The sequence below is a fragment of the Curtobacterium sp. MCLR17_031 genome (genome assembly GCF_003234775.2).
Classification (GTDB): domain Bacteria; phylum Actinomycetota; class Actinomycetes; order Actinomycetales; family Microbacteriaceae; genus Curtobacterium; species Curtobacterium flaccumfaciens.
Genome location: NZ_CP126270.1, coordinates 2,963,039 through 3,019,510 on the forward strand (window position 1 = coordinate 2,963,039; position 56,472 = coordinate 3,019,510).

Genomic DNA, 56,472 nt, shown 5'->3' on the forward strand with positions numbered 1-56,472 from the left:
ACTCCGGGCGCGACCCGGGCGTCCCCGCGGCGCTGCTGGCCGACTGACCGGCCGCTGACCGGGATCGAGCACCGCCGTGACCACCACGACCCCGCGTGACGACGAGCCGTACGCCGTGTTCCCGCACCGCGCCACCTACGTCTTCTCGAACTTCGAGGAGGCGATCTCGATGGACTGCTACTGCGACGAAGGCGCCGACCACTTCGGCGTCTACCCGTTCTACGACGAGGTCATCAAACCGATCATCGACGATCTGACCCGACGCGTCCGGCGCCGGTTCGGGAAGGAAACCCCGTGAACACCGCACACCCCACCACCCCGACAACCGCCCGGCACCGCACCCGCCGGACCGCCGCGACGGCCCTGGCCGTCGGGCTGCTCGCGGCGGGCATCGCCCTGCCGACCTCGGCGGCGAACGCCGATCCCCTGCCCACGTCCGCCGAACCGACGGGTTCCACGATGACCATCTCCCACGACGGTTCCCGTCCCACGGCGTCGACGGCGGAGCTCGACACCATCGGCACGCTCATCCTCCGACGGCTCGAGCTCGCCGACCCGGTGGCGGAGTCGAAGTGGCTCAGCGGCAAGCCGGTCGCCGACCCGGTCCGCGAACAGGCCGTCGTCGACGAAGCGGTGACCCTGGCGGAGCAGCAGGGCGTCGACCCCGTGCTGGTGACCCGGGTGATCCGCGCGCAGATCGCGGCGAGCAAGGTCGTCCAGCGCGGCCTCATCAACCACTGGACGCACAACCCGTGGACCGCACCCACGACGGCCCCCGACCTGACGACCATCCGGCCCCAGCTCGACGCCATCGACACGGACCTGGTGACCGCGCTCGGCCAGGCCCAGACCGTCGCCCAGGACCACCGGTGCGCGCACCTGGTGGACGCGGAGCGGAAGCACCTCGACGTCGGACTCGACTCGCTGCACCGGAAGGGGATCGACGTGGCCTGGCACACGTTCTGCGCTGCCTGACGCGGGCAGGGGACGGGCCGTCATCATGAGCGGCCCTAAGATGTGGTGTTCACTGATCGCTCAGCTCCGGGCGAGGAAGGACACCGCGCCAGATGAACCAGCGGCAGCTCGCCATGGAGGCCTCTCGACGAGCCATCATCGACGCCGCAGGGCAGCAGTTCGCGGCCTTCGGCTACGAGGCGACCACGTTCTCCCGCGTCGCCGAGGCGATGGGGAAGCCGAAGTCGGCGATCGGGTACCACCTGTTCCCGTCGAAGAAGGACCTGGCGACGGCGGTCATCGAACTGCAGCAGCAGCGCTGGCGTGCACTCTTCGACGCACTCCCCGCGCAGCCGGGCATCGAGCGACTGACGGTGTTCCTCCTGACCACCGGGATGGACGTCCGCCGGGGCTCGGTCGCGGGCGGCGCGGTCCGGCTCCTGCACGAACTCGGCAAGGCCGGCGTGCCGGTGCCGCGCGGCTTCGACTGGTTCGAGATGACGCGGGGCGAACTCGTCAGCGCCGGGGTCGCGGCGGCGGACGTCGACGCGGCCGCGGTCCAGCCGTCGGTCCTGCTGCTCCTCAACACGACGCTGGGCATGGTGGACGGTTCGACGCAGCTGACCGACGACGAACTCGTGGCGCAGCTCAAGGCCCTGTGGGCACCGCTCTTCACGTCGTTCGGCATCGCCGGTGCATCCGAGGTCATCGAGGCGGCCCAGCCGTACGCGCCGGCCACTTCGTGAGCAGGAACGGTCGAGTCCGTCTCGGGGACTCGACCGTTCCTGCTCACGAAGTCGCACGGAGCTGACGCGCGACGAACGGACCCGTGCGCGCACGCCGGCCGGAACGCCGGAACGACGAAGGGCCCCGGTGGAATCCACCGGGGCCCTTCTTCGTACTGTGCGCTCGAAGGGACTCGAACCCCCAACCTTCTGATCCGTAGTCAGATGCTCTATCCATTGAGCTACGAGCGCGTGGCCTTGCGGCCGTGGAAGACTCTACAACAGGTGCGGCCCGGGCGCCAATCGAGGCCCTCCGGCCCCCGTGCTCGGCGTGTCGCGAACGGTCTCCGACGGCCGCACCGTCACAGCGCCGCGGGCTCCTCGTCGAACACCTCGGCCAGGAACACCCGGAGCGCCTGCCACGACCGGCGGTCGGCGCGCTCCTGGTACTGCGCGCCGTGGTCCGGGGCGTCGGTGCCCGGCACGGCGAACGCGTGCATCGCGCCCGAGTACGTCACGACCTGCCAGTCGACGTCCGGCGCCGCCCGCATCTCGTCCTGCCACGCGTGCACGGCCTCGTCCGGCACGACGGGGTCGGCGCCCCCGGTGAGGACGAGCAGCTTCGCCCGGATGTCCGCGGCGTCCGAGGGGTCGTGCGCGATGAGGCCGCCGTGGAACGCCACGGCCCCGACCAGGTCGGCACCGGTCCGCGCGAGTTCGAGTGCGGTCGAGCCGCCGAAGCAGTAGCCCATCACCACGACGCGGGCGGGGTCGACGTCCGGGTCGGCGAGCAGTCGCTCGAGCCCGGCGGTGGCGCGGGCCCGCAGCAGGGGCAGGTCCTGGTAGAAACCGCCGGCGACCTGGGCCGCGGTGTCGTCACCGGGGCGGACGCCGGCGCCGTAGATGTCCGCACCGAACGCGACGTAGCCGAGCCGGGCGAGCATCGTCACCCGGGCCTCGACGTGCTCGTTCACGCCGTGCCAGTCGTGCACGACGAGGACGGCCGGACGACGGCCCGCGATCGCGGCGTCCTTCGCGAGCACACCGAGCAGTTGGGTGCCCTCGTGGTCGTAGGGGACGTCGTCGACACGGATGTCGGCGCCGGCGGGTTCGGGAACGGTCTGCAGGACGTCGTCGGTGGTGTTCACGTCGCCCGACGCTACGCCGCCGCTCGGGCTCAGGCCTCGATGTTGTCCCAGCCGTCGGGGCCGACGGACCCGGCGGCGTACTCGTCGAGGGGCGCCTTGCCGGCCTTCCACGCGTCGAGGAACGGCCCGACGACCTTCCAGCCCTGCACGGCGCTGTCGCCGCGCACCGACAGCGTGGCGTCGCCCTCGAGCACGCCGGCCAGCACCTCGCCGTAGGCGCTCAGGCGCCCGGGGTTGAACGTCACCTCGAGGCTGGTGTGGTCGATCGTGTACGGGTCACCGGCGCCGTTGACGTTGAGCTCGAGCTGCATCTCGTCCGGGGCGATCCAGATGCGCAGCCGGTCCGGCAGCTCGGTGCCGGTGAGTCCCTCGGGCACGTGCGGGGAGTCCTTGAACGTGATGACGATCTCGCGGCGCTGTGCGGCGAGCGCCTTGCCGGAGCGCAGCGTGAACGGGACGCCGGCCCATCGCCAGTTCGCGATCTCCAGGGTGAGCTGGGCGAGGGTCTCGGTGCCGAGCGACGGGTCCACGCCGTCCTCGTCGACGTACGACGGCAGCTGGCGGTCCCCGACGGTGCCGGCGGTGTACCGGGCGCGCTTGCCCGCGGTGACGACGTCGCCGCCCCACGGTCGGACGGCCCGCAGCACGAGCTCCTTCTGGGTGCGCAGGTCGTCGGCCTTGATCGAGGCGGGGGCCTCCATCGCGACGACGGCCATCACCTGCAGCAGGTGGCTCTGGATCATGTCGGTGAGCGCCCCGGCCTTGTCGTAGTAGCGCGCCCGGCCCTCGAGCCCGAGGGTCTCGTCGTAGACGATGTCGACGCGCTCGACGTGCTGCGACGACAGCAGCGGCTCGATGATGCGGTTGGCGAAGCGCAGCCCGAGCAGGTTGAGCACGGTGGAGCGGCCGAGGAAGTGGTCGACGCGGTGGATGCGCTCCTCGGGGATGAACGAGTGCAGCAGGTCGTTCAGGTGCGAGGCGCTGTCGGCGTCGGTGCCGAACGGCTTCTCGAGCGCCAGGCGCGTGCCGGCGGGCAGATCGAGGTGGGCGAGCTGCTCGCAGCTCTTCTCGGTGACCGCGGGCGGCAGCGCGAAGTAGATCGCGGGGTCGTGCTCGCACACGGCGAGCAGTGCGCGCAGGTCGTCCGGGTCGGTGACGTCGGCCTTCCGGTAGGTCGAGGCGTCGACCACGGCCTGCAGTCGCTCCGGCAGCGCTGTGTCACCCGAGGCGCCCTCGTCCTCCTCGTTCTTCGACGCCTGCGCGTTCTCGAAGGACTCGCGCACCTGCGCCTTCCAGTCGGCATCGGACAGGTCCTCGACACCGGCCCCGACGAGCTGGACGTCCCAGTCGTCCTTCACCTGGAGCAGGGTGGCGAGGCCGGGCAGGAGCAGGCGCTTGGACAGGTCGCCGCTGGCTCCGAGGATGAGCAGGCTGGTCTGGAGGCTCGACATGCAGCAGACGGTACTCATCGGCCCCGGTGGATGACCGGGCCGCTACGGTGGTGTCATTCCGGCGCGAGGGAGCACCATGAGCAGTGGGTACGAAGGGCGACGCCTCCGTGTCGCCGTGGTCGGGACGGGCATGATCGCCGGCGTCCACGCCCGGGCGGCCCGGGCCTCCGGTGCCGAGGTCCTCGGTGTGCTCGGCCGGAACGCCGCCCGCTCCGAGCAGGTGGCGGCGCAGCTCGACCTGCCCCGTGGCTACGCCTCCCTCGACGAGGTCATCGCCGACGCCCCCGACGTCGTGCACATCTGCACCCCGAACGACCAGCACCACCCGCAGGCGCTCGCGGTGATCGCGGCCGGCATCAACGTGGTGTGCGAGAAGCCCCTGGCGATCGACCCCGCGCAGGCCGCCGAGCTCGTCGCCGCCGCTGCCGAGGCCGGTGTCGTGGCCACCGTGCCGTTCGTGTACCGCTACCACCCGATGGTCCGCGAGATCCGGGCGCGCATCGCCGACGGGGAGCTCGGCCGGCTGCTCGCGGTGCACGGTCACTACCTGCAGGACTGGATGCTCGACGAGGACGCCTCGAGCTGGCGGGTCGACCCGACCTCGAGCGGGCTGTCCCGCGCGTTCGCCGACATCGGCTCGCACTGGTGCGACCTGGTCGAGTTCGTCACGGGTGAGCGCTTCGCCTCGGTGTCCGCCGCGACCGACATCGTCTACCCGACGCGGCCGGCGGCGTCCGGTCCGTCGTTCTCCGGCTCCCCCGACCCGGACCCGGTGGCCGACGCGGCCGAGCGTGCCGAGGTCACCACCGAGGACACCGCCGTCGCCACCTTCCGCACCGCCACGGGTCGCATCGGCAACGTCGTGATCTCGCAGGTCGCGTCGGGCCGGAAGAACCGCCTGTGGTTCGAGGTCGACGGCACCCGCGGCAGCGCGGCGTTCGACCAGGAGCAGCCCGAGTCGGCCTGGTTCGGCAACGAGCGCGGCGCCCAGATCGTCGTGCGCGACCCGTCGCAGGGGTACCCGGACCAGCGCCGGCTGGCGATCGTGCCGGCCGGGCACCCGCAGGGGTACCTCGACGCCTTCGCGGCCTTCGTCGCCGACACCTACACCGCGGTCCGCACCGGAGTGGCCCCCGACGGGCTACCGACGTTCGCGGACGGCGCCCGCTCCGCCGACATCATCGAGGCCGTGATCGGCAGCGCGGCCGAGACGACCTGGCGGGAGATCCGGTGAAGCTCGGCATGCTGACCGCCTGCCTGCCCGGCTGGTCACTCGACCGGATCGCCGGGTTCGCGCAGCAGCAGGGCTACGAGCGGCTCGAGGTCGCCGTCTGGCCCGGCACCGGCGGCCGCGACTTCGAGGCGGCGCACCTGCCGGTCGCCACCTTCACGGACGAGGACGCCCTGGCCACCCGCGCCCTGCTCGACCGCACCGGTCTCGAGATCTCCGCGCTCGCGTACTACGAGAACAACCTGCACCGGGACCCGGAGCACCGGGCGGCGGTGCGGACCCACCTCAAGCACGCCATCGACACCGCGCAGACGCTCGGCATCCCGTACGTCGGCACGTTCATCGGCCGCGACACCACGAAGTCCGTCCGCGAGAACATGGCCGAGGGGAGCCGGGTCCTGCCCGAGCTCGTCGACTACGCCGGCGAGCGGGGCGTGCGGCTCATCATCGAGAACTGCGTGATGGAGGGCTGGCACCCCGACGGGTACCCCGGCAACATCGCGTACTCCCCCGAGCTCTGGGGCTGGGTCACCGGTCTGGGCTTCGGCCTGAACTGGGACCCGTCGCACCTGACGTGGATCGGCATCGACCCGGTCGAGACGATCCTGCCGTTCGCCGAGCACATCGTGCACGCCCAGGCGAAGGACCTCGAGCTCTTCCCCGAGCGGCGCAACGAGTACGGGTTCTTCGGCAAGGTCGACAAGGGCGACGACCCGTGGGACATGGGCTGGTGGCGGTTCCGGGTGCCGGGCCGCGGTGTCGTGGACTGGCCGCGCGTCGTCGACCGCCTCTACGAGGCGGGCTTCGACGGCACGCTGAGCGTCGAGCACGAGGACCCGCTCTGGGGCGGCACCGACGACCGGGTGCTCGAGGGGCTGCGCATCGCGCACCGCACGCTGCGTCCGCTGATCGCGCAGGAGCAGTAGCGAGCGCCCACCGGGCACTGGCCTGGAGGCCCGGATCACGTGACCGACGTCGGTCACGTGATCCGCGCCTCCCGTCCACTGCGCGTGGACCGACCACGCGTGTTGCCGATGTGAACGTCGTGTGACGAGTTCGGCAGGGGTCTGGCGAGTCGCCTGTGCGTCTTCGTAGGTTCGACGGCGATGAACACTTCCCACACCACCGGAACCGCCGGTGCGACGACCCGACGACGCCTCGGCGCCGGCGCGGCCCTCGCCACCGCCGGGGTCCTGGTCGCACTGTCCGTCCCGTCCGCAGCCGTCGCCGCCGAGGGCGACACGACGATCGACATCATCGACGTCAACGACTTCCACGGTCGCATCGAGTCCGAGGGCACCGCCGCCGACAAGGCCGCCGGCGCCGCGAAGCTCGCCGGCGTCGTGCAGTCGTACCGCGAGGCCAACCCGAACACGATCTTCGCCAGCGTCGGCGACAACGTGGGCGCCTCGACCTTCACCTCGCTCATCCAGCAGGACTCCCCCACGATCGACGCCCTGAACGCCATGGACCTCGACGTCAGCGCGATCGGCAACCACGAGCTCGACAAGGGCCAGGACGACCTGACCGGCCGCATCGAGGACCGCGCCGACTGGCCGTACGTCTCGGCGAACATCGTCAAGGCCGGCACCACCGACCCCGCCTTCACGCCGTACTCCATCGTGGAGAAGGGCGGCGTCAAGGTCGGCTTCATCGGTGCCACCACCGAGGACCTCATCCCCGGGCTCGTCAGCCCCGGCGGGGTCGAGGGCCTCGCGATGGCCCCGATCGTCAGCCAGGTCAACCGGTACGCCGAGCAGCTCACCGACGGCAAGGACGACAACGGCGAGGCCGACGTGCTCGTCCTGCTCGTGCACGAGGGCGCCACCACGAGCGCGCTCACCGACGCCACGGGCACCGGCGCGTTCGGCAAGATCACCTCGGGCGTCTCGTCGAAGGTCTCGGCCATCGTGTCGGCGCACACCCACGCGACGTACAACCACTCCATCGCCGGCCCCGACGGCACGAAGCGTCCGGTGATCCAGGCCGGGTCCTACGGGGTGAACCTCGGACACCTGCAGCTCACCGTGGACGCCGACAAGCAGCTCACCGGCATCACGTCCTCGGTCACCTCCGTCAACGAGGACAAGCGTGTCCCCGCCGACACCACCTCGGTCAACGCCGTGAGCGACATCGTGACCGCCGCGAAGGCCGTCGCCGACGTCAAGGGCGGCGAGAAGCTCGGCGAGATCACGGGTGACCTGCGTCGCGCCGTGCAGTCCGACCGCAAGGCCGAGAACCGCGGCGGCGAGTCCGTCCTGGGCAACTACATCGCCGAGGTCCAGCGCAGCGCCACCGAGCGGAACGGCTCGCAGGTCGCCTTCATGAACCCGGGCGGTCTCCGCACCGACATGGTCTACGCGTCCAGCGGCGCCGGCGACCCGGACGGCACCGTCACCTACAAGGAGGCCGCGCTCGTCCAGCCGTTCGCCAACACCCTGGTGACCAAGGACATGACCGGCCAGCAGATCAAGAACGCCCTCGAGCAGCAGTGGCAGCCGGACGGCCTCGAGCGTCCGTTCCTGAAGCTCGGCGTCTCGGACGGCTTCGCGTACACCTACGACCCGTCGAAGGGTCGCGGCGAGCGCATCACCGCGATGACCCTCGACGGCAAGGCGATCGCGCTGACCGACACCATCAAGGTGACCGTCAACTCGTTCCTGTCGACCGGTGGCGACAACTTCGCCGCCTTCGCGACCGGTACGAACGTCGCCGACTCCGGCCAGGTCGACCTGCAGGCCCAGGTGGACTACTTCCTCGCCAACCCGAAGGTCACGCCCCCGGTCGACCAGCGCGCCGTCGGCGTCACGGTCACGCCGACCCCGGCCGGTGGCTTCCAGCCCGGTGACGCGATCGAGCTCGACCTGTCGTCCCTCGTGTTCAGCAGCGAGGACCCCGCGAAGGCCGGCACCGTCTCGGTCACCGCGGACGGCAAGGAGCTCGCAACGTCAGCGATCGACCCGACGATCACCGACAAGAACGACGAGCAGGGTCGCGCGACCCTGACCGTCACGGTGCCCGAGATCGAGGCGCCGGCCGCACGCGCCGCCGCCCGCACCGCCGGCTCCGTCTCCCTCGCCGCGGTGGCCGAGCCGGTCGCCACGACGGACGCGCCGCTCGTCGTCACCCTGCCGGGTGGCCAGACCGTCACCCTCGCCGTGACGATCCCGGTCGCCGCAGCGGTCGACCCGACCGACCCGACGGACCCGACCGACCCCACGGACCCCACGGACCCGGTCGACCCGACCCCGGCTCCGACCCCGAACCCGGGTGGCGGGGTCATCCCCGGCCCCGGCGCGGGTGACGGTGACGACGCTGGCATCGGTGGCGTCGGCGGGACCGACGACGACCCGCGCGCCGGTGGCGACCTCGCCTACACGGGTGCGGACCTGACCGCTCCTGCGATCGCGGCGGGCCTGTTCCTGCTCGCCGGGATCGCGGCACTCGTGGCACTCCGCCGCAACCGCGCACGACGTGCCGCGACGGTCCTGACGGACTGACATCGAGCCTGCGGGCTCACACGCGAACGGGCCGTCTCACCCTGGTGAGGCGGCCCGTTCGCGTCGGCCAGGAGGCCCGGAGCACGTCCGGCGCACACGTCGCGCGACCCGGTGGTCACGGTTGCTGTCCCATCCCGGTCGATCACTGCGGATCCGCGGATCTGCGGGGTACTCTCGGGGTTGTCGCACCGCGACGCGTCGTGCCGGGTCGCTTTCAGCAAGTCGACGGTGGTTCCGTTCGGCGAGACTCCGCGACGCGGGCGTCCTCCGCCTCCAGGGAAACGGCGGAGGGCGCCCACCCCTTCGGGTCAGCGACTCAGGTCAGCGGAAGAGCTGCTCGCCGATGTACGACCCCTTGCGGGGTGCCGGCGGCACGGCGAACACCGCGGAGCCGATGTGCGAGACGTACTCGTTCAGCCGGTCCGAGGCACCGAGCTTCCGCTGCAGGCGCGTGAAGTGGTCCGGGTCGTTCACGTAGGCGATGAACAGCAGCCCGGCGTCGAGCTGGCCGTACTCGTTGAGCCCGTCGGTGTAGTTGTACGGTCGGCGCAGGATCTTCACGCCGCCGTTCGCCTCGTGCGCGGCGAGGGCGATGTGCGACGTCGCGTCGATCTTCGTCGCACCGTCGTCGTCCTTGGCGTGGAAGTCCGGGGTGGTGTGCTCCTGCCCGCCGGAGAGCGGTGCGCCCTGGATCTTCGTCCGCCCGAACACCCGCTGCTGGTCGCTGACGACGTCGGCGTCCCAGGTCTCGATGTTCATCCGGATCTTCCGCACCACCTGGTAGCTGCCGCCGGCCATCCACCCGGCGTCGCGGCCGAGCCAGACGAACCGGTCGTGGTCGGCGTCGGTCGTGATGTTGCGGGTGCCGTCCTTGAACCCCATCAGGTTGCGGGGCGTGCTCTGGTTCGGCCCCGCCGATGCCCGGCCGAAACCGAGCACGGTCCAGCGGACGGTCGCGGTGCCGCGGGCCATCCGCGCCAGGTCGCGCACCGCGTGGTACGCCACCTGGGGGTCGTCGGCGCAGGCCTGCAGGGACAGGTCCCCACCGGTCAGGCCCTCCTGCAGGTTGTCGCTCGGCAGCGTCGGGATGTCGGCGAGCGAGGCCGGACGGCGGTCGGCGAGCCCGAAGCGCTCGTCGAAGACGCCGGGTCCCAGGCCCACCGTGACGGTCAGGGACGCCGGCCCGAGGTCGAGCGCCTCGCCGGTGTCGGCGCCGACCCCGTTGCCGTGCGCCGGCTCGACGCTGCCGACGGTCTTGCCGGCCTGCAGCTGGGCGATCGCGGCCGACCAGCGGGCGAGGAGTACCTGCAGCTCGGTCGCGACGGTCGTCGACAGGTCGAACGTCATGTAGACGCAGTACCGCTGCGGGGTGGTGCGGATCCCGCCCTGCGGCTGCCGTGCCGCGGTGGCGTAGAACGGCTGGCTCTGCGACAGGTCGATCGACTCGTCACCGTTCGTCGCCGCCGTGAACGGGTTCACGCCGGTCGCCGCGGTGGCGCCGCCGATGCCCGCTGCCGCGCCGACCCCGGCACCGGCCACGGCCAGGCCGGCGCCGAACAGACCACGGCGGGAGACGTTCGCCCGGGGTGCCTCGTCCGGCTCGGTCACGCGGTCGCGACCTTCTCGGCCAGGCGGGACAGCGGGTCCTGCAGCGCCTGGATCTGCTGCGAGATCGTGTTCGCGTCGGACTTCTTGGTGGCGGCGTCCCACGTGGCGAAGCCGCCCAGGTCGTCGGCGTCGCGGTAGCCGTCCATCATCGTGTTCGTGGCGTCGAACTGCTTCGCGATCTGCTTCGTCAGGGTCGGGTCGAGCTTGGTCAGCCCCGGCTTGAGGTACGCGAAGGCCTGACGGGCACCCTCGACGTTGGCGGCGAGGTCGACGAGGTCGATGTGGCTGTACGCCTCTTCCTCGCCGGTGATCTTGTTCGACTGCACCTCTTCGAGCAGGCCGGCGGCACCGTTCGCCAGGTCCTCCGGCTTGTAGTCCAGCGTCGGCACGAGCTTCGCGAGCAGCTGCACGTCCTCGGTCAGGTCCGCGGCGGTCTGCTTGGTCGACGCGGTGATCTTCCCGGCCTGGAACAGGTCCTTCTCGACGGCGTGGAACCCGCTCCAGCCGACGGCCGGGTCGAGGTTCGAGGCGCGCATGTCGATCAGGTAGTCGAGGTTGCCCGCGTTGTCGGTGGCCTTGAACCCCTTCTTGACGAAGCCGTCGACGTCGCTCTCCACGTGCTCGTAGAAGGGGCGCGCGTTCGCGTAGTCGGTCTTCGCCGCGTCGAGGTCGCCGGCGTCGATGTGCTTCTGCATCTGTTCGACCGCGGCGACCATGTCGGTCACCTGGCCGTCGACGTAGGTGGCGTAGCCCTTCGTCCCGTCGCGGAGCAGGGTCGAGGCGCTGCTGTTCGCGGTCGACGCGGCCTTGCCGGTGACGGTGAAGTCCGTCAGCTCGGTCTCGGCACCGGGGCAGTACACCTGGTACTTCCCGCCGGTCAGCGTGGCGGTGAAGCGGACGGCGTCGAGGCCGGGCGCCAGGTTCTCCTTCTCGCCGAGGATCCGCTGGTCCTGCAGCAGCTCGACCTCGGTGATCGCGGTCGACGACTCGTTCTTCACCGTGAAGGTGACGGGGCCCGCGGGGACCTTCGTCGAGGACACCGCGCAGGCGTCCTGCCCGTCGTTGGTGAGCGTGATGGTGACGCGGGAGACCTTCGCGTCGCCGGAGCCGGAGCCGCCGGCCTCGGCGGACCCACCGGCGCAACCGGTGAGTGCGAGGGCGGTGACGGCGCCGAGGGCGCCCAGGGTGATCAGGGGTCGGACGGGCTTACCGAAGGACATGGTCGGTGCTCCTTGCAGGGTCCGCGGCCGGAGGGCCAGCAGCGCCTGCGCGGCGGCCGCGATGCCGAGGGCGATCGGCAGCCAGGCCTTCCAGAGCAGCAGGTCCGCGGACCGCGAGTCCGCTGCGGCCACCGAGGCGGCCGACCGCTCGACGCGGGCGTCGGGGACGGACCAGACGGTGCGGTCCAGCGTCGTGGTGCGCGCGGACGGGAGGCCCCCACCGCTCAGCGTCAGCACCTCGCGTTCGTCGCGGGTCGCGTCCAGGACCCCTCCACGGACGGTCCACAGGGTCACCGTGTCGCGCACGGCCCAGCGCGCCGCGAAGGGGCCGGGGTTCGTCGACGGGGAGACCCCGACGGGCAGGCGGCCGAACAGGGTGACGAGGTCGTCGAGCGTCAGCGTCGACGGACGGTCGGCACCGCTCCCCTGCTCACTGGTTCCGTCCTGCACGACGCGCCACCGGTCGGCGGCCACGCCCGCACGGGTGACGCGGCGGTGGGCCGACGTCGGCAGGGTGAGTCGGGCCTCCTGGCCGGTTCCGGTGCCGGCCACGCGGAGGACGCCGGACGCACCGTCGACGCTGGCCGAGACGGAGCTGGCGTCGCCGCTGACCGCGGTCGTGCGGGGCAGGTCGACCCCGCCCGTCGGTACGGCGATCGCGAGTGCCGCTGCCGCCACGGCGAGTGCGCCGGCGACGACGGCGCGCACCCGGGGCACGCGGTCCGGCGACGGACGCCAGGCTCGCGGCCAGAGCGTCAGGGCCAGCACCGGGACGACGTAGAGGACCCAGCCGAGCACCTCGATGACCCGCGGGTCCGGCGGGATGCCGAGCACGCCGGTGACCAGGGCGCCCTGCACCGAACCGTTCGGGGCGAGCCACGACAGGTCGACGGTGCGCTGCTGGCCGATGACGATCCAGCCGGCCTCGTGCGCACGGCGGAGGACGGTCAGCACCAGGCCGCCCGCGACGAAGACCAGGAAGACCCCGGTGCCGGTGAAGAACCGCGACAGGTTGAGGCGGACGCCACCGGTGTAGATGCCGAAACCGACGACGACCGCGGCCGCGATGCCGATCACGGCACCGAGCGCGGCGAGGCCGGTGTCCGACGACGCCTGGAACGTGGCGAGGAGGAACACCGAGGTCTCGAAGCCCTCCTTCAGGACGGCGAGGAACGCCATGCCGGCGAGGGCCCAGGCGGTGCCGCGGCCGAGGGCTGCGGTCGCACTGGCCTCGAGGTCGGCGGTCAGGGTGCGCGCGTGCGTGCGCATCCAGACGATCATGCCCGTGACGAAGACGACGGCGACGATGCCGATGACCGCCTCCATGCCCTCCTGCTGGGCCTGCGGCAGCGCCTGCTCCACGGCCTGCAGCCCGAAGCCGACGGCGATGCTGAGCAGCACCGCGAGCCCGACGCCCGACCACATCGGGGCGAGCGGGACGCGGTTGCGACGCAGGAACGCGGCGATGATGCCGACGATGAGCGTGGCTTCGAGGCCTTCACGGAGACCGATGACGAGAGTGGCGAGCATGACGAAGGTGAGGCTAACCTAACCGCCGAACGGCCCGCCAGTCGTGCGACGTGATGTTTGATGGTTCTCATGAACCTGCTGTCCGTCGACGGCCTGGCGTCGGTCACGAACGTGCTCGACCTCGCCGGGGTCTTCGCGTCCGCCCTGCTCGGCGGCTCCATCGCCCGCGCGATGGACTTCGACCTGTTCGGGTTCCTGGTCGTCGGGTTCGTCTCGGGACTCGGCGGCGGGATGCTCCGCGACACCCTGCTGCAGAACGGACCACCCGTCGCGCTCGTCGACCCGCTGTACGTGCCGGTCGCCGTCGCCGGGGCGCTCATCGCGTTCCTCGTGTCGTTCTCCGAGCTCACCTGGGACCGGCTGTTCACCGTGCTCGACGCCGCCGTGATCGGGTTCTGGGCCGTGGTCGGCGTGCAGCGCACCTACGACGCCGGGCTCGACTGGCCCGCCGCGATCATCATGGGGACCATCACCGCGGTCGGCGGCGGGGCCATGCGCGACCTGCTGCTGCGGCGGGTGCCGGCGGTGTTCGGCGGGAACGCGCTGTACGCCACCGTGGCCGTCGCCGCGTCGGCCGTGATGGTGATCGCCTCGGCGCTCGGGTCGCCGTCGCTCGGCATCCTGCTCGCGATCACCCTGTCGCTCGGGCTCCGCTGGGGCGCGGTCCGCCGGGGCTGGGGGCTGCCGAACGGCCGTGACTGGCAGCCGAAGTCGACCCTCGGTTCGCTGCTGCGGCGCGGTCGGAGCCTGCGACCGGACGCGCTCCGGTTGCTCCGGCGCCCGGGCCGTCGGACCGGTGCCGGCAGTGTCCGAGAAGAGCACGAGGACTGAGGGGCTGTCCTCCGCGGCTCCGCGACGGTACGATCAGTACCGCCGGGTATCGACCTGGCTGTTCTGCCGGGCACGTCCCGGTGAACGCTGTCCGCACAGCACCGACGCGACCCGAACGCGGCGGTTCCGAGCAGACGTGGGGATGGGGGCTTCGCTGATGCCGCGCGGGATCAGACGCGCGGCGCGGCAGGTCTCCACCACGATGCTCTCCCCGACGACCACCGGCACAGGTCGGAGCAGCAACCGATGAGCGACGACGCTTACCCCACCCAGCGCATCCCGCGGGCCGAGGTCCGGGAACGCCTGCTCGCCGCCGGAGCCGCGGTCTTCGCCGAACAGGGTGTGTACGGCGCGCGGCTCGACGACGTCGCCGCGCGCGCGGGGTTCAGCAAGGGTGCGGTCTACTCGAACTTCTCGTCGAAGGAAGACCTGCTCGCCCAGGTCATGCAGCGGTCCACGAACGTCGTGCTCAGCTCACTGCAGGAACTCGTGCACGCGGACATCGCCGCCGTCGACGTCGGGGACGTCCTGCGCGCCGCGTTCGGGCAGAACGACCAGAGCGAGCAGTTCGCGCTGCTCTCGGCGTTCCGCGGGTATGCCGTCCGGCACCCCGAGTTCCTGCCCGAGTTCATCCGGCAGCGCCGGATCCTGCAGGACGGGGTGCTCGAGCTCGTGCGGCTGTGGCTCGGTGCCCACCCCGAGGTCGAGGTCGGCATGACCCCGGAGGAGTTCGCGACCGTGCTCATCGGGGCGAACGTCGGCCTGGTGTTCGACGCGCCGGCGCTGCCCGGAGTCGACCCCGGCGAGCGCATCGCGAGGCTGGTCGAGGCGGTCATCCGCCGGCGCTGACGCGCGGTGCCCCGCCCGAACGGTGCGAGGTTCCGTCGTCCGTGCGAGGCCGCGCCGGTCGCACGGAGTACGGAACCTCGCACCACTCGGCGCACCCTCGCGCCCGCGTCAGGCCGTGCGACGATCCCGACGGCGGGGCTTCGGCCCGTCGTGGGACCAGGCGGACGACGGCAACAGACTCGGCGGCAGCAGGCGCGACCGCACGACGCGCACCGTGGGGACCGAGGCGTCGAGCGCCTCCCGAGCGCCGCGGACGTGACGCTCCAACGCCGCCGTGTCCACCGATGCGGCCCCGTCGGCGGCGAAGCGCTCACGATCGACCGCGTCGACCGCGGCCTCCAGGTGCGGCACGACCGACTCCGGCAACCCGGGCCGCAGGCGCCCGAGCACGGCTCGGGCGGTCCGGGCCACGGCGGCGGCGTCACCCGGCGGCGCGAGGCCCGGGGCGTACCCGTGGTCGGCGACGTCGTCGAGCAACTCGCGCCACGCCTGCACGGCGGGCGACCGACCGGCAGCGATCGCCGACAGCCTCGACCGGCGGCGAACTGCTCGCACAAGGCCCGGGGCGACGAGGACCGCGAGCACGAGCAGCAGGCCCACGAGCAGCCCGACCGGTCCTCCGCCGCCGCCGGTGCCGGACGCACCCGTGGCACCCGGAACCGGGGACGCCGACGGGGTCGGGGACGCTGATTCGTCCGCCGGCGTGGTCTGCTCGGGCGCCGGCAGCGGGGTCTCCGGTGCCGCCGCCGTCGGCGAGGCCGAGGGCTCCTCGGACGGCGCGGCCTCGTCGGAGTCGGGCGTCGGCTCGAAGGCGACCCACCCGGCGCCCTGGATGTACAGCTCCGGCCAGGAGTGCAGCTGCCGGTTCGACACCGCGTACTCGCCGTCGGGCTGCGGCGACCCGGCCCGGTACCCGACCGCGATGCGCGAGGGGATGCCGAGCGTGCGGGCCATCACGGCCATCGCGGACGAGAAGTGCACGCAGTACCCGTCGCGGACCTTCAGGAACGTCGAGACGACATCCATGCTGTCGCCGTCGTAGCCCTGCTCGACGGGGGCGGTCTCGGAGTAGGTGAACAGGTCGCTGCGGAACCACTGCTCGAGGGCCCGCGCCCGCCCGTAGTCGTCGGTCGCGGCGGCGGCGACGCGGGTCGCGGTGGTCGAGATGTTGGCGGGCAGGTCGTCGGGCAGGGCGAGGTCGGTGCGCAGCTGCTGGCGGCTGGGCTCCCGGAAGCCACGGCCGTCGGATCGCGCGAGCACCCCCGAGGCGGCGACCGCGTCGAGGTAGTCGTTGGCGAACGTCGAGGCCCCGTAGACCTCGTACATCGCCCCGCGGGCGGTGGCGGCACCCGTCGACCGGACGGTGCTCGAGTTCCCCATCCACCGCCACTGCGACAGGTCGAGGTTGGTGGACTGCGACTCGATCGACACCGCACCCGACGGCACCGGCAGGTAGGTGCTGGACAGCCCGGTGATCCGCACCGTCACGTCGCCGCGGCTCGCCAGGCGCGGGTTGACGCCCTCGGCCCACTGCTGCTCGTCGGCCGTGTCGGCCTCGGCCGCGTTCGTCACGGTCGGCACCCAGTCCCCCGTGCCGAACTCGTCCAGGTCGGCGAGCTTGAGGTACTCGGGCTGCCCGTCCGACGAGCGGTACCGGAAGACCTCGAGCTCGCTCGGACGGCGCAGGTCGTTGCCGAGTTCGAGCAGGGTGCCGGGCCGTCCGGGCTGGATCGGCGACTGGATCGCACCGGTCACGCCGGACAACCAGCTGGCGTTGAGCGGCACGATCGTCGGCAGCCCGATGGCCACGACGAGCCCGATCGCCCCGACGACCGCGGCCGGCAGTGCGCGCTGCACCGGACGCACGGACAGCCAGAGCAGGGCGAGGAACGCCACCGCCGTGGTGATGACGAGCGGGGTGCCGGCGGGCTGCCCGGTGATGACACCCGGCACGATCAGGATGACGAGGGCCGGGGCCGCAGCGAGCGACGGGATCCGCGCGATGGCGGCGAGGAACAGCGAGACGGCCGCCACCCAGCCGATCGACGCGGTGACGACGAGCCGGATCGCGTCGGTCTGCGGCAGTGGTGCGGGGTTCAGGCGGATCGCGGCGAGCGTCTCCCCGAGGGCCCCATCGGCGTCGAGCCACCCGAGCGGTTGGATGTCGTTGACCAGTGCGGCGGCGCACGAGCAGGCGATGACCGTGCCGACCAGGACGACGAAGCGGACGCCGGGCGTCTGGCGGCGCACCGCGAGCATCACGGCGACGAGCACGGCGACGACGACGACGCCCGATGTCCACCAGGCGATGCCCTGCACGAGCGGCCGGATGGCGAGGGCTGCGAGGAGCACGGGCACCGGTGCGAGGGCCACGACCCAGGCGCTCGGGACGTCACGCAGGTCGTCGTCGCGGTCGAGGATCTCGCGCACGTCGGCACGGCCACGCGCCGGTGCGCTCACCCCGGTCACCGGGCGGCTCCGGACGGCGTCGCGCCGACGACCGGCACCACGAGGGTCCGCCAGCCGCCGCGGTCGAGGATGCCCCGCACGGCCGGGTCCGGCGGCACGATCGTGGCCAGGATGCCGCGGCTCGACCCGCTGGTCGCGCTGACGAGTTCGGCGGCTTCCTCCGCGGTGCAGGTGCCCGTCACGACGGCGGTCATGCCGTGCACGTCGCGGCCACGGACCTCGGGCAGGACGTCGGTGACTTCGCGGGCATCGGAGCGGAGCCGGACGTCGGCGAGCCCGACGAGCACGTCGGTGAGCCCGCCGACGTCGCCCGCGTGCCGGGTCGCGCCTTCGGGACCGTCGAACACGAGCACGACACGAGAGGTCCGGGCGGCGAGCGCCCGGGCGACGCTGGCGGCCACCACGACGGCGTGCTCGAAGGCCTGGTCGCCGCCCAGGTCGGAGAGCTCGGCGAGGTCCTCTCGACCGAGCCGCTGGTAGGACTCGCGCCGGACGTCGAGGGCGATCACGGCCTCGGGCGGCTGGGCCTGGGTGGTCTGGCGGACGTGCAGTTCACCGCGCCGTGCGCTCTGTGCCCAGTGCACCCGACGGATCGGGTCGCCCGGGCGGTACGGGCGGAGTTCGCTGTCGTCGGCGGAGCCACCCTGTCCGACCCGGCCCTCGTCGGCCGAGACCGCACCGGCGAGTGCCCCGGCGTCGATCGCCCCGAGGGGTGCCGAGGCCGGGACGACGACGACCTCTTCGGCCGGGACGACGGGACGGTCGATGCGGAGCAGACCGAACGGGTCCTCGACCCGGATCGTCACGGGGCCGACCAGCGAGCGGCCGCGGTGCATCGCGAGTGCCTCGACGTCGAGCACGGCCGGCGGCAGGTTCGGCCCGACCTCGGCGTAGGTCTCCGCCTCGGCCAGGCTGGCGAAGGCGTCCTCGAGCTGTTCGCGCACGAGCAGCGTCGCCCGCGGGCCGATCGGCAGGCTGGTGCTCCCGAGGGTGATGCGTTCCCGGTAGACCTCGCCCACCTGCACGATCGCCCGTGCGGTGCTGCGGCTGCCGCGGAGCGGGGTGGCGACGACGAACGCCATCACGATGCCGAGCACGACCAGGACGAGCAGCAGCAGGCCGGCCGTGACGGCGACGCTCGTGGTGCCGACCAGACCGCCGCCGACCAGGCCGATGCCGACGGCGATGACCGTCCAGCCCCGGATCGTCGGGCGCGGGAACGGGGTGCGTCGGGCCAATGACAGCCCCCGGCGGCCCAACCGGGCCGCCGTGGACCGCGCGGCACCGACGCGTCGCAGCAGCGACGGCGGTGCCGATGGACCGGCCATCAGGAGCGGACGGGGGTGGCCGTGAACGGGATGGCGGTGTCGGAGACGATGCGGACGACGATCTCGCGCACGGTGTCCTCGCCGGTGCCGCCGAGCCCACGGGCGACCGGCACGAGCCGGTGCGCGAGCACGATCGGGGCGAGCGTCGCGACGTCGTCGGGGGTGACGAACGGGCGGCCGAGCAGGGCTGCATGCGCACGGGCCGCCTGCGCCAGGTGCAGCGTCGCGCGGGGGCTCGCACCGAGCACGAGGTCGGGGTGGGTGCGCGTCGACCGGACGATCGCGATGATGTACGCCTCGACGTCGGGGGCGATGTGCACCCCGGCGACGGTCTCGATGATCGCCCGCAGCGTGGTGACGTCGACGATCGGCCGCAGGCGCGACAGCGGGTCGCTGCCGCCGCGGTTCGCGAGCATCTGCCGTTCGGCGTCGACGCTCGGGTAGCCCATCGCGATGCGCGCCATGAAGCGGTCGCGCTGCGCCTCGGGCAGCGGGTACGTGCCCTCCATGTCGATCGGGTTCTGTGTCGCGACGATCATGAACGGGCGGTCGAGCGGGCGCGTCACGCCGTCGACGGTGACCTGCGACTCCGCCATCGCCTCGAGCAGGGCCGACTGGGTCTTCGGGCTGGTGCGGTTGATCTCGTCGCCGATGACCACGTTCGCGAACACCGGGCCGGGCGAGAACCGGAAGGTGCCCGACGACTGGTCGAAGATGTTCACGCCCGTGACGTCGGACGGCAGCATGTCCGAGGTGAACTGGATGCGGTTCACGGACCCGCCGACCGAGGCGCCGAGCGCCTTGGCGAGCACGGTCTTACCGACGCCGGGGACGTCCTCGACGAGCAGGTGCCCCTCGGCGAGCATCACCGTCAGGGCCGTGCGGATGGCTTCCGCCTTGCCGTCGATCACCGTGGCGACGGAGGCCACGATGTCGTCGCCCACCGCCCGCACGTGTTCGAGCGGGAAGGCGGGGTGGGTCGGCTCCGGCACGCAGGGCTCCATCGTCGGGGACAGGTGTCGTGCATGCTACATCGGGCCGGTGACAGCACCCGGTACGGGTGCACGGACTGGTCGTTCCGCGCACCGGTGGCCGATCCGCGTGTGGTGGGGCCGGGAGGCACGGCCCACCACACACCGATCCGTCACCCGGTGCGCGGAACGGTCCACGGGCCTCCAGGCAGTGACCGGGTCGGCTGACGGACCGTCAGGACCGGGGCGCCAGCGCCGCCCCCGCGGCGCGCAGCACGCGCGCGGCGACCGCGACCCCTTCTTCGCGTCCGAGTTCGGTGTCCTCGTGCTCGATGTTCACCCACATGTCCGGGTCGATCGCACGCAGGGCCTCGAGGAACGTCGTCCAGTACGCCTCGTCGTGCCCCTTGCCGAGCGCGACGAAGTCCCACGCCGACGGCTTCGGCCACTCGTTCGCCCACTCGTCGCCGCCGAGGTTCGTGCGTGACTCGTCCGGCGTCAACCGGCGGAACGAGTTGTCGAGCACCCCGTTGATCGCGGCGTGCGGGTTGATCCGGACGTCCTTCGCGGCGGCGTGGAACACGAGCGGGCCGAGGTCGTGGGCGACCGCTACCGGGTCCATCTGCTGCCAGAACAGGTGCGAGGCGTCGAGCTCGACCCCCACGTTGGTCAGCCCGCCGCGCTCGACGAGCTCCCGGATCGACGCCGGGTTGAACACGAGGTTCTGCGGGTGCAGCTCGAGCGCGACCTTGACGCCGTGCTCCCGGGCCAGGGCGTCGATCTCCTGCCAGAACGGCACCGCGACGCTCCACTGGTGCTCGAGGACGTCGAGCGCGGCCGAGTTCCAGGCGTTCACGATCCAGTTCGGCCGCGTCCCGCCCGGCTCCCCCGCCGGCAGTCCGGACATCGTGACGACGCGGTCCTGCCCGAGGCGGGCCGCGAGGCGGATGCTCCGCCGGACGTCCTCGGCGTGCGCGGGACCGATCGCCGGGTCGGGGTGCAGCGGGTTGCCGTTGCAGTTGAGCCCGGCGATCTCGACGCCGGTCCCCGCGAACTGCGCGAGGAACGCGTCCCGCGCACCGTCGTCCTGCAGGATCGCGTCGATGTCGGGCACGTGCACCGGGGGCAGGAACCCGCCGGTGTTCAGCTCGATGCCGGTGAGGCCGTTGGCCGCGATGACCCGGAGTGCGTCGGGGAGGGGCCGGTCGTGCAGGATCGCGTTGTAGAGACCGAGCTTCATGCCGTCACTGCTTCCTTGATCGTCTCGGTGGTGCCCCCGGCCGCGGCGGACCGTGCCACCGCGTCGAGGACCTCCATGTTGTGCACGCCGTCGTCGAACGTGGCGTTCGCGGGCAGTGCGTCGGGCACGTCGCCGGACAGCCCGGCGATCTCGTCGAGGAACGCCCGCGCCTGGTACTCGAACATCTGGTTCTGCCCCCAGCCGACGCCCGGAGCGTCCATCGCCATGCCACCGGCGACGTAGGGGTGTTCCGGGCCGAGCACGACCTGGCGGTACCCACCCAGACGCGAGCCGTCGGACTGCAGCGCGAGGCCGATCTCGGACGCGCGCTCCTGGTCCCAGCGGGCGGCGCCGCGCTCGCAGAACACCTCGATGACGAGGCCGTTCGGGTGCCCGGCCGCGACGCGGGAGGCCTCGAGCGACCCCACGACCGTGCCGTCGCCGAAGCGTGCACTGAACGTGGCGTAGTCGTCGTTGCCGACGGCCGCGGTCTCACCGGTGAGCGGGACGGCCTGCCCCCGCAGGGCGTGACCGGCGGCCACGGGTCGCTCGGTGATCGACGTGGTGAAGGTCCCACCGCTGACGCTCCGGACCGGCCCGGCCAGGAACTCGGCGACGTAGGACAGGTGCGAGCCGACGTCGGCGAGCGCGCCGGACCCCGGCGCCCCCGCGAAGCGCCACGAGAACGGGACGTCGGGCGAGGCACCGTAGTCGGTCCAGTACCGGCCGGAGACGTGCAGGACCCGGCCGAGCGTGCCGTCCTCGACGAGCTCCTTGATGGCGGCGAGCCCGGGAGCCCGGCGGTAGGTGAAGCCGATGCGGCCGAGCACCCCGCGCTGCTCGGCGTCGGCAGCGGCGGACGCCATGGCGCGGGCGTCGTCGAGCGAGTCGGACAGCGGCTTCTCGCACAGCACGTGCTTGCCGGCGGCGAGCAGCCCCTCGACGATCTCGCGGTGCAGGGTGTTCGCGACGACGACGCTCACCACGTCGATGTCGTCCGCTGCCGCGATGGCCCGCCAGTCGGTGTCGTGCCGCTCGTAGCCGAAGCGCCGTGCGGCCTCGGCGGCGAGGGGCTCGTAGACGTCGCCGACCGAGACGAGCCGGACCGGCGGCAGCGTCGAGGTGAAGAGGGAGGGTGCGTTCCGCCACGCAGCCATGTGGGCCTTGCCCGCCATGCCCGCGCCGATGACGGCGACGCCGATGCTGTCGCTCATGTTCTCTCCTTCGAGAAGGTCGCTAGATCCGGATTCTGGAACGTTCCAGAACGTGTCGGTAGACTGTAGCCGCAGCAGCCCATGTCCTGTCAAGCACCGTGCCGGAAAGGCTCAGCGTGACCCCTCGCCCGCCGACGATCATCGACGTCGCCGCACGCGCAGGCGTCTCGAAGTCCCTGGTGTCGATGGTGCTGCGCGACGATCCCGGGGTCTCCCCCGCCCGCCGCTCCGCGGTGCTCGCCGCCGTCGCGGAGCTCGGCTACCGCCCGAACCGCGCCGCCGCCATCCTCGCCGGCACCCGGACCCGCACCATCGGGGTCATCGTCGACGACTTCCGGAACCCCTGGTACGTCCCGATGCTCGACGGCATCCGCGAGGCCCTCGCCCCGCACGGCCTCCGCCTCACCCTGGCCGACACCCGCGCCAACGCCCACCTCGACTCCTCGCCCTTCGACGACCTGGTCTCCCTGCGGGTCGACGGCGTGGTGCTCGCCGCCGAGGGCTTCCCCGACGTCGTCGTCCCCGCCGACACCCCGGTCGTGGTCGCCGGCGCACGCGAGGACGTCCCCGGCGGACTCGACGTGGTCGCCTCCGACGAAGCCGCTGGCGGGCGGTTGGCAGCGGATCACCTGATCGGCCTGGGTCACCGCCGCATCGTCCACGTCACCGGCTCGGGAGGCCCGGCTGCGCTCCGCCGCGACGCGACCGTCGCGCAGCTGGTCGCGTCCGGCATCGAGCCGCTGGTCTACGGCTCCGGCCCGACCTCGGAGACGACGGGCTACGAGGGCATGCGGCTCGCCCTGCGGGAGCACCCCGACCTGACCGCGGCGTTCGCCGCGAACGACGTCATGGCGATGGGCGCGATCGCCGCCGTGCAGGAAGCCGGACTCCGCGTGCCGCAGGACGTCTCGGTGATCGGGAACGACGAGACCCCGCTCGCCGCCTCACCCTTGCTGCGCCTGACGACGGTGGACCCGCACAACGACGAGGTCGGGCGCCTGGCGGCTGCGCGGTTGGTCGAGCGGATCGGCGCGGCTGCAGGGGCGCCGGCGGATCCCATCCGGACGCTCGTGCCGCCGACGCTGGTCGTGCGGTCGACGACGGGGCCGCCGCGCGCCTGAGTGGTGACCGCCCCGGGGCCGACGCCGGCGGGGCGGAGGTGCGCCGGGCCTCCAGGCCGGGTGCGAGGTGACCCGGGGTCAGACGCGCGCGCCCTCGAGCCGCTCGACGGACTCGGCCAGGTCGGCGAGTTCGGGGACGTCGTGCGCCTCGGCGAGGGCACCCTCGAGCGCCTCGGCGTGGATCGGTGTCGCACGCTCGAGCAGGACCTGCCCGGCGTGCGTGAGCTCCGTGTAGAGCCCGCGACGGTCGTCGGCGCACAGGACACGGGTCAGCAGGGCACGCTCCTCGAGCCTGTTCACCAGCCGAGTGGTCGCACTGGGGCTGAGGGCGGCCGCGCGGGCGAGCTGCTGCATGCGCATGTGGAAGCCGTCCTGGCGGCGCAGGGCATCGAGCACCGTGAACTCCACGACGGACAGGTCGACTTCGCGGAGCGCCCGCTCCAGGCGCGTCTCGATCAGGGCGTGCAGCGCTGCCAGGGTGCGCCAGCCGTGGGCACGGACGGCGGTGGAGGTGTCGTCGACGGACATCGGGGCTCCTTCGGTCGGTGCAGACGGCGACAGTTGCTTGCGCGGATACCCCGCGTGTGCAACTATCGATATCCCGCGTCTGCAACAACCAGCGTACGCGGCACAGCTGCACAACGGAAGGACATCCATGCCCGCGGGACTCATCGCCCTCGCACTCGGCGGATTCGGCATCGGCCTGACCGAGTTCGTCATCACCGGCCTGCTGCCCGAGGTGGCGGCCGACTACGGCGTCACCGAGACCACCGCCGGCTGGCTCGTCACCGGGTACGCCCTGGCGGTCATCGTCGGGGCCCTCGGGCTCACCGCCGCGACCACCCGGCTCCCCCGCAAGCCCGTCCTGCTCGGGCTGCTCGTGCTGTTCATCGTCGGCAACACCCTGTCCGCGATCGCCCCGACCTACGGCGTGATGATGACCGGCCGTGTCATCGCCGCCCTGTGCCACGGAGCGTTCTTCGGCATCGGCTCGGTCGTCGCCGCGAACATGGTCGAGCGGTCCAAGCGCGCCTCGGCCGTCGCCCTGATGTTCACCGGGCTCACCGCGTCGAACGTGCTCGGCGTCCCGTTCGGCACCTTCCTCGGCCAGGCCGCCGGCTGGCGTGCGACGTTCTGGGCGATCGCGGCCATCGGCGTCGTCGCCCTGATCGGCGTGCTCGTCCTCGTCCCCGCGGTCCGCTCCACCGAGGTCCCGTCGCTCGCCCGCGAGCTCGGCGCCTTCCGGTCCGGGCAGGTCTGGCTGTCGCTCGGCATGACCGTGCTCGGCTACGGCGGGATGTTCGGCGCCTTCACCTACATCGCCTACACGCTGACCTCGGTGTCCGGGTTCCCGTCGTCCGCGGTGCCGTGGCTGCTCATCGTGTTCGGCATCGGGCTGTTCGTCGGCAACTTCGCCGGCGGCAAGCTCGCGGCCCGCTCGATCGACCGCACGCTGCTCGTGGTGCTCGTCGTGCTGACCGTGGTGCTCGCGGCGTTCGCCCTCGTCGCGACCTCGCCGGTGCTCACCGTGATCGCCCTCGTGTTGATGGGGGCGTTCGGGTTCGCGACCGTCCCGGCCCTGCAGACGCGGGTGATGCAGTACGCCGACCACGCGCCGACCCTGGCGAGCGGGGCGAACATCGCCGCGTTCAACCTCGGCAACGCACTCGGCGCTTGGATCGGTGGCCTGACCATCGCCGGCGGGCTCGGGTACACGTCGCCGATCTGGGCGGGGTCGGGGATCACCCTGGCGGCCGTGGTGCTGACGCTCGTGGCGATGGGCGCCGTCCGTCGTGGTCGCTCGGGCGTGGGGACCACGACGACGGGGAGCATCGCGACCGTCTGACGCGGGCGCTTCGGGCCCGAGAACGACGAAACCCCGGTCCGATCGGACCGGGGTTCATCGTCGTGCGGAGACGGAGGGATTTGAACCCTCGGTCCCCTCAAAGGGGACTCCACCTTAGCAGGGTGGTGCACTCGGCCGGACTATGCGACGTCTCCAAGCACTCTCGCGAGCGCTGCGACCACCATACAGGAGGACCGCGCCACTCTCGACCCGACGCACACCCGCGCGTGGCACGACCCGTCACACTCGGTCCCCCGAAGTGGGGACACATTGGGGTTGTCGGGGCGTACCCCACTGCATAGCATCATCGGGACGCGGCAATCACGTTCCGGGGCTCGTCCCCGTCGTCGCGACACAGCACCCGACGTCGTTCCCCGTGCGGGCCCGGCGCGCCCGATCGCGTGGCGCCCGGCGGGGAGCGACTTCCCCTGGGGGCGCGGCCCACCACCGCGCCCCCTTTTCTGCGTTCGGGGGGGGGTGCACTGCTGATGTTCGGGCGCGCGCACGGCCACGGCCCGGCCCACGAAAGCGACACTGTGCCGCCGAGCTCGGCCGTCACTGGCGCCAGGGCGACAGAGTGCCGCGAAGGTTCGGCGGCAGACTGTCGCTTTCGCGGAAAGGGGGCAGGGGCGGGAGGCGGCAAGCAAGCAAGCGACCGACCGCGCCGCGCCTCAGTACCCGAACGCCTTGGAGCAGGTCTGCTGGTCGGCGGACTGGCCCTCGAGCCCGTCGATGGTCTCGGGCGTCGCCGAGGGGGTGCGCGGTGCGGCGGACGACGGTGCCGCCGGGGTCGCGGGCGTCGCGGGCACCGGCGCAGCCGCTGGCGACGAGGGCGCCGCGGTCGGCTGCGTCGGACTCGTCTCGGACCCGATGCCCGTGCTGTCCGCCCCGAGGGAGAACGACTGGTCGGCCTTGATCTTCGCGAACAGCCGGTCGGCCAGGTACGTCGTCGGCTCGACCTTGCCCTCGTAGACGCCAGTGCCGCCCGTGGTGCCCGGGTACTGCACGAAGTTCACCTGCGCCAGCGGCAGGTCGCGCAGCGCCAGGCCCATCTGCACCATCGTCCCGATGTCGTTCAGGCTCTGGGACAGCTGCATGTTCGACGCCGCTGCCCGGGCCAGCTTGTACAGGCGGGCCGGCGAACCGAGGGTGTCGTTCGACTTCACGGTGCGGAGCAGCGACGACAGGAACACCTGCTGGCTCGAGATCCGGCCGAGGTCGGATCCGTCGCCGACCCCGTGCCGGGTGCGCAGGAACGCCAGGGCCTCGTCGCCCTGCAGGGTCGAGGTGCCGGCCGGCAGGTTCAGCCCGGTGTACGAGTCGGTGATCGGCTGGGCGACGCAGACCGGCACGCCGCCGATCGCGTTCGACATCTCGATGACGCCCTTGAAGGACACTGCGGCCGAGTACTGGATGTCGAGTCCGGTCAGCCCGGCGACCGTCTGGGTGACGCAGTTCAGGCCGCCCTCGCCGAACGAGGTGTTGATCGGCTGCGCCGCCATGGCCGGGGCCGTGCCCGTGCCGTCGGTCTTCTTGCAGGCCGGGATCGGTGTGACGAGGTCGCGCGGGATGCTCACCGCGGTCGCGTTGGTGTGGTCGGCCGAGACGTGCAGCAGGATGTTGACGTCGTTGAGGGTCGCATCGCGCTCCCCGAAGGCAGCGCTCTGCTCGGGGTCGTTGTCGGTGCCGACGACGAGCATGTTGAACCCGCCCTTGAAGGCACTGATCGGCTTCGCGCCGCCCTTCGCCTGCGGTGCGGGCTGGCCCTGGATCTCGACGCCGTCACCGAGGTCGTCCGTGACCTGCTTCGCCGCGATCGCCGTGACGGAGGCCGAACTCACCAGGGCCACTGCGACGACGGCGGAGACCGTCTTGGCAGCGGTCGCGAAGGGCCTCGAGCGCCGCAGACGTCCGTGCCGTGCGATCCCGGACGCTCGGTTCAAGCGGTGGGATCGATCGCGGACGTCGTTCACGGGCACTCCTGTCGTCGGTGGACACGCCGGGGACGGCAACCGGTCAAGGCTGCCACGACGTTGCCTGACGATCCAGTGCGAGGGACACCGGTGACGCTCGCTGCCCAGTGCCGCGACCTGCGGATCCTCGGCGGTCAGCGCGGACCTGAGCGGATCCGCAGCCGACGAAGGTTCAGGCGGACACGACGACCCGGAAGCGGTCCGGCAGGGCGATCAGGGCGGACGACAGTTCGAGGAGCGCCGCGGCACAGTCGTCGAGGGCGTCTCGCTCCGCAGCGGCCACGGCCCGCTCGACGATCTCGACCCGTCGTCGCCGGTCGACCACGGCATCGATCCCGTTCGCCAGGGCGACGTCGTCGGTGAAGAACATGTCGAGCACGATGCGCTGCGACAGCAACCAGTCACCGCTGACCGACGACCCGCGGCGTCGCAGGTACCAGGCACCGAGTTCGACGAAGGCCCCGGCTTCGGTCCAGCACTCCCGCATCCACACCTTGTCGAACCGGTCCCGGTACCCGACGGAGTTCGACGGCGGATCGACGAGCAGGGCCTGGGCGATCCGCAGCCGTTCGATCATTTGGTCGACCGACCACTGCGAGATCACGACACCGACGTAGCGCTGCACGCTGGCCAGCTGCAGGGACTCGAGGGTCACGAGGGCTTCGCGAACCGGTGTGCGCGACACCCGCATGTCCGATGCCAGGGTGTCGAGCCGTAACCGCTGCCCGCGGCGGTACTCCCCCCGCAGGACGTTGTCGAGCAGTCGCAGGAACACCGCGTCGCGCAGCAGGCTGCGGCGCAGGCCGTGGGGATCGAGGCCGCCGGCGCCGGCTCGGATGGGGGTGTGCTCCATCAGCCCAGGTTCACGCACGGACGGCACCCCCGAGGCGAGGGCGGTCGCTGCCGTGGATCGTGGTCGCCGGTGTCGCGCTGTGGAGGAGTGCCATGCAGGCACAGTGACAGCGCTGCGACGGCGGCGCTAAACACTCTGAATACAGAATGTCAGGCCGCCGCCACAGGCCTCACCTCCGGTCGGACTTCGCGTCCCCGGTGAGCACCGAGAGCGGTTGCGTGACGTCCTCGAGCCCCTTCCGCGCGGCGTCGACCCCGAATATCAGGGCCACCACGCCGCCGCCGATCATCACGGCAGAACCGAGCAAGTACCCCCAGAACAGCGGCTCCCGGGATGACCCGTCACCGATGAAGGCACCGTAGATGGCCGGTGCGACCGCACCGAAGATCTGCGCCAGGGCGAAGAAGTACGAGATGGCCTGCGACCGCAGCTCGAGCGGGAAGATCTCGCTGACGGTCAGGTAGGCGCTCGACGCACCGGCCGAGGCGAAGAAGAACGAGACGCACCAGAACGCGACCTGCACCGTCGCCGAGATCGCGTCCGCCCGGAACAGGAACGCGGACGTGGCGAGCACGAGGCCGGAGACCAGGTACGTCAGGAAGATCATCTGCCGACGACCCCAGGTGTCGAAGAAGCGCCCCAGGATGATCGGGCCGAGCAGGTTGCCGATCGCGAACGGGAAGAAGTAGACCGCCGTCTCCGCCGTCTTCAGGCCGAAGAAGTTCGTGAGCACCAGGGCGTAGGTGAAGAAGATCGCGTTGTACAGGAACGCCTGCGTGATCATCATCGTCGCGCCGACGAGCGTCCGGGTCGGGTACTGCTTCAGCAGCACGCGCGCGATGGCCAGGAACCCGACACGGTCGGTCGGCGTGACGGTCATCGCCTTCGACTGGTCGACCTCGGGCAGGGGCTTGCCGGTCGCCTTCTCCACCGACGCCTCGATGCGGGAGACGGTGGCCTCGGCTTCTTCCTCGCGCCCGTGCGTCATCAGCCACCGCGGACTCTCCGGGATGTGACGTCGCAGGAAGATGATGGCGATGCCGAGCACCGGGCCGAGGAAGAACCCGATGCGCCAGCCGATGTTCTCGGCGAAGTAGGACGTGTCGAGCAGGTAGATGTTCGCGAACGCGCCGAGTGCGGCACCGCCCCAGTACGTGCCGTTGATGGCGATGTCGACGTGCCCGCGGTACTTCGCCGGGATGAGCTCGTCGATCGCCGAGTTGATCGCCGCGTACTCGCCGCCGATGCCCAGCCCCGCGACGAACCGGAAGGCCGCCAGGAACCAGAAGTCCTGCGCGAGGCCCGCGATGCCCGAACCGATCAGGTAGATCGCGAGCGTCAGGATGAACAGCTTGCGCCGCCCCAGCCGGTCGGACATGCGCCCGAACACCAGGGCACCGACGACCTGGCCGACCAGGTAGATCGTGCCGAGCAAGGTCACCTGTTGCGTCGACAGGTTCAGGTCCGCCTGGAAACCCGCGTTCGAGACGATCTGGATCTCGAGACCGTCGAGGATCCAGGACACGCCGAGTCCGACGACGACGCTCCAGTGGAACCGAGTCCACGGCAAGCGGTCCATCCTGGCGGGCACCAGGCTCTTGATGGTTGCGTTCGCGCTGCTCACGAGATGGGACCGTACGCCGAGATCGCCGATGTGGTTCAGATGCGGAACGAGCAACCGGGGGCGGAGCCGGATCCCCCTACTTCGAATCCGGCTCCGTCGCCGGGATCTCAATGATCGCAAGTGCGATGGAAACCCACAAGCGGACGGACGGGAGGCCCGTGGCGGGCCCCGCCACGAGCCTCCCGTCCGACAAGGCGTAACGTCCAGAACGTGACCCGACCTGACATCCGCACGGTCGGCGAGCTCCGCACCTCTGGTCACGTCCAGAAGACGGTCCGCGCCGAGATCCGCGACAACCTGCTCACCGCCCTGCGCCAGGGCACCGATCCGTGGCCCGGCCTGCACGGCTTCGAGGCCACCGTCATCCCCCAGCTCGAACGCGCCCTCATCGCCGGGCACGACGTCGTCCTGCTCGGCGAGCGCGGCCAGGGCAAGACCCGCCTGCTCCGCACCCTGCAGGGCCTGCTCGACGAGTGGACGCCGGTCATCACCGGCTCCGAGCTCGGCGAGCACCCGTACGAACCGATCACCACCGCCAGCATCCGGCGTGCCGACGACCTCGGCGACGCCCTGCCGATCAGCTGGCGGCACCGCGACGACCGCTACGTCGAGAAGCTCGCGACACCGGACACGAGCGTCGCCGACCTGATCGGCGACGTCGACCCGATGAAGGTCGCCGAGGGCCGCAGCCTGGGCGACCCGGAGACCATCCACTTCGGACTCGTCCCCCGCGGGCACCGTGGCATCGTCGCGATCAACGAGCTGCCCGACCTGGCCGAACGCATCCAGGTCGCGATGCTCAACGTGATGGAGGAGCGCGACGTCCAGATCCGCGGCTACGTGCTGCGGCTGCCGCTCGACGTGCTCGTCGTGGCGAGCGCGAACCCGGAGGACTACACGAACCGCGGCCGGATCATCACGCCGCTGAAGGACCGCTTCGGCGCCGAGATCCGCACGCACTACCCGATCGAGCTCGACGACGAGATCGCCGTCATCCGGCAGGAGGCCCAGCTGACGGCCGAGGTCCCCGACGCCCTGATCGAGATCCTCGCCCGGTTCACCCGCGCACTGCGTGGTTCGAGCGCCGTCGACCAGCGCAGCGGTGTGAGCGCCCGGTTCGCGATCGCCGGTGCCGAGACGGTGTCCGCGGCCGCCGTGCACCGCGCAGCGCGCCAGGGCGAGGACGAGGCGGTCGCGCGGCCGATCGACCTCGAGACCGCGGTGGACGTCCTCGGCGGCAAGATCGAGTTCGAGAACGGCGAAGAGGACCGGGCCGACGAGGTCCTCGAGCACCTGCTCCGCACCGCGACCGCCGAGACCGTGCGCTCCCGGTTCAAGGGCCTCGACTTCGCGGTGCTCGTGGACGCGCTCGACGGCGGCACGATGGTGACCACGGGCGAGCAGGTCAGCGCCCGGGCGTTCCTCGAAGGGCTCCCGTCGATCGGTGAGTCCGACCTGTACGACCAGGTGTGCGACCGGATGGGTGCCACGAACGACGGCGAACGCGCCGGCGCGATCGAGCTCGCCCTCGAGGGCCTGTTCCTGGCCCGGCGCATCAGCAAGGAGTCCGGCGGAGGCGAAGCCGTCTATGGCTAGGCAGAACCGGCGCCTGACGCGCGACACCCGGTACGGCCGGTACACCGACGGACCCGACCCGCTCGCTGCCCCGGTCGACCTGGCCGAGGCGCTCGACGCCATCGGGCAGGACGTGATGGGCGGCACGTCGCCCGAGCGCGCGATGCGGGAGTTCCTGCGGCGCGGCGGCCGGACGCAGCGCGGCCTCGACGACCTGGCCCGCCGGGTGGCCGAACGCCGCCGTGAGCTGACGAGCAGGAACAACCTCGACGGCACCCTGCAGCAGGTGCGCGAGCTCCTGGACCAGGCGCTGCTCGCCGAGCGCGGGGAGCTCGCCCGCAACGTCGACCTCGACGACGGCGACCGGGCCCTGGCCGAGCTGCAGCTCGACAGCCTGTCCCCCTCCCCCGCCGCCGCGGTGCAGGAACTCGGCGACTACGACTGGACGAGCCCGGCCGCGCGCCAGAAGTACGACGAGATCAAGGACCTGCTCGGCCGCGAGGTGCTCGACCAGCGCTTCGCCGGCATGAAGCAGGCGCTCGAGGGTGCCACCGACCAGGACCGGGCCGCGGTCAGCGCGATGATGCAGGACCTCAACGCCCTGCTCGAGGCGCACGCCCGCGGCGAGGACACCCAGCAGCAGTTCGACGACTTCATGGACCAGCACGGGGAGTACTTCCCGTCGGACCCGGCGAACGTCGACGAGCTGCTCGACGACCTCGCAGCCCGCGCGGCCGCAGCGCAGCGCATGCGGAACTCGATGACCCAGGAGCAGCGGGACGAACTCGACGCCCTCGCCCAGCAGGCCTTCGGCTCCCCCGACCTGATGGGGCAGCTGTCCCAGCTCGACCGCACCCTGCGCGCACTGCGTCCCGGCGAGGACTGGGGCGGATCCGAGCGCATGGAGGGTGAACAGGGCCTCGGCCTGGGCGACGGCACCGGGGTGTTCCAGGACATCGCGGACCTCGACGCCCTCGCCGACCAGCTCGCCCAGTCCGGACCGGGCTCGGAGCTCGACGACCTGGACCTCGACGCGCTGTCCCGGCAGCTCGGCGACGAGGCGGCGGTCGACGCGAAGACCCTGCAGCGCCTCGAGCAGGCGCTCCGGAACTCCGGGGCGATGCGCCGTGGTGCCGACGGGCAGCTCCGGCTCACCCCGAAGGCGATGCGGCAGCTCGGCAAGAGCCTGCTCAAGGACGTCGCCCAGCGGATGTCCGGTCGCCAGGGCGCGCGGGACCTCCGTCGCTCGGGCGCAGCGGGCGAGCCCTCGGGGGCGTCACGGCAGTGGGCGTTCGGCGACACCGAGCCGTGGGACATCCCCCGCACCATCACGAACGCCGTGGTGCGGACGGCGGCCAGCGGACGACAGGGAGCCGGCGTGCGCCTGAGCATCGAGGACGTCGAGGTGCAGGAGACCGAGGCCCGCACCCAGGCCTGCGTCGCGCTGCTCGTCGACACGTCGTTCTCGATGGCGATGGAGGACCGCTGGGTGCCGATGAAGCGCACCGCCCTGGCGCTGCACACCCTGGTGTCGACCCGGTTCCGCGGCGACGACCTGCAGCTCATCGCCTTCGGTCGCGAGGCCGAGGTGATGGACGTCGAACAGCTCGTCGGTCTCGACGCGATGTGGGACAAGGGCACCAACCTGCACCACGCCCTGCTGCTCGCCAACCGGCACTTCCGCAAGCACCCCACGGCCCAACCGGTGCTCCTCATCGTCACCGACGGCGAGCCGACGTCGCACCTCGAGCCGAACGGGCAGGTCTGGTTCGACTACCCGCCCGACCCGGTGACGATCGCGCTGACCGTGCGGGAGCTCGAGAACGCCGGACGCATCGGCGCCCAGACGACGTTCTTCCGGCTCGGCGAGGACCCGGGGCTCGCCCGGTTCATCGACGCGATGGCGAAGCGGGTGGACGGCAGCGTCGTGGCACCGGAGAACGACGACCTCGGGGTCGCCGTGGTCGGCTCGTACCTCGGCTCGCGTCGCGGGGCCGGCGGCGCGCTCTTCCGCGACGACTGGGGGCTCTGAAGCCCACACGATATGGACTGGAGGCCCGTGGCGACACCGCCACGGGCCTCCAGTCCGTCCCTGGGTGCGTCTAGAACAGCGGCCAGGGCACGGCGGGGCCGTGACCGGGCGGCGGCGGGAAGATCCCGACGGCGCGCAGGGCCGCGCAGCGCGCCCGGAGCGTGTCGATCTCCTCGTCCGTCAGGTGCTCGGCGAGCTCGTCGCCGAGCCCGCCGCGCAGGGCTTCGGACACCCGGTCGAGGCCCTCGAGCTCGTCCGGCCCGAGCGGCTCCCCGATCCAGCCCCACAGGACCGTCCGGAGCTTGTGCTCGACGTGGAAGGTGAGGCCGTGGTCGACGCCGAAGCGGTGGCCGTCGGGCATCGCGAGCACGTGCCCGCCCTTGCGGTCGGCGTTGTTCACGACGACGTCGAAGACGGCCATCCGGCGCAGGGCCTCGGAGTCCTCGTGCACGAGCGTCACGGGCTGGTCCTGTTCGTCGATGGCCTCGAGCACGGGCAGCCAGGGCGAACCGTCCGCCTCGGCGAGCTCCGGTGCCACCAGGTCGACGGCGTCCTGCTCGGGGTCGACGTCCTGCCAGCGCTGCACCATGCCGGGCCCGAACGGACCGTCACCCATCCACGTTGGTGGGACGACGCCCCAGCCGAACGCCTCGGAGACCAGGTGGGCGGCGATCTCGCGGCCGGCGAGCGTGCCGTCCGGGAAGTCCCACAGCGGGCGCTCGCCCTCGATGGGCTTGTAGACGACGGTCGCGCCGTCGAGTTCGGCGAGGAAGGTGGCGTTGGACGCCTCACGGATGCGCGCCCGGACGGACAGCGAGCCGTCGCTCATGCGTCGCCGGGCGGACGACCGGCGGCGACGACCTCGCGCGTGCGCTCGACGAAGGCCCGGGCGGTGCCGACCGGGATCTTCACCTGGAACAGCTCGGCGGGCTCGGGGATCTCGACGACGGCCTCGATCTCGATGCCGTCCTCGCTCTCCTCGGACACGATCTCGACCTCGTCGTCGATCGGGTACGCCTCGATGACGACCTGCGCGGTGGACGGGTCGAAGCCCAGGCTCAGGGCCCCGGCGCGGAACTCGGCCTCGACGGGCTGGTCGAGCGGCTCCGGGTCGCGGAGTTCGACGGGCACCGACGGCGGCACGCTGAAGCGGTTGTCGTCGACGGTCGCCACCTCGTCGAGGAGCTCGTCGATCTTGTCGGCGAGCACGGCGGTCTGCTCCTTCTCGAGCGCGACGCTGGTGACGCGCCGACCGGAGCGGGCCTGGATGTAGAAGGCGCGCTCACCCGGACGGCCGATGGTGCCGACGACGAGGCGGTCCGGCCAGTCGAAGCCGTGGACGATGGTGGGCATACCCGCATTGTAGGAGCGCTCGGCTCCGCTCGTTCAGGGTCGGGCAGGTCCGTCGGGCGCGTCGGGCGCCGGACGCCCGGTGCCGGTGTGCGCATCGGGTTCCGGATGGCCCGCGCCGCCGCCGACCGCGGCGTCCCCGCTGGGTGCCGGGGCGGTGCGCAGCCAGGAGAGGTCACCGGACTCGGTGTTCGTCGCGACGACCTCGGGGCGGTGCTCGCCGTAGCGCACGACGGACACCGAGGCCGGCCCGACGCCGATGCGCTGGAACAGGTCCAGGTGCATGCCGAAGGCGTCGGCGAGGACGCTCTTGATGATGTCGCCGTGGCTCACCGCGACCCAGACGGCGCCGGGTCCGTGCTCCGCCTCGACCTCGGCGTCGATGCGCCGGACGGCCGCGACGGCCCGGGACTGCATCGTCTGCATGGACTCACCGCCGGGGAACACGACGGCGCTCGGGTTCGCCTGCACCGTGCGCCAGAGGGGCTCCTTCGCCAGGTCGGCGAGCTTCCGGCCCTGCCACTGCCCGTAGTCGGCCTCGGTGATGGCCCGCTCGATCAGCGAGGCGGGTGCACCGGTCTGCCGGTCCGTCTGCCGGTCCGTCTGCCGGTCCAGGATCGCGCGGGCGGTCTGCCGGCAGCGCTCGAGCGGACTCGACACGACGGCGACGACGGGCACCGCGGCGATGCGCTCCGCGGTCCGCTCGACCTGGGTGCGGCCGACGGCGTCGAGTCGCACGCCGGCGGTGCGTCCGGCCAGGACGCCGGTGGCGTTCGCGGTGGTGCGTCCGTGACGGACGAGGAGGACGGTCGCCATGCGCCCGATCCTAAGCGCGGGACGCGGTCGCCCTTGACGGGCCGGTCGGGGACCGATCAGATGGGGGCATGGCCGGGCGGCATCGACTCGCACTCTTCGCCACGTCGACGGTGACCGGGTTCGGGATCGCGACGTGGATCACCCGGACGCCCGCGATCCGCGACGAGCTCGGTGCCTCGATCGAGGCGATGGGCCTCGTCCTGCTCGGGCTGTCGATCGGGTCGATGATCGGGATCCTCGGCGCCGGGGCGCTGGTGCGACGGACCGGCAACCGCCCGCTCATCCTGCTCGGGGGCGCGCTGCCCGTCGTCGGCATGGTGCTCGTCGCGCTGCTCGCCCCGGCGCAGGTCGCTGCCGGGGTCTGGGCCGGGCTGTTCCTGATCGGCTTCGGGGCGGGCGTCGCCGAGATCGGGCTGAACGTCGAGGCCGCCGCGGTCGAACGGCAGATCGGACGACCGGTCGTGCCGGTGCTGCACGCCTGCTTCAGCCTCGGCAGCGTGGTCGGTGGGGTCGTCGGCATCGCCATGACGGCGGTGCGCACGCCGGTCGGGGTGCACCTGCTCGTCGGCGCCGCGGTGATGGCCGCGCTGGCGGTGTTCGCGGCGCTGAACCTGCGGCCGGTGCCCCGTGACGCACCGGCAGATGCGCCCGCCGATGCCCTGGGAACCCGCAAGGGAACCCGCCGCTCCGTCCTCACCGTGCAGCTCGCCATGATCGCCGTCATCACCCTGGCGATGGCATTCGCCGAGGGTGCCGCGAGCGACTGGCTCCCGCTGCTGATGACCACCGACCACGACGCGCCCGAGTCCGTCGGGTCCCTCGTGTTCACCGGGTTCGCCCTCGCCATGCTCATCGGTCGTGCGGCCGGCACCCCGCTCGTCGCCCGGTTCGGTCGCGCCCCGGTCGTCCGGGTCTGTGCCGCGGTCGGTGCGGTGGGGGTCCTGCTCGTCGTGCTGTCACCGAGTCCGATCGTCACCGCGGCGGCCGCCGGCGTCTGGGGTCTGGGCATCGCCCTCGGGTTCCCGCTGTCGATCTCCGCCGCGGGCGACCACCCCACCGACGGCGACCGCCGGGTGTCGGTGGTGGCCACCGCCGGGTACATCGCGTTCCTGGTGGGGCCGCCGCTGCTCGGGTTCGTCGGGGAGCACCTCGGCCTGCAGACGGCGATGCTCGTGCCGCTCGTCCTGCTGGTCGCGGCGTTCCTGGTCGCCCCGGCGACGCGGGGACAGGACACCGGTCGGACGATCGAGCCATCGGAACCGGCGCGGCGGCCGTCCGGTCGGTAGCGTCTCCGGCATGCCGTTCTTCCGCGACGCTCCGCGCCCGACCACCCCAGCCCCGCCGTCCAGGGTCCAGGCCGCGTGGTCCGACTCCGCCGGGCACTTCGCGACCCGGTGCCTGCAGCTCATCATCGTCGTGGTGGTCGTCGCCGGCGTCGTCTGGGCGAGCAACATCCTGAGCGTCGTCACGATCCCCGTGCTCCTCGCGCTCATCATCGCGTCCGCCATGCACCCCGTGGTGTCGTGGCTCCGCAAGCACCGGGTGCCGTCGGTGGTGGCCACCCTCGCGGTGCTCATCGGCGTCCTCGTGATCCTGGGGCTGATCGGCTGGCTCATCGTCGTCGCGGTCGAGAACCAGTGGGCGCAGCTGCAGAAGTCGGCAGTCGACGGGTTCCAGCAACTGCAGGAGTTCGCGAAGAACCTGCCCTTCTCGATCTCGGACAAGCAGATCGACGACGCGGTCGCGTCGGCGTCCGACTTCGTCACGAGCGCCCAGTTCGGCTCGGGTGCGCTCGCCGGCGCCTCGGCCACCGCGAACTTCCTGACCGGACTCGTCCTGATGATCGTCGTGCTGTTCTTCTTCCTGAAGGACGGCCCGAGCATCTGGGAGTTCCTGCTCCGCCCCTTCACCGGTGAGCGCTACGCCCGAGCACGTCGCGTCGGCGACCGGGTCGTCTCGACCCTCGGCGGGTACGTCCGCGGTACGGCCACCGTCGCTGCCGTCGACGCGATCGGCATCGGTGTCAGCATCGCGATCGTCGGCGTCCCCCTCGCCCTGCCGCTGGCCGTCATCGTCTTCATCACGGCGTTCATCCCGATCGTCGGCGCCAGCGCCGCCGGCATCCTCGCCGCCCTGGTCGCGCTCGTGGCCCTCGGCCCGCTGCAGGCACTCATCGTGATCGGCATCGTGATCCTCGTGAACCAGCTCGAGGGCAACCTGCTGCAGCCCGTCCTGATGGGGCGCACCCTCAAGCTGCACGGCCTCGTCATCCTGATCGGGCTGACCGCCGGCACCGTCCTCGCCGGCATCACCGGCGCGATCATCTCGGTGCCGCTGATCGCCGCCGCCTGGGGCGCGATCCTGGTGTGGGACGGCCCGAACACCCCGGCACGACCGTGGCGGAAGAAGCGCAACGAGGACGTCACCGCGCACAAGCTGCCGCAGGGCTGATCCGCAGCGCCGATCCATGGGGCGCGTTGCGGACATCCGCTTCGCGCAACGGCCTTCCACCCAGCAGGATGGAGGAGTGCTCGTCTCCATCGTCTACATGAGCCGTGCCGTCGTCCCCTTCGACGACCAGGCCATGGCGGTGCTGCTCGCGGAGTCCCGGCTGCGCAACGAAGCGCTCGGGGTCTCCGGACTCCTGCTCGCCAAGGGCGGCCGGTTCATGCAGCTGCTCGAGGGGCCGGCGTGGAGCGTGCAGGACCGGTACGACGTCATCGCGAAGGACCGGCGGCACGGTGAGGTGAAGTCCCTCGTGCGCGAGGACATCGAGCGCCGACGGTTCGACGGCTGGTCGATGGCCTACCGCGCGCTCGACGACTCGGACATCCGGTCCGAGGAGGGCTTCAGTCCCTTCCTGTCCGGCACGATGGATTTCCCGCGCTCGTTCGACCGGACCAGTGCGGCCTGGCTGCTGAAGTGGTTCCGCGACCGCGAGCTGCACGACCTCTGATCCGACCCCGCACGCCGTCGCCGGATCAGCCTTCGAACGCGTCCTCGACGACGGCGAGCAGCCGGTCGCGGTGCTTCGGGTCAGCCGTCGCCGCGATCACCACGCGCCACATCGTCGCCACGGCCGGCATCAGGTCGGTGCGCCGCGTCCGGACGTCGGACACGAGCTGCACGCCGGTGAAGTAGGGCACCACCGTCGACCCGAGCTGCTCCGCGGTCAGGTCCGTCCGGAGTTCCCCGCTCGCGACCGCCAACCGGAACACGTCGACGATCCCGCCGATCCACTGCTCGTAGAAGCTCAGCGTCGCGGTCTGGAACTCGCCGCGCTCCAGCGACAGCCGGATCCCGGCCCGCACGATCGGGTCGGTCCGGAGCAGGTCGGCGATGCCGTGCGACGCCCCGATCAGCGCGGCGACCGGCGAGCTGTCGGTGTGGCTGACGACGTCGAAGGTGCGGGCGTTCTGCTCGCCGATGACGCCGAGCGCCAGGGCGAGCTTCGTCGGGAAGTGGAAGTGCAGCGTTCCCTGCGAGAGGCCCGCCGCGCGGGCGATGCCCGCGATCGTCGCGCCGGCGAAGCCGACGCGGTCGAACTCCTCCGCCGCGGCCACCAGGATCTGCTCACGTCGTTCCACGGGACCAGTCTCACAGTCTGGAGGAACGGTGCCAGCTGGCACCGTGCCTCCAGTCCGAGGGGTGGTGCGTCTCAGGCCGCGTGCCGGCAGTCCGAGGTGTGGTGCGGCTCAGGCCGCGTGCCGGCCGAGCGTGATGCGCTCCTCGGGCAGGTCCTGCAGGTCGCGCCCACGGAACCAGCGGAGCAGCCAGTCGGCGGGCGTGCCCGCCACCCCGGTCGGCAGACCGGTGCGGTCGCTGAGGAAGGTGCTGAACCCGGGCTCGTCACGGAGCTCGTCCCCGGTCGGGCTGCCGAACGCCATCGCCCAGCCGTCGAACCGACGCGTGCTGATGGACTCACGCGACAACGACTTCACGCCGGTGTGCCGCGGGTCGCGCTCGATCGCGGCGAAGCGGTCCTCGACGCTCCAGACCGGCCCCTCGAGCACCTGCATGAAGCGGCCGCCCTTGGCGAGCAGGAGCCCGGAGACGCCGAGCGCGTGGTTGCGGAGCCGCGCTTCACGCAGCATGGCGACCAGCTGGTCGTCGGTCAGGTCGTCGACGGCGACGGACATGTAGACGAGGGAGGTGAGGGAGGTCATCCCCTGCAGTCTGGGTCGTGGTCGGCGGCACGGTCAACGCGTCGTCCGCACACCGCACCGGACGGTGCGGCATGCGGACGACGAGCGGGTGTCGGATGTCGGGTTTCGGGTGTCGGGTGTCGGGTTTCGATCAGGTGAGGGCGAGCAGGTTGTTGACCTGTTCGTTGACCCCGGTCAGCGTCGAGATCGGCTTGCCGTTCGCGTAGACGTCGTCGAAGGCGGGCTGCAGCAGGGCCTGCACGTCGGCGGGGTTCTTCGTGACCGGGAACAGGAACGTGGTGTCCTCCTCGACCTGCCGGGTGAACGCCGAGACGTCCAGGCCGCGCTTCCGGAACGACGCCACCGCGGCCTCGGTGCCCGCGGGACGGGCGGGGAACACGATCCCGCTCTCACCGACGATCCGCTGGGCCTCGTCGCTGCCCAGGAACGCCACCCACATCGCGGCGGCCTCGGGGTCCTTCGCCTGCTTCGTGATCGAGTCGCCGAGCCCGTTGAACATCGACGCACGGTGACCCGACGGGCCGATCGGGGTCGGAGCGACCGCGACGTCGAGGTCCTCCATGCCGAGGTAGGAACCGATCATCCACGAGCCGTTGAAGGACAGCGCGCACTTGCCGGCGCCGAGCTGGACCTCGGGCCCGGTCGTGGTGGAGAACACCCCGTACTTCGCCATGTAGCCCTTCTCGGCCAGCCGGTAGTACCAGGCGAGAGTGTCCTGCACGACCCGCTCGTCGTAGCGGAACCTGTCGCCCCACGGGTTCTCGTTCGTGTAGAACCAGTCGACCGATCCGGTGAACGGTGACCACTGGGTCTGGCCGAAGCCGTCACCGCCCGAGCCGTTCGACGAGATGCCGTAGACGGCGACGTCGTCCTTGTCGAAGCCGTCCTCGTCGCCGCGCCGGCCCTTCGAGTCGACGGTCAGCCGCGCGAGCATCCGTTCGAACGTGCCGCCGTCCTCCGGGTTCCACTCGAGCGACCCGAGTTCCTCGGCGGAGACCCCGGCCTTCGCCATCGCCTTCCTGTCGTAGAACATCGCGACGGTGTCCCAGTCCTTCGGCGAGCCGTAGCGGTGGCCGTCCTGGCCCTTCCACAGTTCGGCGAGTCCGGACTGGTAGTCGTCGTCCCGGATGCCCTTCGTGGCGTCGAGTTCGTCGAGCTTGTAGAGCACGTCGAGGTCGGCGTACTGCGGGAACTTCGTCAGGTGGTCGGTGAAGACGTCGGGAGCGGTGCCGGCGATGAAGCCCGCGGTGAGCTTGGTCCAGTAGTCGTTCCACCCGAGCTGGGTGATCTTCACGGTGATGTCCGGGTTCGCGCGGTGGAACGCGTCGGCGACGGCCTGGTACGCGGGCTGCTGGTTGGCGTCCCAGAGCCAGTAGCTCACGGTGCGCGCTCCCGACCGGTTCGTCGTGCGGCGACCGGGCGACGAGCAGGCGGCGAGCGCGCCGAGGGCCAGGGCCGAGGCGCCGCCGGCGAAGAGCGTGCGGCGGGTCAGTTGGTTCGTCATGGTGTTCGTCCTGTCCGACAGCCGGGTCACTTGATCCCGGAGAAGCCGATGGAGTTGACGATCCGCTTGGCGAAGACGCCGAACAGCAGGATCATCGGGAGCGCCGCCACCAGGGTCGCGGCCATGAGCCCGGCCCAGTCGGTGCCGGACTGCGGGGTCTGCGACTTGAAGACGCCGAGCGCGACGGTCAGCACCCGCGAGCTGTCGGTGTACGACACCATGAGCGGCCAGAAGTAGTCGTTCCAGCTCGTGATGTACGTCAGCACGGCGAGGGTGGCGATCGGGGCCGCGGCCATCGGGATGACGAGCCGGAAGAACACGCGGACCTTGCCGGCGCCGTCGATGAGCGCCGCCTCTTCGACCTCCTTCGAGATGCCGAGGAAGAACTGCCGCAGGAAGAACACCGCGAACGGGGTCATGAACATCGTCGGCAGGGCGATGCCGAGCAGGTTGTCGACGAGCCCGAGCTGCTTGATGAGGGTGAAGTTCGGCAGCAGCGTGAAGATCGCGGGGACCATCAGCCCTGCCAGGAACACCCCGAACACCTTGTCGCGACCGGGCCAGCGCAGCCGGGCGAAGGCGTAGGCGGCCGCTGCCGAGAAGAACACCTGGCCGACGGTGACGAGCGTCGACACCAGGATCGAGTTGAGCAGGTACCGCCAGAAGTTCAGCGCGGCGCCGGAGCCGCCCTGCGCCAGCGCCTCTTCGGTGGACTGCAGGCCGAAGACCCGCTCGAACCCGCCCAGGCTGAAGCCGACGGGCAGCAGCGAGGTGGGGTCGGAGTTGATCGCGGTGTTCGACGACAGCGCGGTGCGCAGGATCCAGTAGAACGGGAACAGGGTGACGACGATGACGAGGATCATCGCGACCCAGGCGAGCACCCGGCCGAGCGACGGGCGACGACGGTGGCCTGCGCCCATCCGCGGCGGGCGGGACGTGGTGACGGAGCGGGTGAGTGTCGTGGTCATGGCGCTTCCGTTCAGTCCAGGTCGGACTCACCCGAGCGGGTGAGGCGGTACTGGATGATCGTGATGATGCTGAGGACGATGAGGAGCGCGACCGAGACCGCGGACGCGTAGCCGAACTGGAACCGGCCGAACGCCAGGTTGTAGATGTAGTTCTGCACGACGTTCGTGGCGTTCGCGGGGCCGCCCTGCGTGGTGACGGCGACGGTGTCGAACACCTGGAACGACCCGATCACGGTGATGATCAGCACCAGGGACAGGATCGGGCGGAGCAGCGGCACCGTGATGCGCCAGAACATCTTCCACTCGCTCGCACCGTCGATGCGTCCGGCCTCGTACACGGTCTCGGGCAGCGACTGCAGGCCGGCGAAGATGAGCAGCGCCGTGTAGCCGACGTGCCGCCAGACGTTGATGAGCGCGATCGAGGGGATGCCCCAGACGTCGCTCTGCAGGAACGGGATGCGGTCGAGCCCGAGTGCGGCGAGCATCTCGTTGCCGATGCCGAGCTGGGTGTCGAGGATCCAGAGCCAGACCAGGGCGGCGACGACGTTCGACACCAGGTACGGCGCGAGCACGATGCCGCGCACGAAGGTCGACTTGGTCAGGCGGTGCATCATCACGGCGATGAACAGCGCGACGACGGTCTGGATGACGATGTTGATGAGGACGTACTCGACCGTCACCACCATCGAGTGCCAGAAGATCGAGTCCTGCACCAGGCGGGCGTAGTTCTGCAGGCCGGTGAACTCGGGCTCGGTGAGCAGGTTGTACGACGTGAAGCTCAGGTAGATGCCCCGCACGGTCGGCCAGGCGAGGAACACCGCGAACCCGACGGCTGCCGGGGCGATGAAGACGAGCGCGAGCCACAGGTCGTTCCTGGGGCGACGCCGTGGTGCGGTGGTGCGGGCACGGGCGAGGTCGGCGGACCGACTCCTCCGTCTCGTGCTGGCGGTCGTCAAGGGTGACGACACAGGGCTCTCGGTTGCCATCGCGACTCCTTCGTCTGCGGTGGACTGACGTGCAGCAGTCCGTGAGCCGGGAATCTACACGTGGGGACCACTGCTGGCAAGAGGCTCTTTCCGGGCTGTCGACGGGGGTTGTCACGTGTAGACAGTGTGTGTCAGGATGGCGCTCGATCGCATCGGAGCGACCCGCTCGGCGACGCATCCCACACCCCTGGAAAGGTCACTGATGATCTCTGTCGGAATGGTCGGCGCGGGCCAGTTCGCCCCCCAGTTCGCCAAGCTGTTCAAGCTCCACCCCGACGTGGACCGGGTCTACGTCACGGACCTCGTCGACGAGCGCGCGTCCGAACTCGTCGAGACGCAGCACCTCGACGGCACGTTCCCGGACTTCGACGCCGTCCTCGCCTCGGACGTCGACGCCGTCGCGATCTTCACGCAGCGCTGGACCCACGGCCCGCTCGTGGTCAAGGCCCTGCGCGCCGGCAAGCACGTGTACTCCGCCGTGCCGATGGCGATCTCCGTCGACGAGATCCGCGACATCATCCAGGCGGTCCGCGAGACCGGCCTGACCTACATGATGGGCGAGACGAGCTACTACAACCCCGCGACGGTGTTCGCCCGCAAGCAGGTCGCCGCCGGTGCCTTCGGCCGGGTGTTCTACGCCGAGGGCGACTACGTGCACGACATGGACCTCGGCTTCTACGCCGCGTACCAGTACAGCGGCGGCGACGAGTGGAAGCGGACCGCCAGCTACCCGCCGATGCTCTACCCGACGCACTCGGTCGGCGGGGTCCTCGGCGCGATCCCCGGGCACGCGGTCAGCGTCAGCTGCATCGGCGTCAAGGACGACCGCGGCGACGGCGTCTTCGACAAGGACGTCAGCCAGTTCGACAACGACTTCTCGAACGCCACCGCGCTGTTCGAGCTCGACAACGGTGGGGTGATGCGCATCAACGAGATGCGTCGCGTCGGCTACCCGTCGCACATCCGTGAGTCGCGGTTCCGCTACTTCGGCACCGAGGCCAGCTTCGAGCAGCTCGCGAAGACCAGCGTTTGGCAGGACAAGGAGGACTCGTACGACATCAGCGACAAGATCGACACGCAGGCGACGATGTCCCTCGACGACCCGCGCCTGGCCGACGTCGACCCGTCCCTGCGCGACGCGTTCGTCTCCGGCTACGCCGAGGTGCACGACACCGACCGTCTGCCCGCCGAGTACGACGGCGTGCCGACCGGGCACGAGGGCAGCCACCAGTTCCTCGCGGACGACTTCGTCCGTGCCGTCGTCGACCGGACCCTGCCGCCGGTGAACGCCTGGACGGCCGCGCGCTTCACCCTGCCGGGCATCATCGCCCACCAGTCCGCGCTGCAGGGCGGTGCCCGTCTCGAGGTGCCGGACTTCGGCGACGCACCGGAGACGACGAGCGCTGCGACGACGAGCGCACCGACGTCAGCAGCCAGCACGTCGTCGGCTACGATCGCGTCCGAGTAACACGTGTCGTTCGGGTGCCGGTCCGTCGTGGGCCGGCACCCGAACGACGCTCCCGGACCCGACGAAGGTGGCACCCGTGACCGTCCCGACGAACCCGAGGGCGGTCACCCGTGCGGACGTCGCCCGCTACGCCGGGGTCAGCACCTCCGTCGTCAGCTACGTCGTGCACGACGGACCGCGCCCCGTGGCCGCCGCCACCGCCGCCCGGGTGCGCGAGGCCATCCGAGTCCTCGGCTACCGCCCGAACGCGAGCGCCCAGGCCCTGCGCACCGGCTCGTCGAAGATGCTCGGCCTGATCGTTCCCGAACTCGACAACCCGTTCTGGTCCGAGCTCGCCGTCGCCGTCACCCACGCCGCCGCTGCACGCGGCTACGACGTCCTGCTCGCCAACAGCGACGGTGATGCCGCCCAGGAGCGCGAGCGGCTCCGCAGCCTGTCCGCGCGCCAGGTCGACGGCATCATCGTGACGAGCATCATGACCCACCCGGACCTGTCGACCGTCACGGACCCCGGCCTGCCGATGGTCCTGCTCAACACGTTCTTCGAGGTCCCCGAGTACGCCAGCATCGGTGTCGACGCCCTGCGCGGTGCCCTCGACGGCACGCAGCACCTGGTCGAGCACGGCTACCGCTCGATCGGCCTCGTGATGGGGCACACCGGCTCGATGGAGCTCCGCGAGCAGGGCTGGATGCGTGCCCTCCGCCAGGCCGGCCTGCCCGACGGCCCCATCGTCCGCACCGACTTCACCCGGCGCGGTGGCTACGAAGCCGGCCTCCGGATGTTCGCCGACGAGACCGGACCCCGAGCCGTCTTCGTCAGCTCGGACATGCAGGCGATCGGCGTCATGCGCGCACTGTGGGAGCTCGGTCTGCGCGTCCCCGAGGACGTCGCGATCGTGTCGTTCGACGGCGCGGCCGAGGCGGACTACACGAACCCGCAGCTCACCACGGTCCGGCAGCCGATCGAGACGATGGCGGTCGCCGCGGTCGACCGCGTGCTCGGCCTCGACGCCGACAACCAGTGGCACCGCGACCTGGTCCCCGCCGAGTTGGTCCTCGGCGCGAGTTGCGGGTGCGACGTGCGTCGCTGACGCACCCGAAAGCGGACTGGAGGTTCGGGGGGCGGGGCCGCCACGGGCCTCCTGTCCGTCAGCCGGTCGCGTTCAGGACGCGGGCTCCATGACGGCGCGGAGGCGCGCGGTCGGGATGCGCTCCTGCGCATCCACGGTCACGGCGGCGGCCTCGACCGCCTCGCCGGTCTCCGCGTCGACGAAGCGCAGGTCCGACGCCCGCTCGGACGGCCGGTGCCGGTCGGCCCAGCCGCCGAGGGCGAGCAGCACGAGCGACAGGTCCCGGCCGGCGTCGGTCAGGACGTACTCCTCGCGGGCACGGGCGCCCTCGGGCTTGTAGGTCGTGCGCTCGAGCACTCCCCCGTCGACGAGTGAGGCCAAGCGTGCGGTCAGGACCTCGCGCGGGATGCCGAGACTCTGCTGGAACTGGCTGAAGCGAGTCGAACCACCGATGGCGTCGCGGACGATCATGAGCGTCCACTTCTCGCCGAGGACGTCGAGGGAGCGTGCGATGGGGCAGCGCTCGTCGCCGCCGAGGATGCCGAGCATGTATTCATCCTAGCTGGGTTCGGTTTTCGGACACAACGTGCTAGGTTCGAATTCCGTACTCACCTTCTCTTGTCTGGAGCACTCATGACCGACCTCACCAACGCCGTCGTCCTCGTCACCGGAGCGAACGGCGGCCTCGGCGCCGAGTTCGTCCGCCAGGCCCTGGAGCGTGGCGCCACCAAGGTCTACGCGACCGCCCGCAACCCCCGCACCTGGGACGACGAGCGCATCGTCCCGCTCGCCCTCGACGTCACGAGCCAGGAGAGCGTCGACGCCGCGGCCCGCGCCGCAGCCGACGTGACCGTCGTAGTGAACAACGCCGGGATCGCCGGCTCCGACCCGCTCGTCGACGTCTCCGTCGAAGAGGTCGAGCGCATCTTCGCCACCAACGTCTTCGGTGCACTCCGCGTCGCCAAGGCCTTCGCGCCCTCGATCGCAACGGTGCGTTGATCGACGTGCACTCCGCCCTGAGCTGGGTCGCCCTCGCCGGCGCGTACTCGGCGTCGAAGGCCGCGTTCTGGTCGATCACGAACTCCCTGCGCCTCGAGCTCGCACCCCAGGGCACCCAGGTCGTCGGCGCCCACCTCGGCTACACCGACACCGGCATGATCGCCGACCTCGACGTCGAGAAGTCCGACCCCGCCGACATCGTCCGGTCGATCTGGGACGCGGTCGAGGCCGGCGAGCACGAGGTCCTCGCCGACCAGGTCAGCCGCGACGTCCGTGCCGGCCTGAGCGCCCCGCTCACCGCGCTCTACCCGATGCTCGCCAGCGCCTGAGGCCGGTTCTCGTCGGGACGGTGACGGTTCTGGTTCACGAACACCCCGGTTCGTGCACCAGAACCGTCACCCGCCCCGATCGCGTCAGCCGCCCGCGCCGCGGTCGGTGATCCGACGGTTCGTGGCGGTGATGGCGGCGCGCTCGTCGTCGGTCAAGCCGCCGGCGTGGAGGATCCGGCTCAGCACCTCGCTCTTCCGCTCGATGTAGTCGTCGATGTCCTCGGCCTCGGTGGCTGCCCGGCGTTTCACGGCGGCGTACTCGTCGCGCAGCACCGGGTCGGAACGCAGCACGTCACGGACGGCCAGGTGGTTCCGCAGCGCGAGCGACCCGGCCGCGACGACGTAGGTGTTGGTCGGGGTGAAGCGATCCGGAGCCCGGAACGCCTGCCGCCCCGGGACGCCGAGTTCACCGCGCGGCTCGAAGCCGATCGTCGCCATCGCCGCCACTGCGGCGGAGACATCGGCAGCGCCCACCACGACGTCGACGTCGAGCACGGGCTTCGCCGCCAGGCCCGGCACGGACGTGCTGCCCACGTGCTCGATGCTCCGGAACGGCACATCGGCGTCGTCGAGCGCGGCGGCGTACGCATCGTGCAGCTGCCGGAACCGCTCGGGCCAGGACGACCGGTACTCGACGACCTCGATCACGGGGTCGGCGTCGGCGTCGGCGCGAGGAGCTGGAACATGACGTGGTCGCGCCAGACCCCGTTGATCTTGATGTACTCCGGCGCGAAGCCGTACCGGGTGAAGCCCGCCGACTCGAGCGCGCGCTGCGAGCCGACGTTCTCGGGCAGGGTCTCGGCCTGCACGCGGTGCAGACGGAGCACGTCGAACGCGTGATCGGCCGCCGCGCGGACAGCGCGGGACGCGTGGCCCTGGCGCGTGCGGTCGGCGCGGATCCAGTAGCCCATCGCGCACGACTGCAGCGCGCCGCGGACCACGCCGCTCAGCGTGATGCGGCCGAGGAGTTCCCCGTCGGTCGACTCGATGACGAACGGCACCGCGTTGCCGGCGCGCTGCGTGGCGAGGGCCTGCGTGATGACGTCCCGCTGGCCGGACTCCGTGTAGTACGACGGCGCTCGGGCCGGTTCCCACGGTCGCAGGTGGTCGGCGTTCTCGGTGATGACCGCAGCCAGGACGGCCGCGTCGTCGAGGCGGAGTGGGCGCAACCGTGTGTCCATCGCGGAGGGTGTGGGATTCGAACCCACGAGACATCTCTGCCCACCTGTTTTCAAGACAGGCTCCATCGGCCGCTCGGACAACCCTCCAGTGACGCGACCACGTGGCGAGACGTGATCGCGTCCCGGGAAGTCTACCCGGGCCTCCAGGCTGGGGTGCGCGCGAGCGCGGACTAACGGGGCAGGGAGTCGAGCGCCGCTGCCAGGCCGTCGTCGGTGATGCCGCCGGTGAGCTCGTTGCCGGCGTCGACGACGTCGTCGGGGGCCTGGCCCATGACGACGCCGCGACCGGAGGTCGAGGCCCAGCGGAGCATGTCGATGTCGTTGCGGCCGTCGCCCGCGGCGAAGACGCGGGAACGCGGGATGTCGAGCCACTCGCGCACGCGCTCCATCGCGGTGGCCTTCGTCACGCCCTCGGGAGCGATGTCGAGCCACGACGTCCAGCCGACGGAGTACGAGACCTTGTGCAGGCCCATCTTCTCGACGATCTGCAGGAAGTCCTCGGTGTCGTGGCCGGGCGAGATGACGACGACGCGGGTGGCCTCGACGCCGAGCAGCTGCTCGAACGGCACGTGCTCGCCCTCGACGGTCATCGTGTCGTCGGGGAAGTTGCCGGACAGCAGGAAGTGACCGGTCTCGTCCTCGACGCCGAACGCGGCGTTCTCGAGCGCGCCGTGGATGGTCTGCAGCACCTCGGACGGGTCGAACCGCTCGACGTGTTCGCGCACGTAGGAGCCGTCGGCGCGACGGGCCAGGATGAGCGCACCGTTGGCGCAGACCAGGTACTTCGGCCGGATGCCGAGGGTCTCGAGCAGGGGCACGGTCATGCCCTCGCTGCGGCCGGTCGAGAGCATGACCTCGTGGCCGGCGGCCTCGGCGTCACGCACGGCGGCGACCACCGCCTGCGTGATGACACCGTCCTCGCGCATGGTGGTGCCGTCGATGTCGAGCGCGACCAGCCAGCGCTTGGTGCGGGCGGGCGCGTCGGTACCCGCGCCCTGCTCGGTGCCGTCCACGAACTGTCCCTGGGTGCTCATCGGGGCTCGATCACCTCGACGCCACCGAGGTAGGGGCGCAGGACCTCCGGCACGACGACGGAACCGTCGGCCTGCTGGTGCGTCTCGAGGATCGCGACGATCCAGCGGGTGGTGGCGAGGGTGCCGTTCAGTGTGGCGACCGGGGCGGTCTTGCCGCTCTCGGTGCGGTAGCGGATGTCGAGGCGGCGGGCCTGGTACGTCGTGCAGTTCGACGTCGAGGTGAGCTCGCGGAACGTGCCCTGCGTCGGGACCCAGGCCTCGATGTCGTACTTCTTCGCGGCGCTCGTGCCGAGGTCACCGCCGGCGACGTCGATCACGCGGTAGTGCAGCCCGAGGTCCTGGAGCATCTGCTCCTGGTGGGCGACGAGGCGCTCGTGCTCGGCCTCGGCCTGGTCGGGGTGGACGTAGGCGAACATCTCGAGCTTGTTGAACTGGTGCACGCGGAGGATGCCGCGGTTGTCCTTGCCCGCCGAACCGGCCTCACGCCGGTAGCAGGTCGACCAGCCGGCGTAGCGGTGGGCCTGTCCTTCCTCGAGCGGCAGGATCTCGTCGGCGTGGAACCCGGCGAGGGCGACCTCGCTCGTGCCGGTCAGGTACAGGTCGTCGGCTTCGAGCCGGTAGACCTCGGCCGCGTGCTCACCGAGGAACCCGGTGCCGGCCATCGTCTCGGGGCGGACGAGCGTCGGCGTGATGAGCGGCTCGAAGCCGGCGGCGATCGCACGGTCGAGGCCGAGCGACATCAGCGCGATCTCGAGCCGGGCGCCCATGCCGCGCAGGAAGTAGAAGCGCGAGCCGGAGACCTTCACGCCGCGGGGGATGTCGATGATGCCGAGGTGCTCGCCGAGGTCGGCGTGGTCCTTCGGCTCGAAGTCGAACTCGGGCTTGGTGCCGACGGTGCGGAGCGTGACGAAGTCGTCCTCGCCGCCCTCGGGAACCCCGGGGAGCACGACGTTCGGGATGCCCCGGACGACGGTGTTGAAGGTGTCCTCGGCCGCGGTGACGGTGGCCTGGGCCTCCTTCACCTTTGCGGCGAGGGCCTGGGCCTGCTGCACGAGCGCGGCCTTCTCGTCCTTCGGGGCCTTGGCGACGGTCTTGCCGAACGCGTTCTGCTCGGCGCGGAGCGACTCGAACGAGGTGATCGCACTGCGGCGGGCGGAATCGGCGGCGACGGCTTCGTCGACGACGGCCACGGAGGCACCACGCGCCTGCTGTGAAGCCTTGATGACGTCCGGGTTGTCGCGAAGCAGCTGTGGATCGATCACCGCCCCATCCTAGACGGGGGCAACCGCACGCAGCCTCGATCGGTAGCGTGGACGTATGTCGACCCCTTCGGAGACCGCGCCCGCGGACCAGGACGCCCTCCCCACCGAGCAGCGGACGGCCGCGGTGGTCTACAACCCGGTCAAGGTCCACCTGCCGACCCTCAAGCGCACGGTGCAGGAACACCAGCAGCAGGCCGGTTGGGCCGAGACCCTGTGGTTCGAGACCTCCGAAGAAGACCCGGGCGGCGGCATGGCCCGCGCGGCGATCGAGGCCGGTGCCGACGTCGTCGCGGCGGCCGGCGGTGACGGCACGGTCCGTGCGGTCGCCGAGGTCGTGCACGAGTCCGGTTCGACCCTGGCGCTGCTGCCGAGCGGCACCGGCAACCTGCTCGCGCGCAACATGAAGCTCCCCCTCGACGACCTGGCCGCGAGCGTCCGGACGATCTTCCACGGCGACGACCGCAAGATCGACTTCGGCATGCTCAAGGTCGAGCGTCCCGGTGGCGAGCGCGAACGCTTCGGCTTCCTGGTGATGGCGGGCCTCGGGCTCGATGCTCGGATGCTCGTGAACACCCGCCCCGAGCTGAAGAAGAAGGTCGGCTGGCTCGCCTACGTCGACTCGCTGTTCCGTTCGGTGCGCGACGCCAACGCGTTCGAGTTCCGTTACCAGCTGGACGACGACGGCAACCACTCGCTCCGAGCGCACTCGCTCATCGTCGGCAACTGCGGCATGCTGCAGGCCGGCGCGATCCTGCTCCCGGACGCCGAGATCGACGACGGCGTGTTCGACATCGCCGTGATGCGCCCCCGCGGGTTCTTCGGCTGGGTGCGGATCGGTGCCCGGGTGTTCTGGGAGAACGGGATCCTGCGGGCGTTCCGCCGGTCGAACCTGGGCAAGACCGCCGTCGGCAAGAAGATCGTGTCGCGTTCGCGCGAGGAACGACCCCTGCGCTACCTGCGCGGGCAGGAGTTCACGGCGCGGCTCGAGCGGCCCGACGAGTTCGAGATCGACGGCGATCCGGTGGGCGAGGTCATCGCCTTCCGTTCGCGCATCGACCCGATGGGGCTCTCTGTGCGCGTACCGGACCCGGCGGACGACCGCCACGGCTCGCGCCAGGTGCCCTGACCCGCAGCGCTACCGCGCCCCGGGCTCGCCCGACACGATCGCGCGCAGCCAGTCCCGCGCCTCGACGAACGCGGCGTCCGAGTAGCGGGCCGGAACCTCGGGGCGGGCACCGTCCGCACGCGGGTACGACCCGAGGAACGTCACGCGCGGGCTGAAGCGGCGCAGGCCGAGCAGCGCGTCCGCGACCCGCTCGTCGCGCACGTGCCCGTCGAGGTCGATGACGAACCGGTAGCGGCCGAGCTCGTCACCGATCGGCCGTGACGACAGCAGCCCCATGTTGATGCCCCGCGTCGCGAACTGCTCGAGCATGTCGACCAGGGCGCCGGGGTGGTCGGCGGGTAGCTCGACGATGACGCTGGTCTTGTCGGCGCCGGTCGGTTCGGGCAGCGCGAGGGTCTTCGACACGAGCACGAACCGGGTGACCGCCGAGGCGTTGTCCCCGATGGACGACGCGAGCACGACGACGTCGTGGTGGTCGGTGATGCCGGGCGGCGCGACGGCGGCGTCGGCCGTGGGGTTCGCCTCGAGCAGGGCGAGGGCCGCGGCGACGTTGGACGACGCCGGGATGTGGCCGTGGCCGGGCAGGTTCGCCTCGAGCCAGTTGTGGGTCTGGGCGTAGGCGACCGGGTGCGCGTTCACGGTGCGGACGTCGGCCAGGGTGGTGCCGGGTCGGGCGACGAGCACGAAGTCGACGGGGACCAGGTACTCCCCCACGATCCGCACGCCGGGGATCCGGGCCAGGGCGTCCTGCGTGGCGCTGACCCCACCGTCCACGCTGTTCTCGATCGCGATGACGGCCCCGATCGAGCGGCCGGACATGACGTCGTCCAGGGCCTCACCGACGTTGTTGACGCTCCGCCAGGGCTTGCCGGCGGCGGCCTCGACGAGCTTCAGGGCCGCCTCGGTGAAGGTGCCGGCGGGTCCGAGGTAGGAGTACGTGTCGGACGGCGCGGCGGGGTCGGTCATGCGGCGAGCCTATTGCAGGGACGGGGAGGCCAGGCGGCCTCAGTCCGTCGACGCACCCGTCAGCCGCTGCTCGCAGATCGCGGTGTCGTCGTCCTCGCGCGGGTACGTCAGCGCCGCGAACCGCCCCTCGGGGTCGAGCCGCGTCAGGAGCGACGCAGCGATGCCGTCGAGCTGCGCGACCTGCTCGTCGGAGAGCGCGTCGATGACCACTCGACGGGCGGTGCGGACGTGGTCCGGGGCAGCGTCGACGATGGTGGCGTACCCGGCGTCGGTCAGCCGGACGTCGGTCGCTCGGCGGTCGGAGGTCGACGGGCACCGGGTCACGAGCCCGCGCTTCTCGAGCCGGGACACCACGTGCGACAGCCGCGGCAACGACGCGTTCGTGGCCGAGGCGAGCGCCGACATCCGCAGGGTCCGGGTGTCGGTCTCGGAGAGCATCGCGATGACCATGTAGTCGAAGTGCGTCAGGTCGGCGTCACGCTGCAGCTGCTGGTCGAGCGCGGCCGGCAGGAGTTCCATGACCGCGACGAGCTTCATCCACGCGCGCAGCTGCTCGCGGGTGAGCCACGGGGTCTCGTCGGTCATGACCTGATCATACCGAAAGGTTGTCCCTTTAACCAGTGGTGCGCACCGCGGACGATCCGGACGAACCCGCCGAACCAGACGGCCCGCCAGCGCGACGCGACCGCACCACCCCGATGACGAGCACGACCACCACGACGACGAGCAGCGCCCCCTCGACGAGCAGCAGCCGCGTGCCGTAGTCGAAGGGCAGCACGGTCGGGTTCTTCTGCCCGTGGTCCTTCGCAGTGATCTCCGGCAGGACCACCAGGGCGAGCACGCTGCCGAGCACGATCGCCGCCTGCACGACCACGAGCACCCAGGCCCGCAGCGAGCGTCCGGCCCGACGCAGCAGCAGCCCGGCACCGACCACGAACGGCGACAGGACCGCGTCGTGCAGCACCACCGCCGCGAGCAGCCAGACCCCGAGCCCGCCGATGCGGTTCGGCTTGACGGACGTCACGAGCACGTACGCCCCGAACGCGATGACCAGCACACCGATCACCACGAGCACGATCCGCGCGGCCTTCACCGGAGCACCTCGATCTTCTCGATCCACTTGGTCTGCAGCACACCGGGCCGCCCGGGAGCGATGATCCGCGCCGGGAACCCGTGGTCCAGGTCGAGCGTCGCACCGTTCAGCTCGAGGGCGACGAGGGTCGTCGGGTCCTCGGCGTACTCCGGTCCCATGTCCATGATCCGGTAGCCGCCGTGCCGCTCCAGGCTCGTCACCCGCACGTGCGACCCCTGCGGCGCCTGCACGGCGTCGAGCAGGTCGCGCATCCGCACGCCCTTCCAGGTCGCCATCTGGCTCCACCCCTCGACGCACGAGATCGGCAGGTCGACCTGCGCGGTGCCGAGCGCGACGAGTTCCGCCCGGACGAACGTCCGGCTCACGTCGTGGCCGACGACGGTGAGCGTCCAGTCGGCGGCGGTCGCGGTCGCGAGGACGCCGGCTGCCCGCGCGGTCCGGTTGACCGGCAGCCCGTTCGCGCCGATGCCGCGACCGCGGGCGCCGAACACGTTGAACGGTTCCGCGAGCTTCGAGGACTGCCCCGCCGTGAGCGCGACGACACCGACGGTCGCCGCCGTCACGCCGGCGAAGAACCCGCGTCGGGCGATGCGCTGGCGTCGTCCGGTGGCTGCTTCCGGCGTCGGCCTGGAGGCCCGGCTCGCCTCCGGCACGTCGGCCGTCGGCTGGGCGGGACTCGGCTCCTCGGACACCTCGCGGGTCTCCGGGGCCGTGTCGGGTCCGGTGGGACGAGGCTCGGCGCCGCCGGGGGCGGCGTCGACGCCGTCGATCCAGCGGAACACGCGGCCCAGCAGGCCGGGGGCGGTGGACCCGGCGGTCTCGGCGACCGCAGCGCGCGGGGCGGACGTCGGATGTGCCTCCCGGCCGGGTGGGAGCAGCTCACTGCCGGACGCGGGGTCCGCGATGAACCGGCCGTGCGCGTCGTAGGAGTCGCGCTTCCGCCAGTAGCGGGCGATGACCGGCAGCTTGGCGGCGATGTGGATGGCCAGCGACCCGATGATCACGTAGGCCAGGGCGTTGTGCACCTGGCGGAACGGGAACGGCCACGGGTACCACTGGTACGTGTTGAGCAGGCCGGTGACGACCTGGATGATCGACGCGGACACGAGCACCGCGATCGACAGCCGCTCGAGCAGGTGCAGCACGCCGCGCACCGGCGGAACCTGCACCAGGGCGGGCATGACGGTGTTGAGCTTCGCGAGCAGCAGCGGGATGATCGCGATGCCGGTCGTGATGTGCAGGCCCTGCGTGAACTGGTACAGCTGCGTCGGACGGGTCGGGAACCGCATCCAGCCGAGCGGTTCCTGCAGCAGGTGGCTGTAGATCCCGGTACCGAAGCAGATCAGGAACGCGATGCCGAGCAGACGCCCGAGCACCACCGCCGAGCGGGCGTTGCGGTTGGGGGACGCCAGAGCTGCTCGTCCGTCGTGCAGCAGGCGCTGGAGGCCGGATAGCCTCGACGGACCATGAGCGACCGACTGCGTGCCCTCCGACCGTCCTTGGCCGACGGCACCGCCGCGCGGATCGGCACGGTGCTGGCCGTCGTCGGAGTGCTGGCCCTGTCGGGCGTCATCGCCGTCGGCGTCACGCATCTGGGGTTCCTCCGATCGGGCCATCGTTCTGCATTCGTTGCGTGGACGCTGATCGCTTGGACCGTCTTCGTGATCGCCGTGCTCGCGGTGCGTTTCGTGCCCGTCCGGTGGATGACCACCATGGTCATCGGCGGAGCGGTGGTGATCGGCATCGCCGCGCTGGTCGGCCCGCCCAACACGAGCACCGACTCCGCTCGGTACGCGTGGGACGGCATCGTCCAGCATGCCGGTGTCTCACCGTACGCGCACACCCCCCAGTCCGCGGCACTGTCCGGTCTCCGACCCGACTGGTTGTTCCCCGACAAGGTGGGCGGCACGTGCGATCCGCTGAAGCCCCGGTTCCGCGGGCTCGGCGACGGCGCGGACGGGCACTGCACCGCGATCAACCGGCCCGACGTCACGACGATCTACCCGCCGATGGCGCAGCTGTGGTTCGCCGCGGTGCGGTTCTTCGTGCCGGCGACCGCGCAGTACCTGCCGTTCCAGGTCGCAGGGCTGCTCGTTTCGCTCGGCGTGACCGTCGGGCTCGTCCTGGTGCTCCGCCGCATCGGCCGTCCGACGTGGTGGGCGGCGCTCTGGGCCTGGTCGCCGCTCGTCGCGTCCGAGGCGGTCACCAACTCGCACGTCGACGTCGTCGGTGCCGCCCTCGCCACGGCCGGTGTCGTGCTCGTCGCGTTCGGCCGGCCGATCTGGGGCGGCATCGCGCTCGGGGCCGCGACCGCGACGAAGCTCATCCCGGCGATCGTGTACCCGCCGTTGCTCGGCCGCGGTCGGGCGTGGTGGGCGATCCCGATCGGCATCGCCGTGTTCGGGCTGCTCTACGTGCCGTACGTGCTGACGACCGGGCTCGACGTGCTCGGGTACCTGCCCGGCTACCTGAGCGAGGAGGGCTACGAGGACGGCTCCCGGTTCGCGCTGGTGTCGCTCGTGGTCAAGGGCGACGCGGCGACCCTGGTGGTGGGGCTCCTGGTGCTGCTGGCAGCGTTCGTGGCGTGGCGGTTGTCCGACCCGGCGCGGCCGTGGTCGGGCGAGGTCCTGATGATCGGCGTGACGTTCCTCGCCGTGACGCCGCGCTACCCCTGGTACGCGCTGCTGCTCATCCCGTTCGTGGTGTTGTCCGGGCGGTGGGAGTGGTTGTCGATCGGACTCGCCATCGCGCTGCGCGGGGTGTGGCCGTCGGCGGACGCCTACCGGTGGTGGTTGCTCGCGGCCGTGGCGGTCATCGTGGTCGTCACGCTGCTGCGCACGGAGCGGTCGCAGTGGCGACGGT

52 protein-coding genes and 3 tRNA genes (2 of these 55 only partly in view) are annotated in these 56,472 nt (G+C 71.4%); 22 read left to right on the forward strand and 33 right to left on the reverse strand.

Features of this window, described 5'->3' with window-relative positions:
• The 4 genes from DEI96_RS14000 to DEI96_RS14015 all read left to right on the forward strand — a co-directional run.
• Positions 1 to 47: the 3' end of a glycoside hydrolase domain-containing protein gene (locus DEI96_RS14000; protein ID WP_111023579.1), read on the forward strand. It extends 1,624 nt beyond the left edge of the window; the window shows 47 of its 1,671 coding nt (coding positions 1,625–1,671); its start codon lies beyond the left edge, outside the window; its stop codon occupies positions 45 to 47.
• Between the two features lie 29 nt (positions 48 to 76).
• The gene (locus DEI96_RS14005) at positions 77 to 298 is read left to right on the forward strand and encodes a hypothetical protein (RefSeq protein ID WP_111023582.1); all 222 of its coding nucleotides are present in this window, start codon (positions 77 to 79) and stop codon (positions 296 to 298) included.
• On the forward strand, positions 295 to 975 hold the full coding sequence (gene aroQ, locus DEI96_RS14010; protein ID WP_258320854.1) for a gamma subclass chorismate mutase AroQ: 681 nt from the start codon (positions 295 to 297) through the stop codon (positions 973 to 975). Before DEI96_RS14005 ends, aroQ begins: the two co-directional genes overlap by 4 nt.
• A 92-nt stretch (positions 976 to 1,067) precedes the next feature.
• The gene (locus tag DEI96_RS14015) at positions 1,068 to 1,700 is read left to right on the forward strand and encodes a TetR/AcrR family transcriptional regulator (RefSeq protein WP_111023585.1); all 633 of its coding nucleotides are present in this window, start codon (positions 1,068 to 1,070) and stop codon (positions 1,698 to 1,700) included.
• A 158-nt stretch (positions 1,701 to 1,858) separates the two neighbouring features.
• On the opposite strand, the gene DEI96_RS14020 is transcribed toward DEI96_RS14015, so the two are convergent.
• From DEI96_RS14020 to DEI96_RS14030, 3 genes are all read right to left on the reverse strand, one after another.
• Positions 1,859 to 1,931: transfer RNA gene (locus tag DEI96_RS14020), tRNA-Arg, on the reverse strand.
• A gap of 110 nt (positions 1,932 to 2,041) precedes the next feature.
• Positions 2,042 to 2,827: a dienelactone hydrolase family protein gene (locus DEI96_RS14025; RefSeq protein WP_111023588.1), complete on the reverse strand. Its 786-nt coding sequence runs from the start codon at positions 2,825 to 2,827 to the stop codon at positions 2,042 to 2,044.
• Positions 2,828 to 2,856: 29 nt separating this feature from the next.
• Positions 2,857 to 4,278: a glucose-6-phosphate dehydrogenase gene (locus DEI96_RS14030; protein ID WP_111023591.1), complete on the reverse strand. Its 1,422-nt coding sequence runs from the start codon at positions 4,276 to 4,278 to the stop codon at positions 2,857 to 2,859.
• 76 nt (positions 4,279 to 4,354) lie between these two features.
• Here DEI96_RS14030 and DEI96_RS14035 point away from each other — a divergent pair, with 76 nt between their 5' ends.
• From DEI96_RS14035 to DEI96_RS14045, 3 genes are all read left to right on the forward strand, one after another.
• The gene (locus DEI96_RS14035; protein ID WP_035808774.1) at positions 4,355 to 5,512 is read left to right on the forward strand and encodes a Gfo/Idh/MocA family protein; all 1,158 of its coding nucleotides are present in this window, start codon (positions 4,355 to 4,357) and stop codon (positions 5,510 to 5,512) included.
• Complete coding sequence (locus DEI96_RS14040) at positions 5,509 to 6,435, forward strand: sugar phosphate isomerase/epimerase family protein (RefSeq protein WP_111023594.1); 927 nt, start codon at positions 5,509 to 5,511, stop codon at positions 6,433 to 6,435. The genes DEI96_RS14035 and DEI96_RS14040 overlap by 4 nt, the downstream gene beginning before the upstream one ends.
• A 180-nt stretch (positions 6,436 to 6,615) precedes the next feature.
• Positions 6,616 to 9,009, forward strand: coding sequence for a bifunctional metallophosphatase/5'-nucleotidase (locus tag DEI96_RS14045; RefSeq protein WP_111023597.1), 2,394 nt, complete (start codon positions 6,616 to 6,618; stop codon positions 9,007 to 9,009).
• A gap of 321 nt (positions 9,010 to 9,330) precedes the next feature.
• Here the strand turns inward: DEI96_RS14045 and efeB are convergent, their stop codons facing one another.
• Positions 9,331 to 10,617 (reverse strand): iron uptake transporter deferrochelatase/peroxidase subunit, encoded by a 1,287-nt coding sequence (gene efeB, locus DEI96_RS14050; RefSeq protein WP_111023600.1) that lies wholly within the window; start codon positions 10,615 to 10,617, stop codon positions 9,331 to 9,333.
• The gene (gene efeO, locus DEI96_RS14055) at positions 10,614 to 13,367 is read right to left on the reverse strand and encodes an iron uptake system protein EfeO (RefSeq protein WP_111023603.1); all 2,754 of its coding nucleotides are present in this window, start codon (positions 13,365 to 13,367) and stop codon (positions 10,614 to 10,616) included. Before efeO ends, efeB begins: the two co-directional genes overlap by 4 nt.
• Before the next feature lie 69 nt (positions 13,368 to 13,436).
• On the opposite strand from efeO, the gene DEI96_RS14060 reads away from it, so the two are divergent.
• Both DEI96_RS14060 and DEI96_RS14065 read left to right on the forward strand, forming a co-directional pair.
• A complete protein-coding gene (locus tag DEI96_RS14060; protein WP_071406483.1) occupies positions 13,437 to 14,198 on the forward strand; it encodes a trimeric intracellular cation channel family protein in 762 nt (253 codons plus the stop codon).
• Positions 14,199 to 14,444: 246 nt separating this feature from the next.
• Positions 14,445 to 15,047 (forward strand): TetR/AcrR family transcriptional regulator, encoded by a 603-nt coding sequence (locus DEI96_RS14065; protein ID WP_111023606.1) that lies wholly within the window; start codon positions 14,445 to 14,447, stop codon positions 15,045 to 15,047.
• Between the two features lie 108 nt (positions 15,048 to 15,155).
• Here the strand turns inward: DEI96_RS14065 and DEI96_RS14070 are convergent, their stop codons facing one another.
• The 5 genes from DEI96_RS14070 to DEI96_RS14090 all read right to left on the reverse strand — a co-directional run bounded on the left by DEI96_RS14070 (position 15,156) and on the right by DEI96_RS14090 (position 22,269).
• Positions 15,156 to 17,516, reverse strand: coding sequence for a transglutaminase TgpA family protein (locus DEI96_RS14070; RefSeq protein ID WP_111023609.1), 2,361 nt, complete (start codon positions 17,514 to 17,516; stop codon positions 15,156 to 15,158).
• Positions 17,513 to 18,754, reverse strand: coding sequence for a DUF58 domain-containing protein (locus DEI96_RS14075; protein ID WP_181440320.1), 1,242 nt, complete (start codon positions 18,752 to 18,754; stop codon positions 17,513 to 17,515). Before DEI96_RS14075 ends, DEI96_RS14070 begins: the two co-directional genes overlap by 4 nt.
• A gap of 89 nt (positions 18,755 to 18,843) precedes the next feature.
• Complete coding sequence (locus DEI96_RS14080) at positions 18,844 to 19,848, reverse strand: AAA family ATPase (protein WP_071406487.1); 1,005 nt, start codon at positions 19,846 to 19,848, stop codon at positions 18,844 to 18,846.
• A gap of 202 nt (positions 19,849 to 20,050) precedes the next feature.
• Positions 20,051 to 21,055 carry a sugar phosphate isomerase/epimerase family protein gene (locus tag DEI96_RS14085; RefSeq protein ID WP_111023615.1) on the reverse strand — a complete coding sequence of 335 codons (1,005 nt, stop codon included), beginning with the start codon at positions 21,053 to 21,055 and terminating at the stop codon, positions 20,051 to 20,053.
• Positions 21,052 to 22,269, reverse strand: coding sequence for a Gfo/Idh/MocA family protein (locus DEI96_RS14090; RefSeq protein WP_111023618.1), 1,218 nt, complete (start codon positions 22,267 to 22,269; stop codon positions 21,052 to 21,054). The genes DEI96_RS14085 and DEI96_RS14090 overlap by 4 nt, the downstream gene beginning before the upstream one ends.
• A gap of 116 nt (positions 22,270 to 22,385) precedes the next feature.
• Between DEI96_RS14090 and DEI96_RS14095 the strand changes: the two genes are divergently transcribed.
• Positions 22,386 to 23,390, forward strand: a complete 1,005-nt coding sequence (locus tag DEI96_RS14095) for a LacI family DNA-binding transcriptional regulator (protein WP_111023621.1) — start codon at positions 22,386 to 22,388, stop codon at positions 23,388 to 23,390.
• 78 nt (positions 23,391 to 23,468) lie between these two features.
• Here DEI96_RS14095 and DEI96_RS14100 read toward each other — a convergent pair whose 3' ends face one another.
• A complete protein-coding gene (locus DEI96_RS14100) occupies positions 23,469 to 23,918 on the reverse strand; it encodes a MarR family winged helix-turn-helix transcriptional regulator (RefSeq protein WP_111023624.1) in 450 nt (149 codons plus the stop codon).
• A gap of 127 nt (positions 23,919 to 24,045) precedes the next feature.
• On the opposite strand from DEI96_RS14100, the gene DEI96_RS14105 reads away from it, so the two are divergent.
• Complete coding sequence (locus tag DEI96_RS14105) at positions 24,046 to 25,236, forward strand: MFS transporter (RefSeq protein ID WP_111023627.1); 1,191 nt, start codon at positions 24,046 to 24,048, stop codon at positions 25,234 to 25,236.
• Between the two features lie 65 nt (positions 25,237 to 25,301).
• On the opposite strand, the gene DEI96_RS14110 is transcribed toward DEI96_RS14105, so the two are convergent.
• The 4 genes from DEI96_RS14110 to DEI96_RS14125 form a co-directional block, all read right to left on the reverse strand.
• Positions 25,302 to 25,391: transfer RNA gene (locus tag DEI96_RS14110), tRNA-Ser, on the reverse strand.
• A 516-nt stretch (positions 25,392 to 25,907) separates the two neighbouring features.
• Complete coding sequence (locus DEI96_RS14115; protein WP_258372839.1) at positions 25,908 to 27,179, reverse strand: LCP family protein; 1,272 nt, start codon at positions 27,177 to 27,179, stop codon at positions 25,908 to 25,910.
• 202 nt (positions 27,180 to 27,381) lie between these two features.
• Positions 27,382 to 28,062 (reverse strand): GntR family transcriptional regulator, encoded by a 681-nt coding sequence (locus tag DEI96_RS14120; RefSeq protein WP_111023716.1) that lies wholly within the window; start codon positions 28,060 to 28,062, stop codon positions 27,382 to 27,384.
• A gap of 169 nt (positions 28,063 to 28,231) precedes the next feature.
• Positions 28,232 to 29,641 carry an MFS transporter gene (locus DEI96_RS14125; RefSeq protein WP_181243011.1) on the reverse strand — a complete coding sequence of 470 codons (1,410 nt, stop codon included), beginning with the start codon at positions 29,639 to 29,641 and terminating at the stop codon, positions 28,232 to 28,234.
• A 255-nt stretch (positions 29,642 to 29,896) separates the two neighbouring features.
• On the opposite strand from DEI96_RS14125, the gene DEI96_RS14130 reads away from it, so the two are divergent.
• Positions 29,897 to 31,282 carry a MoxR family ATPase gene (locus DEI96_RS14130; protein WP_111023630.1) on the forward strand — a complete coding sequence of 462 codons (1,386 nt, stop codon included), beginning with the start codon at positions 29,897 to 29,899 and terminating at the stop codon, positions 31,280 to 31,282.
• A complete protein-coding gene (locus tag DEI96_RS14135; protein ID WP_111023633.1) occupies positions 31,275 to 33,293 on the forward strand; it encodes a vWA domain-containing protein in 2,019 nt (672 codons plus the stop codon). Before DEI96_RS14130 ends, DEI96_RS14135 begins: the two co-directional genes overlap by 8 nt.
• 70 nt (positions 33,294 to 33,363) lie before the next feature.
• Here DEI96_RS14135 and DEI96_RS14140 read toward each other — a convergent pair whose 3' ends face one another.
• From DEI96_RS14140 to DEI96_RS14150, 3 genes are read right to left on the reverse strand one after another with little or no spacing between them, the layout of a single operon-like run.
• The gene (locus DEI96_RS14140; RefSeq protein ID WP_111023636.1) at positions 33,364 to 34,122 is read right to left on the reverse strand and encodes an SCO1664 family protein; all 759 of its coding nucleotides are present in this window, start codon (positions 34,120 to 34,122) and stop codon (positions 33,364 to 33,366) included.
• A complete protein-coding gene (locus DEI96_RS14145; protein WP_071406497.1) occupies positions 34,119 to 34,646 on the reverse strand; it encodes a DUF3090 domain-containing protein in 528 nt (175 codons plus the stop codon). Before DEI96_RS14145 ends, DEI96_RS14140 begins: the two co-directional genes overlap by 4 nt.
• A gap of 33 nt (positions 34,647 to 34,679) precedes the next feature.
• Complete coding sequence (locus DEI96_RS14150; protein ID WP_111023639.1) at positions 34,680 to 35,459, reverse strand: MSMEG_4193 family putative phosphomutase; 780 nt, start codon at positions 35,457 to 35,459, stop codon at positions 34,680 to 34,682.
• Positions 35,460 to 35,527: 68 nt separating this feature from the next.
• On the opposite strand from DEI96_RS14150, the gene DEI96_RS14155 reads away from it, so the two are divergent.
• The 3 genes from DEI96_RS14155 (at position 35,528) to DEI96_RS14165 (ending at position 38,415) form a co-directional block, all read left to right on the forward strand.
• On the forward strand, positions 35,528 to 36,745 hold the full coding sequence (locus tag DEI96_RS14155) for an MFS transporter (RefSeq protein ID WP_111023642.1): 1,218 nt from the start codon (positions 35,528 to 35,530) through the stop codon (positions 36,743 to 36,745).
• 10 nt (positions 36,746 to 36,755) lie between these two features.
• Positions 36,756 to 37,910 (forward strand): AI-2E family transporter, encoded by a 1,155-nt coding sequence (locus DEI96_RS14160; RefSeq protein WP_111023645.1) that lies wholly within the window; start codon positions 36,756 to 36,758, stop codon positions 37,908 to 37,910.
• A gap of 76 nt (positions 37,911 to 37,986) precedes the next feature.
• Complete coding sequence (locus DEI96_RS14165) at positions 37,987 to 38,415, forward strand: BLUF domain-containing protein (protein ID WP_110865510.1); 429 nt, start codon at positions 37,987 to 37,989, stop codon at positions 38,413 to 38,415.
• Positions 38,416 to 38,440: 25 nt separating this feature from the next.
• Here DEI96_RS14165 and DEI96_RS14170 read toward each other — a convergent pair whose 3' ends face one another.
• The 5 genes from DEI96_RS14170 to DEI96_RS14190 form a co-directional block, all read right to left on the reverse strand.
• Complete coding sequence (locus DEI96_RS14170) at positions 38,441 to 39,046, reverse strand: ScbR family autoregulator-binding transcription factor (protein ID WP_181440538.1); 606 nt, start codon at positions 39,044 to 39,046, stop codon at positions 38,441 to 38,443.
• A 108-nt stretch (positions 39,047 to 39,154) separates the two neighbouring features.
• Positions 39,155 to 39,625, reverse strand: coding sequence for a BLUF domain-containing protein (locus DEI96_RS14175; protein WP_051596847.1), 471 nt, complete (start codon positions 39,623 to 39,625; stop codon positions 39,155 to 39,157).
• Between the two features lie 130 nt (positions 39,626 to 39,755).
• Positions 39,756 to 41,129 (reverse strand): ABC transporter substrate-binding protein, encoded by a 1,374-nt coding sequence (locus tag DEI96_RS14180; protein WP_220039124.1) that lies wholly within the window; start codon positions 41,127 to 41,129, stop codon positions 39,756 to 39,758.
• A 26-nt stretch (positions 41,130 to 41,155) separates the two neighbouring features.
• Positions 41,156 to 42,097, reverse strand: coding sequence for a carbohydrate ABC transporter permease (locus DEI96_RS14185; protein WP_027466099.1), 942 nt, complete (start codon positions 42,095 to 42,097; stop codon positions 41,156 to 41,158).
• Positions 42,098 to 42,108: 11 nt separating this feature from the next.
• Positions 42,109 to 43,083, reverse strand: a complete 975-nt coding sequence (locus DEI96_RS14190; protein WP_228516654.1) for a carbohydrate ABC transporter permease — start codon at positions 43,081 to 43,083, stop codon at positions 42,109 to 42,111.
• A gap of 202 nt (positions 43,084 to 43,285) precedes the next feature.
• Here DEI96_RS14190 and DEI96_RS14195 point away from each other — a divergent pair, with 202 nt between their 5' ends.
• Both DEI96_RS14195 and DEI96_RS14200 read left to right on the forward strand, forming a co-directional pair.
• Positions 43,286 to 44,551, forward strand: a complete 1,266-nt coding sequence (locus DEI96_RS14195; protein WP_372503470.1) for a Gfo/Idh/MocA family protein — start codon at positions 43,286 to 43,288, stop codon at positions 44,549 to 44,551.
• A 76-nt stretch (positions 44,552 to 44,627) separates the two neighbouring features.
• On the forward strand, positions 44,628 to 45,641 hold the full coding sequence (locus DEI96_RS14200; protein WP_232536521.1) for a LacI family DNA-binding transcriptional regulator: 1,014 nt from the start codon (positions 44,628 to 44,630) through the stop codon (positions 45,639 to 45,641).
• A 72-nt stretch (positions 45,642 to 45,713) separates the two neighbouring features.
• Here the strand turns inward: DEI96_RS14200 and DEI96_RS14205 are convergent, their stop codons facing one another.
• The gene (locus DEI96_RS14205) at positions 45,714 to 46,169 is read right to left on the reverse strand and encodes a winged helix-turn-helix transcriptional regulator (protein WP_111023660.1); all 456 of its coding nucleotides are present in this window, start codon (positions 46,167 to 46,169) and stop codon (positions 45,714 to 45,716) included.
• 84 nt (positions 46,170 to 46,253) lie between these two features.
• On the opposite strand from DEI96_RS14205, the gene DEI96_RS18085 reads away from it, so the two are divergent.
• Positions 46,254 to 46,619, forward strand: coding sequence for an SDR family NAD(P)-dependent oxidoreductase (locus tag DEI96_RS18085; protein ID WP_349814985.1), 366 nt, complete (start codon positions 46,254 to 46,256; stop codon positions 46,617 to 46,619).
• 5 nt (positions 46,620 to 46,624) lie between these two features.
• On the forward strand, positions 46,625 to 46,948 hold the full coding sequence (locus DEI96_RS18090; protein WP_349814991.1) for an SDR family NAD(P)-dependent oxidoreductase: 324 nt from the start codon (positions 46,625 to 46,627) through the stop codon (positions 46,946 to 46,948).
• 84 nt (positions 46,949 to 47,032) lie between these two features.
• Here the strand turns inward: DEI96_RS18090 and DEI96_RS14215 are convergent, their stop codons facing one another.
• The 5 genes from DEI96_RS14215 to serS all read right to left on the reverse strand — a co-directional run bounded on the left by DEI96_RS14215 (position 47,033) and on the right by serS (position 50,425).
• The gene (locus tag DEI96_RS14215) at positions 47,033 to 47,596 is read right to left on the reverse strand and encodes a GrpB family protein (RefSeq protein WP_111023663.1); all 564 of its coding nucleotides are present in this window, start codon (positions 47,594 to 47,596) and stop codon (positions 47,033 to 47,035) included.
• Complete coding sequence (locus DEI96_RS14220; protein WP_284183608.1) at positions 47,593 to 48,117, reverse strand: GNAT family N-acetyltransferase; 525 nt, start codon at positions 48,115 to 48,117, stop codon at positions 47,593 to 47,595. Before DEI96_RS14220 ends, DEI96_RS14215 begins: the two co-directional genes overlap by 4 nt.
• Before the next feature lie 14 nt (positions 48,118 to 48,131).
• Positions 48,132 to 48,216, reverse strand: a tRNA-Ser gene (locus DEI96_RS14225).
• An 83-nt stretch (positions 48,217 to 48,299) separates the two neighbouring features.
• Entirely contained in the window at positions 48,300 to 49,163 is an 864-nt protein-coding gene (locus DEI96_RS14230) for an HAD family hydrolase (RefSeq protein WP_111023669.1), read from the reverse strand.
• A complete protein-coding gene (gene serS / locus DEI96_RS14235; protein WP_111023672.1) occupies positions 49,160 to 50,425 on the reverse strand; it encodes a serine--tRNA ligase in 1,266 nt (421 codons plus the stop codon). The genes DEI96_RS14230 and serS overlap by 4 nt, the downstream gene beginning before the upstream one ends.
• 55 nt (positions 50,426 to 50,480) lie before the next feature.
• Between serS and DEI96_RS14240 the strand changes: the two genes are divergently transcribed.
• Entirely contained in the window at positions 50,481 to 51,551 is a 1,071-nt protein-coding gene (locus tag DEI96_RS14240) for a diacylglycerol/lipid kinase family protein (protein WP_111023675.1), read from the forward strand.
• Positions 51,552 to 51,560: 9 nt separating this feature from the next.
• Here DEI96_RS14240 and pheA read toward each other — a convergent pair whose 3' ends face one another.
• Genes pheA through DEI96_RS14260 form a run of 4 tightly spaced genes read right to left on the reverse strand, consistent with a single transcriptional unit; the run spans position 51,561 to position 54,989 of the window.
• Entirely contained in the window at positions 51,561 to 52,517 is a 957-nt protein-coding gene (gene pheA / locus DEI96_RS14245) for a prephenate dehydratase (RefSeq protein WP_071406510.1), read from the reverse strand.
• A gap of 39 nt (positions 52,518 to 52,556) precedes the next feature.
• The gene (locus DEI96_RS14250) at positions 52,557 to 53,102 is read right to left on the reverse strand and encodes a MarR family winged helix-turn-helix transcriptional regulator (protein ID WP_111023678.1); all 546 of its coding nucleotides are present in this window, start codon (positions 53,100 to 53,102) and stop codon (positions 52,557 to 52,559) included.
• A 28-nt stretch (positions 53,103 to 53,130) separates the two neighbouring features.
• Positions 53,131 to 53,610, reverse strand: a complete 480-nt coding sequence (locus DEI96_RS14255; RefSeq protein WP_111023680.1) for a hypothetical protein — start codon at positions 53,608 to 53,610, stop codon at positions 53,131 to 53,133.
• Positions 53,607 to 54,989, reverse strand: a complete 1,383-nt coding sequence (locus DEI96_RS14260) for a molybdopterin-dependent oxidoreductase (RefSeq protein ID WP_111023683.1) — start codon at positions 54,987 to 54,989, stop codon at positions 53,607 to 53,609. Before DEI96_RS14260 ends, DEI96_RS14255 begins: the two co-directional genes overlap by 4 nt.
• A gap of 87 nt (positions 54,990 to 55,076) precedes the next feature.
• On the opposite strand from DEI96_RS14260, the gene DEI96_RS14265 reads away from it, so the two are divergent.
• Positions 55,077 to 56,472, forward strand: the 5' portion of a protein-coding gene (locus DEI96_RS14265) for a glycosyltransferase 87 family protein (protein WP_111023686.1). The gene runs 44 nt beyond the window's last position; 1,396 of the gene's 1,440 nt are visible here — the first part of the coding sequence; its start codon is at positions 55,077 to 55,079; its stop codon lies beyond the right edge, outside the window.

Excerpts from the sequence above, each read along its gene's own strand:
- DEI96_RS14015 (WP_111023585.1), top strand. The coding sequence starts at position 1,068 with ATGAACCAGCGGCAGCTCGCCATGGAGGCCTCTCGACGAGCCATCATC.
- DEI96_RS14030 (WP_111023591.1), bottom strand. The coding sequence starts at position 4,278 with ATGTCGAGCCTCCAGACCAGCCTGCTCATCCTCGGAGCCAGCGGCGAC.
- DEI96_RS14035 (WP_035808774.1), top strand. The coding sequence starts at position 4,355 with ATGAGCAGTGGGTACGAAGGGCGACGCCTCCGTGTCGCCGTGGTCGGG.
- DEI96_RS14045 (WP_111023597.1), top strand. The coding sequence starts at position 6,616 with ATGAACACTTCCCACACCACCGGAACCGCCGGTGCGACGACCCGACGA.
- efeO (WP_111023603.1), bottom strand. The coding sequence starts at position 13,367 with ATGCTCGCCACTCTCGTCATCGGTCTCCGTGAAGGCCTCGAAGCCACG.
- DEI96_RS14060 (WP_071406483.1), top strand. The coding sequence starts at position 13,437 with ATGAACCTGCTGTCCGTCGACGGCCTGGCGTCGGTCACGAACGTGCTC.
- DEI96_RS14065 (WP_111023606.1), top strand. The coding sequence starts at position 14,445 with ATGAGCGACGACGCTTACCCCACCCAGCGCATCCCGCGGGCCGAGGTC.
- DEI96_RS14080 (WP_071406487.1), bottom strand. The coding sequence starts at position 19,848 with ATGGAGCCCTGCGTGCCGGAGCCGACCCACCCCGCCTTCCCGCTCGAA.
- DEI96_RS14085 (WP_111023615.1), bottom strand. The coding sequence starts at position 21,055 with ATGAAGCTCGGTCTCTACAACGCGATCCTGCACGACCGGCCCCTCCCC.
- DEI96_RS14090 (WP_111023618.1), bottom strand. The coding sequence starts at position 22,269 with ATGAGCGACAGCATCGGCGTCGCCGTCATCGGCGCGGGCATGGCGGGC.
- DEI96_RS14100 (WP_111023624.1), bottom strand. The coding sequence starts at position 23,918 with ATGTCCGTCGACGACACCTCCACCGCCGTCCGTGCCCACGGCTGGCGC.
- DEI96_RS14105 (WP_111023627.1), top strand. The coding sequence starts at position 24,046 with ATGCCCGCGGGACTCATCGCCCTCGCACTCGGCGGATTCGGCATCGGC.
- DEI96_RS14120 (WP_111023716.1), bottom strand. The coding sequence starts at position 28,062 with ATGGAGCACACCCCCATCCGAGCCGGCGCCGGCGGCCTCGATCCCCAC.
- DEI96_RS14125 (WP_181243011.1), bottom strand. The coding sequence starts at position 29,641 with ATGGACCGCTTGCCGTGGACTCGGTTCCACTGGAGCGTCGTCGTCGGA.
- DEI96_RS14135 (WP_111023633.1), top strand. The coding sequence starts at position 31,275 with ATGGCTAGGCAGAACCGGCGCCTGACGCGCGACACCCGGTACGGCCGG.
- DEI96_RS14140 (WP_111023636.1), bottom strand. The coding sequence starts at position 34,122 with ATGAGCGACGGCTCGCTGTCCGTCCGGGCGCGCATCCGTGAGGCGTCC.
- DEI96_RS14145 (WP_071406497.1), bottom strand. The coding sequence starts at position 34,646 with ATGCCCACCATCGTCCACGGCTTCGACTGGCCGGACCGCCTCGTCGTC.
- DEI96_RS14150 (WP_111023639.1), bottom strand. The coding sequence starts at position 35,459 with ATGGCGACCGTCCTCCTCGTCCGTCACGGACGCACCACCGCGAACGCC.
- DEI96_RS14155 (WP_111023642.1), top strand. The coding sequence starts at position 35,528 with ATGGCCGGGCGGCATCGACTCGCACTCTTCGCCACGTCGACGGTGACC.
- DEI96_RS14160 (WP_111023645.1), top strand. The coding sequence starts at position 36,756 with ATGCCGTTCTTCCGCGACGCTCCGCGCCCGACCACCCCAGCCCCGCCG.
- DEI96_RS14175 (WP_051596847.1), bottom strand. The coding sequence starts at position 39,625 with ATGACCTCCCTCACCTCCCTCGTCTACATGTCCGTCGCCGTCGACGAC.
- DEI96_RS14180 (WP_220039124.1), bottom strand. The coding sequence starts at position 41,129 with ATGACGAACCAACTGACCCGCCGCACGCTCTTCGCCGGCGGCGCCTCG.
- DEI96_RS14185 (WP_027466099.1), bottom strand. The coding sequence starts at position 42,097 with ATGACCACGACACTCACCCGCTCCGTCACCACGTCCCGCCCGCCGCGG.
- DEI96_RS14190 (WP_228516654.1), bottom strand. The coding sequence starts at position 43,083 with ATGGCAACCGAGAGCCCTGTGTCGTCACCCTTGACGACCGCCAGCACG.
- DEI96_RS14195 (WP_372503470.1), top strand. The coding sequence starts at position 43,286 with ATGATCTCTGTCGGAATGGTCGGCGCGGGCCAGTTCGCCCCCCAGTTC.
- DEI96_RS14205 (WP_111023660.1), bottom strand. The coding sequence starts at position 46,169 with ATGCTCGGCATCCTCGGCGGCGACGAGCGCTGCCCCATCGCACGCTCC.
- DEI96_RS18085 (WP_349814985.1), top strand. The coding sequence starts at position 46,254 with ATGACCGACCTCACCAACGCCGTCGTCCTCGTCACCGGAGCGAACGGC.
- DEI96_RS14230 (WP_111023669.1), bottom strand. The coding sequence starts at position 49,163 with ATGAGCACCCAGGGACAGTTCGTGGACGGCACCGAGCAGGGCGCGGGT.
- DEI96_RS14240 (WP_111023675.1), top strand. The coding sequence starts at position 50,481 with ATGTCGACCCCTTCGGAGACCGCGCCCGCGGACCAGGACGCCCTCCCC.
- pheA (WP_071406510.1), bottom strand. The coding sequence starts at position 52,517 with ATGACCGACCCCGCCGCGCCGTCCGACACGTACTCCTACCTCGGACCC.
- DEI96_RS14250 (WP_111023678.1), bottom strand. The coding sequence starts at position 53,102 with ATGACCGACGAGACCCCGTGGCTCACCCGCGAGCAGCTGCGCGCGTGG.